The 57,017-nt window shown below is 70.7% G+C and carries 50 protein-coding genes (2 of these 50 running past the window's edge); 21 read left to right on the top strand and 29 right to left on the bottom strand.

Annotated features, from left to right (window positions below):
* Both JIG36_RS25525 and JIG36_RS25520 read right to left on the bottom strand, forming a co-directional pair.
* Positions 1-240: the beginning of an RICIN domain-containing protein gene (locus JIG36_RS25525; protein ID WP_203378927.1), read on the bottom strand. 1,311 nt of this gene lie to the left of the window's left edge; 240 of the gene's 1,551 nt are visible here — the first part of the coding sequence; the start codon lies at positions 238-240; the stop codon falls past the left edge of the window.
* Positions 237-833 carry a prepilin-type N-terminal cleavage/methylation domain-containing protein gene (locus tag JIG36_RS25520; RefSeq protein WP_236048213.1) on the bottom strand — a complete coding sequence of 199 codons (597 nt, stop codon included), beginning with the start codon at positions 831-833 and terminating at the stop codon, positions 237-239. Before JIG36_RS25520 ends, JIG36_RS25525 begins: the two co-directional genes overlap by 4 nt.
* Before the next feature lie 246 nt (positions 834-1,079).
* Between JIG36_RS25520 and JIG36_RS25515 the strand changes: the two genes are divergently transcribed.
* Positions 1,080-1,796: a hypothetical protein gene (locus JIG36_RS25515; RefSeq protein WP_203378925.1), complete on the top strand. Its 717-nt coding sequence runs from the start codon at positions 1,080-1,082 to the stop codon at positions 1,794-1,796.
* On the opposite strand, the gene JIG36_RS25510 is transcribed toward JIG36_RS25515, so the two are convergent.
* The 3 genes from JIG36_RS25510 to JIG36_RS25500 form a co-directional block, all read right to left on the bottom strand.
* Positions 1,793-3,781, bottom strand: coding sequence for a sensor histidine kinase (locus tag JIG36_RS25510; RefSeq protein ID WP_203378924.1), 1,989 nt, complete (start codon positions 3,779-3,781; stop codon positions 1,793-1,795). The genes JIG36_RS25515 and JIG36_RS25510 overlap by 4 nt on opposite strands.
* Positions 3,782-3,825: 44 nt before the next feature.
* A complete protein-coding gene (locus JIG36_RS25505; RefSeq protein ID WP_203378923.1) occupies positions 3,826-4,284 on the bottom strand; it encodes a response regulator in 459 nt (152 codons plus the stop codon).
* 148 nt (positions 4,285-4,432) lie between these two features.
* On the bottom strand, positions 4,433-4,822 hold the full coding sequence (locus JIG36_RS25500; RefSeq protein ID WP_203378922.1) for a response regulator: 390 nt from the start codon (positions 4,820-4,822) through the stop codon (positions 4,433-4,435).
* Positions 4,823-5,009: 187 nt separating this feature from the next.
* Between JIG36_RS25500 and JIG36_RS25495 the strand changes: the two genes are divergently transcribed.
* Positions 5,010-5,858 (top strand): LLM class flavin-dependent oxidoreductase, encoded by an 849-nt coding sequence (locus tag JIG36_RS25495; RefSeq protein WP_203378921.1) that lies wholly within the window; start codon positions 5,010-5,012, stop codon positions 5,856-5,858.
* Here JIG36_RS25495 and JIG36_RS25490 read toward each other — a convergent pair.
* The 10 genes from JIG36_RS25490 to JIG36_RS25445 all read right to left on the bottom strand — a co-directional run bounded on the left by JIG36_RS25490 (position 5,852) and on the right by JIG36_RS25445 (position 15,691).
* A complete protein-coding gene (locus JIG36_RS25490; RefSeq protein ID WP_203378920.1) occupies positions 5,852-6,505 on the bottom strand; it encodes a GntR family transcriptional regulator in 654 nt (217 codons plus the stop codon). The two genes, JIG36_RS25495 and JIG36_RS25490, sit on opposite strands and share 7 nt — an antisense overlap.
* A gap of 68 nt (positions 6,506-6,573) precedes the next feature.
* A complete protein-coding gene (locus tag JIG36_RS25485) occupies positions 6,574-7,200 on the bottom strand; it encodes a type 4a pilus biogenesis protein PilO (RefSeq protein ID WP_203378919.1) in 627 nt (208 codons plus the stop codon).
* Entirely contained in the window at positions 7,200-7,931 is a 732-nt protein-coding gene (locus JIG36_RS25480; RefSeq protein ID WP_203378918.1) for a hypothetical protein, read from the bottom strand. The genes JIG36_RS25485 and JIG36_RS25480 overlap by 1 nt, the downstream gene beginning before the upstream one ends.
* Entirely contained in the window at positions 7,931-8,956 is a 1,026-nt protein-coding gene (pilM, locus tag JIG36_RS25475) for a type IV pilus assembly protein PilM (protein ID WP_203378917.1), read from the bottom strand. The genes JIG36_RS25480 and pilM overlap by 1 nt, the downstream gene beginning before the upstream one ends.
* 22 nt (positions 8,957-8,978) lie before the next feature.
* Positions 8,979-9,764: a prepilin peptidase gene (locus JIG36_RS25470; RefSeq protein WP_236048212.1), complete on the bottom strand. Its 786-nt coding sequence runs from the start codon at positions 9,762-9,764 to the stop codon at positions 8,979-8,981.
* Positions 9,765-9,837: 73 nt separating this feature from the next.
* Entirely contained in the window at positions 9,838-10,353 is a 516-nt protein-coding gene (locus JIG36_RS25465; RefSeq protein ID WP_236048211.1) for a type II secretion system protein, read from the bottom strand.
* Between the two features lie 84 nt (positions 10,354-10,437).
* Entirely contained in the window at positions 10,438-11,670 is a 1,233-nt protein-coding gene (locus JIG36_RS25460; RefSeq protein WP_203378915.1) for a type II secretion system F family protein, read from the bottom strand.
* 4 nt (positions 11,671-11,674) lie between these two features.
* Positions 11,675-12,808: a type IV pilus twitching motility protein PilT gene (locus JIG36_RS25455; protein ID WP_203379007.1), complete on the bottom strand. Its 1,134-nt coding sequence runs from the start codon at positions 12,806-12,808 to the stop codon at positions 11,675-11,677.
* A gap of 149 nt (positions 12,809-12,957) precedes the next feature.
* Positions 12,958-14,625 (bottom strand): GspE/PulE family protein, encoded by a 1,668-nt coding sequence (locus JIG36_RS25450; RefSeq protein WP_203378914.1) that lies wholly within the window; start codon positions 14,623-14,625, stop codon positions 12,958-12,960.
* Positions 14,626-14,701: 76 nt separating this feature from the next.
* Positions 14,702-15,691 (bottom strand): GlxA family transcriptional regulator, encoded by a 990-nt coding sequence (locus JIG36_RS25445; protein WP_203378913.1) that lies wholly within the window; start codon positions 15,689-15,691, stop codon positions 14,702-14,704.
* A 52-nt stretch (positions 15,692-15,743) separates the two neighbouring features.
* Here JIG36_RS25445 and JIG36_RS25440 point away from each other — a divergent pair, with 52 nt between their 5' ends.
* Positions 15,744-17,033 carry an MFS transporter gene (locus tag JIG36_RS25440; RefSeq protein ID WP_203378912.1) on the top strand — a complete coding sequence of 430 codons (1,290 nt, stop codon included), beginning with the start codon at positions 15,744-15,746 and terminating at the stop codon, positions 17,031-17,033.
* On the opposite strand, the gene JIG36_RS25435 is transcribed toward JIG36_RS25440, so the two are convergent.
* Entirely contained in the window at positions 17,023-17,340 is a 318-nt protein-coding gene (locus tag JIG36_RS25435; protein WP_203378911.1) for an STAS domain-containing protein, read from the bottom strand. The genes JIG36_RS25440 and JIG36_RS25435 overlap by 11 nt on opposite strands.
* Before the next feature lie 74 nt (positions 17,341-17,414).
* Between JIG36_RS25435 and fxsT the strand changes: the two genes are divergently transcribed.
* Entirely contained in the window at positions 17,415-19,835 is a 2,421-nt protein-coding gene (fxsT, locus tag JIG36_RS25430) for an FxSxx-COOH system tetratricopeptide repeat protein (RefSeq protein ID WP_203378910.1), read from the top strand.
* Between the two features lie 16 nt (positions 19,836-19,851).
* On the opposite strand, the gene JIG36_RS25425 is transcribed toward fxsT, so the two are convergent.
* Positions 19,852-21,549, bottom strand: coding sequence for a putative bifunctional diguanylate cyclase/phosphodiesterase (locus tag JIG36_RS25425; protein WP_203378909.1), 1,698 nt, complete (start codon positions 21,547-21,549; stop codon positions 19,852-19,854).
* Positions 21,550-21,748: 199 nt separating this feature from the next.
* Between JIG36_RS25425 and JIG36_RS25420 the strand changes: the two genes are divergently transcribed.
* Both JIG36_RS25420 and JIG36_RS25415 read left to right on the top strand, forming a co-directional pair.
* Entirely contained in the window at positions 21,749-22,090 is a 342-nt protein-coding gene (locus JIG36_RS25420) for a YbaB/EbfC family nucleoid-associated protein (RefSeq protein ID WP_203378908.1), read from the top strand.
* Positions 22,080-22,469: a hypothetical protein gene (locus tag JIG36_RS25415; protein WP_307872910.1), complete on the top strand. Its 390-nt coding sequence runs from the start codon at positions 22,080-22,082 to the stop codon at positions 22,467-22,469. The genes JIG36_RS25420 and JIG36_RS25415 overlap by 11 nt, the downstream gene beginning before the upstream one ends.
* A gap of 26 nt (positions 22,470-22,495) precedes the next feature.
* Here JIG36_RS25415 and JIG36_RS25410 read toward each other — a convergent pair whose 3' ends face one another.
* The gene (locus JIG36_RS25410; protein WP_203378907.1) at positions 22,496-22,780 is read right to left on the bottom strand and encodes a DUF427 domain-containing protein; all 285 of its coding nucleotides are present in this window, start codon (positions 22,778-22,780) and stop codon (positions 22,496-22,498) included.
* A 154-nt stretch (positions 22,781-22,934) separates the two neighbouring features.
* Here JIG36_RS25410 and JIG36_RS25405 point away from each other — a divergent pair, with 154 nt between their 5' ends.
* From JIG36_RS25405 to JIG36_RS25395, 3 genes are all read left to right on the top strand, one after another.
* Entirely contained in the window at positions 22,935-23,495 is a 561-nt protein-coding gene (locus tag JIG36_RS25405) for a hypothetical protein (protein ID WP_203378906.1), read from the top strand.
* Between the two features lie 145 nt (positions 23,496-23,640).
* Positions 23,641-24,699, top strand: coding sequence for a hypothetical protein (locus JIG36_RS25400; RefSeq protein ID WP_203378905.1), 1,059 nt, complete (start codon positions 23,641-23,643; stop codon positions 24,697-24,699).
* Positions 24,696-26,135: a hypothetical protein gene (locus JIG36_RS25395; protein ID WP_203378904.1), complete on the top strand. Its 1,440-nt coding sequence runs from the start codon at positions 24,696-24,698 to the stop codon at positions 26,133-26,135. The genes JIG36_RS25400 and JIG36_RS25395 overlap by 4 nt, the downstream gene beginning before the upstream one ends.
* A gap of 155 nt (positions 26,136-26,290) precedes the next feature.
* Here JIG36_RS25395 and JIG36_RS25390 read toward each other — a convergent pair whose 3' ends face one another.
* From JIG36_RS25390 to JIG36_RS25360, 7 genes are all read right to left on the bottom strand, one after another.
* Positions 26,291-26,641, bottom strand: coding sequence for a nucleoside triphosphate pyrophosphohydrolase family protein (locus JIG36_RS25390; protein ID WP_203378903.1), 351 nt, complete (start codon positions 26,639-26,641; stop codon positions 26,291-26,293).
* Positions 26,631-27,434, bottom strand: coding sequence for a hypothetical protein (locus JIG36_RS25385; protein ID WP_203378902.1), 804 nt, complete (start codon positions 27,432-27,434; stop codon positions 26,631-26,633). The genes JIG36_RS25390 and JIG36_RS25385 overlap by 11 nt, the downstream gene beginning before the upstream one ends.
* 383 nt (positions 27,435-27,817) lie before the next feature.
* Entirely contained in the window at positions 27,818-29,590 is a 1,773-nt protein-coding gene (locus JIG36_RS25380) for a GAF domain-containing SpoIIE family protein phosphatase (RefSeq protein WP_203378901.1), read from the bottom strand.
* Positions 29,591-29,827: 237 nt separating this feature from the next.
* Entirely contained in the window at positions 29,828-30,502 is a 675-nt protein-coding gene (locus JIG36_RS25375; RefSeq protein WP_203378900.1) for an activator of HSP90 ATPase, read from the bottom strand.
* Positions 30,503-30,579: 77 nt separating this feature from the next.
* Positions 30,580-31,464 carry a bifunctional DNA primase/polymerase gene (locus JIG36_RS25370; RefSeq protein WP_203378899.1) on the bottom strand — a complete coding sequence of 295 codons (885 nt, stop codon included), beginning with the start codon at positions 31,462-31,464 and terminating at the stop codon, positions 30,580-30,582.
* Positions 31,465-31,485: 21 nt separating this feature from the next.
* The gene (locus JIG36_RS25365; protein ID WP_203378898.1) at positions 31,486-32,523 is read right to left on the bottom strand and encodes a beta family protein; all 1,038 of its coding nucleotides are present in this window, start codon (positions 32,521-32,523) and stop codon (positions 31,486-31,488) included.
* A gap of 4 nt (positions 32,524-32,527) precedes the next feature.
* Positions 32,528-33,862, bottom strand: coding sequence for an AAA family ATPase (locus JIG36_RS25360; protein WP_203378897.1), 1,335 nt, complete (start codon positions 33,860-33,862; stop codon positions 32,528-32,530).
* Between the two features lie 113 nt (positions 33,863-33,975).
* Between JIG36_RS25360 and JIG36_RS25355 the strand changes: the two genes are divergently transcribed.
* The 4 genes from JIG36_RS25355 to JIG36_RS25340 all read left to right on the top strand — a co-directional run bounded on the left by JIG36_RS25355 (position 33,976) and on the right by JIG36_RS25340 (position 37,446).
* Complete coding sequence (locus tag JIG36_RS25355; RefSeq protein ID WP_203378896.1) at positions 33,976-34,356, top strand: YbaB/EbfC family nucleoid-associated protein; 381 nt, start codon at positions 33,976-33,978, stop codon at positions 34,354-34,356.
* Between the two features lie 860 nt (positions 34,357-35,216).
* The gene (locus JIG36_RS25350; RefSeq protein ID WP_203378895.1) at positions 35,217-35,885 is read left to right on the top strand and encodes a hypothetical protein; all 669 of its coding nucleotides are present in this window, start codon (positions 35,217-35,219) and stop codon (positions 35,883-35,885) included.
* A 238-nt stretch (positions 35,886-36,123) separates the two neighbouring features.
* A complete protein-coding gene (locus tag JIG36_RS25345; RefSeq protein WP_203378894.1) occupies positions 36,124-36,477 on the top strand; it encodes a hypothetical protein in 354 nt (117 codons plus the stop codon).
* Positions 36,478-36,675: 198 nt separating this feature from the next.
* Entirely contained in the window at positions 36,676-37,446 is a 771-nt protein-coding gene (locus JIG36_RS25340) for an SDR family NAD(P)-dependent oxidoreductase (protein ID WP_307872909.1), read from the top strand.
* Positions 37,447-37,698: 252 nt separating this feature from the next.
* Here the strand turns inward: JIG36_RS25340 and JIG36_RS25335 are convergent, their stop codons facing one another.
* On the bottom strand, positions 37,699-39,066 hold the full coding sequence (locus JIG36_RS25335; RefSeq protein WP_203378892.1) for a hypothetical protein: 1,368 nt from the start codon (positions 39,064-39,066) through the stop codon (positions 37,699-37,701).
* A gap of 149 nt (positions 39,067-39,215) precedes the next feature.
* On the opposite strand from JIG36_RS25335, the gene JIG36_RS25330 reads away from it, so the two are divergent.
* Entirely contained in the window at positions 39,216-44,108 is a 4,893-nt protein-coding gene (locus tag JIG36_RS25330) for an arginase family protein (RefSeq protein ID WP_203378891.1), read from the top strand.
* Here the strand turns inward: JIG36_RS25330 and JIG36_RS25325 are convergent.
* On the bottom strand, positions 44,105-45,703 hold the full coding sequence (locus tag JIG36_RS25325; RefSeq protein WP_203378890.1) for a restriction endonuclease: 1,599 nt from the start codon (positions 45,701-45,703) through the stop codon (positions 44,105-44,107). The genes JIG36_RS25330 and JIG36_RS25325 overlap by 4 nt on opposite strands.
* Before the next feature lie 373 nt (positions 45,704-46,076).
* On the opposite strand from JIG36_RS25325, the gene JIG36_RS25320 reads away from it, so the two are divergent.
* The 4 genes from JIG36_RS25320 (at position 46,077) to JIG36_RS25305 (ending at position 49,997) form a co-directional block, all read left to right on the top strand.
* Positions 46,077-47,771, top strand: coding sequence for an EAL domain-containing protein (locus tag JIG36_RS25320; RefSeq protein WP_203378889.1), 1,695 nt, complete (start codon positions 46,077-46,079; stop codon positions 47,769-47,771).
* 19 nt (positions 47,772-47,790) lie between these two features.
* On the top strand, positions 47,791-48,177 hold the full coding sequence (locus JIG36_RS25315) for a cupin domain-containing protein (RefSeq protein WP_203378888.1): 387 nt from the start codon (positions 47,791-47,793) through the stop codon (positions 48,175-48,177).
* Between the two features lie 208 nt (positions 48,178-48,385).
* Complete coding sequence (locus JIG36_RS25310; protein ID WP_203378887.1) at positions 48,386-48,892, top strand: MarR family winged helix-turn-helix transcriptional regulator; 507 nt, start codon at positions 48,386-48,388, stop codon at positions 48,890-48,892.
* 19 nt (positions 48,893-48,911) lie between these two features.
* Positions 48,912-49,997, top strand: a complete 1,086-nt coding sequence (locus JIG36_RS25305) for an S-(hydroxymethyl)mycothiol dehydrogenase (RefSeq protein WP_203378886.1) — start codon at positions 48,912-48,914, stop codon at positions 49,995-49,997.
* 6 nt (positions 49,998-50,003) lie between these two features.
* Here JIG36_RS25305 and JIG36_RS25300 read toward each other — a convergent pair whose 3' ends face one another.
* A complete protein-coding gene (locus JIG36_RS25300; RefSeq protein WP_203378885.1) occupies positions 50,004-51,356 on the bottom strand; it encodes an MGH1-like glycoside hydrolase domain-containing protein in 1,353 nt (450 codons plus the stop codon).
* 250 nt (positions 51,357-51,606) lie between these two features.
* Here JIG36_RS25300 and JIG36_RS25295 point away from each other — a divergent pair, with 250 nt between their 5' ends.
* Together JIG36_RS25295 and JIG36_RS25290 are read left to right on the top strand one after the other, a co-directional pair.
* Positions 51,607-53,037, top strand: a complete 1,431-nt coding sequence (locus JIG36_RS25295) for a hypothetical protein (RefSeq protein ID WP_203378884.1) — start codon at positions 51,607-51,609, stop codon at positions 53,035-53,037.
* 79 nt (positions 53,038-53,116) lie between these two features.
* The gene (locus tag JIG36_RS25290) at positions 53,117-54,658 is read left to right on the top strand and encodes a hypothetical protein (RefSeq protein WP_203378883.1); all 1,542 of its coding nucleotides are present in this window, start codon (positions 53,117-53,119) and stop codon (positions 54,656-54,658) included.
* A 25-nt stretch (positions 54,659-54,683) separates the two neighbouring features.
* On the opposite strand, the gene JIG36_RS25285 is transcribed toward JIG36_RS25290, so the two are convergent.
* A complete protein-coding gene (locus JIG36_RS25285) occupies positions 54,684-55,751 on the bottom strand; it encodes a DNA polymerase ligase N-terminal domain-containing protein (protein ID WP_203378882.1) in 1,068 nt (355 codons plus the stop codon).
* Between the two features lie 189 nt (positions 55,752-55,940).
* On the opposite strand from JIG36_RS25285, the gene JIG36_RS25280 reads away from it, so the two are divergent.
* Positions 55,941-57,017: the 5' portion of an FAD-dependent monooxygenase gene (locus tag JIG36_RS25280; RefSeq protein ID WP_203378881.1), read on the top strand. The gene runs 30 nt beyond the window's last position; 1,077 of the gene's 1,107 nt are visible here — the first part of the coding sequence; the start codon lies at positions 55,941-55,943; its stop codon lies off the right edge, out of view.

Genomic DNA, 57,017 nt, shown 5'->3' with positions numbered 1-57,017 from the left:
GAGCAGGCCCGCGTTGCCGACCCCGACGGCTGCCCGCAACGAGGCGAGACCGCTGGCCAGCCCGGTGCGGGCGGACTGCAATGCGGTCGTACGGCTGACCGCCGCGCGGGTGTCGACCTCGCCGCGAGTGATGGAGAGGGCGGTCAGGATCGTCAGGGCCAGCCCGACGACCACCACGAGCATGGCCAGCGGCATCGAGCCGTCGTCGGAACGGCCGCGGTCACGAGCAAAAAGAGTCACGGCCGCCCCATATCCGAGCAGACCCCCGTGCTGACGGTCGTCAGCGTCGAGTTGAGGGCGGTGAACGAGAAGGTGGAGCGGCGCGGGGCCTGCGACGACGTGCTCGGGGCGCCGACCGTGACGTCGACGATGAGGCGCTGGTGGGGGTAGCCGCTCGTGCTGGCCGGCTGCAACGTGAACGGCTGGGTCGCGCCGAGCGAGGAGGCGACCGTCACCCAGGCGCTGAGCGACCCGCCGTCGGGCCGCCGACGCTGCTGCATCACACCCGAGGTGGTGTTCAGCCGCAACTGGTTGCAGAACTGCGTGGTGCCGGTGATCGAGGTCCACTCCACGTACCATCCGCCGCTGGTCGTGGCGGCCGTGCTGGGCTGACTGATCGCGTACGCGTACCGCACCGACCGGTCGAGCTGCTGGAACGTGGTCTGCAACTGGACCATCTCGTTCGAGAGCACCTCGTTGCGGTTGGTGAAGCGGTACATCTGCACCACGGCGGTGGTCACCATCGCCATCACGACCGAGGTGACCCCCATCGCGACCATGACCTCGACCAGCGTCACACCGGCATCGCGGGCGGGCGGATCCTTCGCCTCCAAGACTGCCTCCAGCACCTACGACGCCAACGACCCGAACGCCGGCACCGACCGCCGATATCGGGCCCTATCAGAGAAATCGACGGATCACGGCCGTTCTTTAGGTTTCGTCCCCTCCTGAACCTGAGGGGGTGGCGGTCGATGATCGGCAGTCATGAATGGACCGAACGGGCCAATGCGCGGCGTCGGTGGTTGTCGTTGGGTGTCCATGCGGCCGAATCCCGGCGGTTGACGGCGTTGGGGGCATCGATGAGTCAGGAGAGTCCGGCCAAGCGGGCACCCCGGTGGCCGTACGTCGTGCTGGTCGCGGCTCTTCTGGTGCTCGGTGGCGGGGTCTGGACGGCGTACGACCGCGGGATGATCGTCTCGGACTCCGGTGTGGAGGCCTGCGAGGCGATGCGCGGCGGATCAACGACCTTCCGCACCGATCCGGCCGAGGGTGAACCGCTGACCGAGGACCAGTACCGCCGGGCCCGGCAGGTGTTCGCCGGCTCGCGCCACGACGACATCCGCGAGCACGGCACCCGGATGATGGACATCGTCTGGCGTATGTCGCAGATGGAGGACCAGGACGCGACCGAGGCCCTGCTCTATGCGCAGCCGCTGGTCAGCCAGGTCGTCGGGCTCGAGTCGGCCTGCGCCGACCAGGGCGTTTTCCTGCCGGTCAGGAAGGCCGAGGCCGAGCAGCCCGAGCCGGTGAAGAAGGCCGAGCTGGTGGCCTGCGCCGGCGTCTTCCGGAACGGACAGCTGATCGCCAAGGGGTTCGACGGCACCTGCGCCGGCGCCGGCGGCGGGGTGCAGCTCGTGCCGGCCCTCGACTGCAAGGACGGCCGCAAGCTCTACCAGGTGGCGTCCACGACCGGCGCCCGCGGCGGCTGGGGTTATGCGGGTGCCCGCTACCGGGCGGTCGGTGACGCGACGAGTGATCCCGCGTACGCCACCGCCGTACGGAAATGTCTGAATTAGACAGACACGGGCAGCGTGAAGGTCATCTGTGAGCCTCCCGAATCACCGGACGACGCCGTGATCGTCCCGCCGTGCCGCTCGACGATCCGCTTGCAGATGGCCAGGCCCAGGCCGGTCCCGGCATAACCCTCCCGCACGTGCGCCCGGTGGAAGTTCTGGAAGATCGCCTCGTGCTGGCCCTGCGGGATGCCGATGCCGTTGTCCGACACCGAGATCCGGACGAACCCGTCCCCGGCCACCTTGGCCCGGATCACGATCTGCGGCACCACCCCCGGCGCCGTGTATTTGATCGCGTTGCCGATCAGGTTCTCCAGCAGCTGACGGGTCAGGGTCGGGTCGGCCCGTACCAGCGTCAGGTCCTCGAGGTCGAAGCGCGGCATCGGGGCGCCCGTGCTCGCCGCGTGGTCGAGCCGGCCGGTGGCGATGTCCCGCACGATCGCGTCCAGGTCGACCGGCGCCGGGTCGAGGCCGGCGTCGCGGGCGGTGGTGTACGCGAGCAGGCCGTCGATCAGGCTGCGCATGCGTTCGGCGGCACGCCGGATCCGGACCACGCTGTCGACGGCGAAGTCGTTCTCCTCGTCGACCTCGCCCGCCAGCACCTCCGACCAGCCCTCGATGGTGGCGAGCGGGTTCATCAGGTCGTGCGCCACCACCCCGGCGAACGAGGTCAGCTCGTCGCGGTGCCGGCGGTCGGCGGTCACGTCATGGAACACGAGCAGCGCCTCGTGGCTGTTCGGCAGGACGCTCCCGTTGACGTGGATGATCCGTCCGCCCGGGTTGGCCACGTTGCGCACCAGCAGGTCGGTGGGCTCGAACGACCCGGCCAGGATCCGCTGGTGCGGGCTGTCGCCGTCGGCCAGCGGCGAGCCGTCGGCGTGGGACAGGCCGTAGAAGCCGGCCTCGGCCACCTGATCGGTGCCGCGGGAGACACCGATCAGACGCCGCGCCGCCGCGTTGACCAGGCGGTGGCGGCCCTGGTCGTCGATGACGACGAGGCCCTCCTGCATCGAGTCGATGATCGTGGCCATGGTGGTGGCCTGTTCGACCGCCGCCTCCTCCGAGGCGCGCAGCCGGCTGACCAGCGCGTCGCGTTCGTCACGGCCCAGGGCGAGCACGAGCCCGACCACCGCGAGGGTGGCCACGAAGATCTGCGCCACCAGGGCGCGCAGCGGGTGCGACGCGATGGCCGCGAACGGGCCGGTGCCGTTGAGCGTGAAGAGGATGGTGACCGTGCCGAAGGCGAGCGAGTGCAGGACCACGTACGTGGTGCGCAGCCGCACGCCGGCCCAGACGGTCAGGGTGATCAGCGTGAACGCCACCGGCAGGCCGTGCGTGATCCCGAAGACCAGCAGGTAGGCCAGCGCGGAGGCGGCGGTCACCCCGATGTGCTCGATGCGCCAGCGGGCACCCAGCGCCTTCCAGTCGGCCCAGAACCGGCCAGGGTGCAGCAGCAGGCGGAGGGCCAGACCGACGACCACGACGCCGACCGTGTTGCGGGCCATCCAGACGGCCGTGGACTCGGGCGAGTGCACGCCATGGACCAGCCACAGCCCGGCCGCGCCGACCACCGCGCCGACGACGCTGCTGAGCAGCGCGGCCAGCAGGAAGCGCCAGAGCTGCGGGAGCCGGCCGATGCGCAGGCCACCCGGCTGCCAGAGCGTGGGCAGCCAGCGGTGCAGGAGCCAGACCAGCGCGTACGCCTGAGCGAGGTTCGCGGCCGAGAAGAAGCCCGCCATGGTGGCGCCGGCGCCGGTCGCCATGTTGACGGCGAAGGTGATCGCGACCAGGGCCGCCGGGTCGGCCCAGCCCCAGCCGCGGCCCCAGCCCCGCCGGGACCGGGGCCGCCCGGCGAACCAGACGGCCAGCACACCCGCGGCGGGCCAGACCAGGCTCAGGTTGGTCTGGTCGAGCACGGTCAGCCGGCCCGCGTACGTGGCGATCACGTACAGCGCGGCGAAACCGAGCGTGCGCAGCAGGGGAGACACGCAGTGACGTTCGGCAGAAGCCGCCCCTGGTTTAGGCCCCGGGGTCACCGCCCGGCGGAGAGCAGCAGCCAGCTGACCCGGCGCATCATCTCGTGCGTGCTGAACGGCTTGGGCAGGTAGTCGTCGGCGCCGGCCTCGTAGCCCAGCTCGAGGTCGTCCGGGCGGCCGTTGCCGCTGATCATGAGCACCGGGATCTCGGCCGTGGCCGGGCTCGCGTGCAGGCGGTTGCAGACGGTCAGGCCGTCGATCCGTGGCATGGTGACGTCCAGGATGATCACGCGAGGGCGGCGCTCGATGGCCAGGCTGAGCGCCGACTGACCGTTGTCCGCGGTCATCGTGCGATAGCCGGCGACCTGCAGGCGGAACTCGATGACGTCGCGCACGTCGTCATCGTCGTCGGCGATGAGGACGCTGGGCGGCACCGGCGCCGTGATCGGCCCGGAGGTGAGCGCGCGGGTGAAAGCGTCGGTGTCCATCGGCGGGGCGGCGAGAAGCGCGGTCATGTCGGTCTACCTCCTGGTTCGGAAACGGCTGAGCGGTGCTGGTGGTTCAGTGGGCGGCGATGACGCGTACGGCGAGAGGTTCAGTGGGCGGCGAGGCCGCGCACGGCGAGAGGTTCAGTGGGCGGCGGGGCCCCGTACGGCGGGTGGTTCAGTGGGCGGCCAGGCCGCGTTCGGTGATGACCTCGCGCAGTTCGCCCACCAGCCGCCGCGGTGACAGCGGTTTCGGCAGGTAGCGGTCGGCGCCCGAGTGCAGGCCGGCGTCGATGTCGAACGTGTGGGTGTGCGACGAGATCATCAGGATCGCGGTGTCCCGGATGGCCGGGTCACGGCGGGCGAGCTGGCACAGCTCCATGCCGTTGAGGGCCGGCATCCGCACGTCGGTGATCAGCCCGACCGGGCGGGCGACGGTGAGGATGCGGGCCGCGGTGTGCCCGTCCTTGGCCGCCACGGCCCGGAAGCCGGCGGACTCCAGGGTCACGGTCAGCAGGTCGCGGATGTCGGGGTCGTCCTCGGCGACGAGGACCAGATGGGGGGTCACGATCCGCCCATCGGCCCGGCCGGTGACAACGCGAGGAAGATCACGGTTGCGGAGAGGTTGCGAATGCGCCGGGCGCGAAAAAGCGGGAGGTTGGGAATGCGTCGAGCGCGAAAAGGGGAGAGGTTGCGAATTCGCCGGCCGCGAAAAGGTCTGGGCAGAACGGAAAGGCCAGGGCGAGGATCGGCGGATGGTGACCTTCGCGCTCCAGTCCAAGCCCGAGTCGGCCGCGAGCTGGCTCGACGCCGCCCGCCGGGCCGAGGAGATCGGCTTCGAGTCGCTCTACCTCGCCGACCACCCGGGATCGACCACCGCCCCGTTCGTCGCTCTGGCCGCGGCGGCCGCGGTGACCTCACGGATCCGCCTGGGCTCGTACGTCTCGAACGCCGGCGTGCGCGAGCCGATGCTGCTGGCCTCGGACGTCGCCACGCTCGACCTCGTCTCGGACGGCCGGGCCGTGCTGGGCCTGGGCGCCGGTCACACCCCGGCCGAGTGGGCGGCGGTCGGCCGGGTGCGGCCCGACGTGCGGGGCCGGATCGACCACTGCATCGCCGTCGCCGAGGCGGCCGTGCGGATGCTGGCCGGTGAGGGCATGGAGCAGCCACGCCCCGTACAGGAAAAGGTGCCTTTGCTGATCGGTGGCGGCAATTCCCGGCTGCTGAGCTGGGCGTCCCGCAACGCCGACCTGATCGGGCTGTCGGGCCTGGGCCGCACGCTGGAGGACGGGCACCAGCACGAGACCCGCTGGCGCCGCGACCAGGTCGACGCTCAGGTCGAGCTCTGCGGCGGCAAGCCGGCCGAGGCGCTGGTGCAGCGGTTCGAGGTCACCGACGATGCCGGGGCCGCCTACGCCGCGTACGCGCAAGAGGTCGGCGAGGACGAGCAGGCGGTGGCCACCTGCCCGTACGTCTTCGCCGGCACGCTGGACGAGATCCGGGCCAAGATGCGCGACGTGGAGAACCGCTGGGGGATCACCCGGTTCGCCGTGCGCCGACCGGCGATCGACGCGGTGAGCGAGATCTTAAAGACCGCTCACTGATCGACGAAGAGCTCGCGCTCGACCTGGAGGCGGTAGTCGACGTAGATCTGCCGGTAGCGGGCCAGCGCACCCTTGCGGTCGCCCTCCTCGAGCAGCCGGATGATGGCGTCGTGGCCCTCGATCCAGCTGTTCCAGAGGTCGCTCTCGGCGGTCATCGCGAGTATCCGCATGGTGCGCGCCACCACCAGGTCCACCATGGACTGCAGCTCACGGTTTCCGCTGGCCAGGATGATGATCGTGCTGAAGTCGGCACCGGCCGCACCCGCGGCGAGCACGTTGCCGGCGGCCAGCGCGTCGATGAACTCCTTCTGGCGCTGGCGCAGCAGCCCGATGTGCGTGTCGGTGAGGTTGTCGACCCCCCACTCGAACCCGGCGCAGGCCAGCACGCTCATGACGTCTATGAGTTCGAGCGCGTTCTTCTGGGTGACCTTGGTGACGTGCCGGGTGCGGTTGGGCGCGATGTCGATCAGGCCCTCGACGCTGAGCTGGGCGATCGCTTCGCGTACGGGGGTGATGCTGACACCCAGGCGCGCCGCGAGCTCGGCGTCCTTGATGAGCGTGCCCGGGGGCAGCTCGCCGGTGACGATCTCGTTGCGCAGCTGGCGGACGACCGCTGCGGTACGGGTCGGTGGGACCGCGTATGACATACGGGCAGCGTACTCAGGGTGACAATGGAGTGTCGTCCCACCCGCCGCGGTTCACCCGGGCAACTCGGTCAGCTGGCCGAACAGACGTCCGTACGGTCGGTCTTCGCGCTGTCGGCGAGGTCCGAGGTCGTGCAGAACGCCGTCAGGGTGAGGTTCGCGGTGATGGCGTCGGCGGCGGCCGTGGCGTCGGTGGAGTCGCCGGCGTCGCTGGTGATGCTGACCGTGTCGATCAGCACGGCCCGGCTCTGCGTCTGCTGGAGCCGCACCAGGAACTTGCCGATGTTCTCGATGCTGCCCGACGCGTTCAGGGACAGCGGCAGCTCGACGGCCGAGTTGACCGTGTCCGACTTCAGGGCGGTGCCGACGGACAGGTCGGTGACCTTCACGTCGACCGCCGTGCCCGAGTCCTGCAGCGAGCGCAGGAAGACCGGCATCCCGTACGTCTCGGGGACGTTGGTGACGAGCTTGTCGAGCTGGGCCTGGTAGGTGGCCTTCTTCGCGTTCTGCTCCTTGAGCGCGGACACCTCCTTCTTGAGGCGGGTCAGCTGGATGCTCGTGTCGTCGGCCTCGGCCTGCACGGAGTCGGCCTCGGCGAACTTGGGCGAGATGGCGAGCAGCCACGCGGCCGCCACGATGATGACGATCGCCACGATCCCGCCGATGAGCCAGATCCGGTCGGTACGCCGTACGTCCATCAGTTTCCTCCGGAGCCGCTGCAGGGGGTGGTGAAGCGGCCGCAGAGGGCAGCCGAGGTGATCTTCGCGGTGATGGCGTAGCTGACGTCGCCCGTCTCGTTGGTGCCGATCGACGTCACGTACGGGTCGGCGACGCCCTTGAGGTTGGCCAGCCGGTCGATGTAGGCCGCGACCTCCTTCTTGGTCGGCCCCTTGCCGGCGATCGTCAGGGTGGCGACAACCCGGGTCGACGCGGCGGCCTGGCCGGTCGCGCCGGCGGTGGTGGCCGTCGCGGCGGCGGCGCTGTCGGTCAGGACGGTCGCGCCGAGCTCGTCGACCGTGACCTCGGCCGCCTCGGCGTTGGACCGCACCGTGTCCATCATGGTCGACCACGGCAGGTCGTTGGCGAGCAGCGTCTTCATCTCGTCGGTCAGGGTGTCCCGGTCGCCGATCACGGTCACGACCTGGGTGTACGCCTTCTTGTCGTTCTGCGCCTTGATGACCTGGGCCGAAGCCGTGGACAGGTTCTCGTCCGCGGTGTTGAGCTGCTGGACGGCGTAGAAGTACCAGCCGGCCATCCCCGCCACGACCACGATCACGGCCAGGATCAGCCCGCTGCGGGTGCGCCGGGCGTTGCGGCCGGCCTTGATCTCGTCGGGCAGCAGGTTGGCCCGGATCGTCAGCACCCGCGACGCCTGGGCGGGTGAGATCGCCGGGTCGACCGGCATCAGGGCGGTTTGGGTCGTGGTCATCAGGCTGCCGCTCCCAGGGTCAGGCCGATCGACACCGCGGCCGAGGGCACGAAACTGTCGAAGCCGCGCTCGCGGCCCTTGCGGGTGTCCTTGAGACGGCTGGCGCCGTCGGCGTACATCACGGTGATCCGCAGTTCGTTCTGGAGGTGCTCGGCCAGCCCGGGCATGAGCGCGCTGCCACCGCAGAGCGCGAGCCGGGTCACCTGCTTCTGCCGCTCACCCGAGGCCAGGTAGGTGAACGAGCTGCGCAGCTCGCTGACCAGCGGGCGGACCGCCTCCTCGGCAGCCTCGGCACCCTCGTCCCGGCCGTCGCCGTGCAGGCCGTAGCGGCACTTGAGCTCCTCGGCCTCGGCCGGGGCGACGCCGAGCCGGTTCGCGATGCTGTCGGTGATCTCCTGGCCGCCGCGGGGCACGGTCCGCACGATCAGCGGCTCGCCGTCGGCGTGCACCACGACGCTGGTCACGTCGAGCCCGATGTCGACGATCGCCTCGACCTGGGCGTCCAGCCGGGAGGCGGCGCGCAGCAGGGCGAACGACGCCAGGTCGACGCCCTTGACGTGCAGGCCGGCCTTCTCGACGGCGTCGACCGCGCTCATCACCGCCTCCTTGGGCATGGCGATGAGCAGCCCGCGGACGGTCGGGTTGTCGCCCGGGTCCTCGAGCGGGTAGAAGTCCAGCAGCGAGCGCTCGACGGCCAGCGGCAGCGCGTCCTTGACCTGGAACGGCAGGGCCTGGCGCATCTCCTTGGCGGGCAGGTTCGACACCGACATCTCGCGGACCACCAGCTGGGGGTTGGTCACGCCGATGTTGACGTTCTTGGTGCCGAACTTGCAGGCCGCCCAGAGCTGCTTGAGCGCCGAGGTGACCATCACCTGGTCCTGCACGACACCGCCGTGCACGGCGCCCGGCGGCAGGGGCACCTGGCCGAAGTTGGACAACGAGTAGTCGTCCTTGCCGCGGCGGACCTCGACGGCACGGATGGAGGACGTGCCGATGTCCAGGCCGATCGGGGTGACGCCAGCCATCGGTTTCCTTCCTGGGAGAACGTCAGACGGTGGGAACGAGCAGCGACGAGTACCACTGCGCGATGGGTGCGCCGGCGAAGACCGCGAGGAACGCGCCGGCGAGCATGTAGGGACCGAAGGGGATGCGGGTCTTGCGGTTGGCCCGGCGCAGCAGCATCAGGGCCGCGCCGACGACCCCGCCGAACAGGAACGCGGCGAACGCGCCGATCGCGACCGAGCTCCAGCCGAGCCAGCCCAGATAGAAGCCGATGATCGGGGAGAGCTTGAGGTCGCCGCCGCCCATCCCGCGCGGCAGCGAAGCGAGGATGAAGTAGCCGACGTAGAGCACCACGGCCGCGAGCAGGGCCCGTCCGGCGGCCGACCAGCTGCGCTCGGCGATCACCGCGGGGGAGAGCAGGACCAGGGCTACCGCGTACGAGGGTAGGACGATCTTGTCGGGGAGCCGCATGACGTCGAGGTCGATCGCGCCCAGGGCGACCGAGATCGCCGCCAGGTAGAGATAGGCCGGCAGTTCCCACGAGAAGCCGAACTTCGCGGCCACCGCGACGAACAGGACGGCGGTGCCGGCCTCGACCAGCGGATAGCGGGCGCTGATCGGGGTCTTGCAGTCGGCGCAGCGGCCACGCAGGAGCAGCCAGCCGAACACCGGGATGTTGTGGCGGTGGCGAACGGCGTGGCCGCAGGCCGGGCAGTGCGAGCCGGGGTGGACCAGCGACTCGTCGCGCGGGATCCGGTAGATCACCACGTTGAGGAACGAGCCCACGGCCAGTCCGAGGACGGCGACCACGATCAGCAGAAAGGTCTGCATCACGGTCCTCCGTCTCCCGGGTCAATGGATCGAGACCGGGTGGCGTCCGTCGGGCGCCACCCGGTTCACAGGGTCAGGCGCAGGTGGTGATGTTGCCGTTGTTGATCGTCTTGACCGAGCCGCCGAGGGCGCTGTCGTAGACGTAGAGCTTGCCGCTGCCGTTGGCGTTGACCGCACAGACCTTGTAGGTCGAGGTGGCCAGCGAGGTGCCGCTGCCGCTCTGGGTGCCGATCAGGTAGGTCAGCTTGGACTTGTCCGACAGGGTGACCCAGCCGGCCGGGGCGGCGCTGGCGGTGCCCGCGGTGCCGTAGAGGCTGAAGCTCGCGTCCTTCTCGGTCATCGAGGTGTTCGGGTACGAGTTGCCGTTGTCGGTGTAGTACTGCTCGATCGTGCTCACCGCGCCGCGCACGTCGGACTGCGCCGACTTGTCCGCCGCTCCCTTGCGGTAGTTGAGGTAAACCGGCACGGCGATCGCGACCAGCACGCCGATGATGACCACGACCACGAGGAGCTCGATGAGCGTGAAGCCCTCGTCGTCCTTGTTGTTCCGCAGCCGGTTGATCGTTTCCTGCATTGGGGGTGCCTCCATGCATCAGGGATATGGGGACGGGCGGTTTTGTTTTCCGGGCGGGGGGCCCGTTCGGCCGGCGGGAGTCCGGCCTGCTCCAGGGCGTCAGTTGCTCTGGATGTTCTGGTAGATGGTGAACATCGGTAGGTACAGACAGATCACCATTCCGCCGACCACGGCACCCATGACGAGCACCATGATCGGTTCGATCGAGGCAGTCAGGGATTCGGCAGCGCTGTCGACTTCCCTGTCATAGAAATCGGCAACCTTGTCCAGCATCTGACTGATTTGGCCGGATTCTTCGCCGACTTCGATCATCTGCGTGACCATGGCCGGGAAGATCGGGTGGTTGCGCAGGGCCGAGGACATCGTGTTGCCGTCGCGGACGGCGGCCTGGACGTCCTTCATGGCCGCGTTGATGACCTCGTTGCCGGTGGTCTCGCCGACCACGGTCAGCGCCTGCATCACCGGCACGCCGACGTTGAGCAGCAGGCCCAGGTTGCGCGAGAAGCGGCTCATGGCCAGCTTGCGGAAGAGCGAGCCGAAGACGGGCAGCCGCACCTTGATCTTGTCGACCTTGTAGCGGAATTCCTCGCTGGCGCGTTGCTGCCGCTTGTAGGCGATCGACCCGCCGATGCCGACGATCAGCACCAGGGGTCCGATCCACCACATGTTGTGGCTGGCGTCGACCAGGAACTGGGTGATCGCCGGGAGCTCGCCCCCGAGGTTCTTGAACATGCCCTCGAAGATGGGCACGATGAAGATCAGCACCGCGGCGATGAGCACGAAGGTGAACGAGAGCACGATCGCCGGGTAGGTCATCGCGCTTTTGATCTTGCCGCGGAGCTCGGTGTCCTTCTCCAGGCTGTCCGCGATCTGCTCGAGAGCGCGGTCGATCATACCGCCGGTCTCACCGGCCCGGACCATGGCGATCATCAGGCGCGGGAAGATGCGGTCGTGCTTGGCCATCGAGCCGGACAGCGAGGCGCCGCCGGCCACCTCGGTGCGCAGCTCGCCCAGCGCCTTCTTGAGCGGGACCGAGCTGCACTGCTCCTCGAGGATCGCCAGCGACCGCAGCAGTGACATGCCGGACGCGGTCATCGTGGCGAACTGGCGGGCGAAGACGGCGAGATCCTTGAGCTTCACCCGGCCGCCGAAGCCCGGGATCTTGATCTCCATGTCGAGGCCCTTGCCGGCCTCGATGAGTTCGAGCGGTGTCTCGCCGCGCGTCTTCAGAAGATGGGTGGCCGCGGTCTCGTTCGGCGCCTCGACCGTGCCCTTGGTGCGATGACCGGCGCCGTCGATGCTGCTGTACCGATAGACCTTGGTGGCGGGCATCGGCTCACATCCGTCCCACGAGTCGCTTGAGCTCTTCCTGCGAGTGGCAGATCTCCAGGGCGGCCTGCAGCGTCACGATCTGCTCCCGCACCTTCTCGGCCAGGTGCTGGTCGAACGCGAGCATGCCGTCGCCCGCGCCGGCCTGCATGAACGAGGGGATCTGGTGCGACTTGCCCTCGCGGATCAGGCTGCGGATGGCCGGGGTGGCGGTGAGGATCTCGCAGACCACGGCCCGGCCCTTGTTGTCGGCCCGGGGCGCCAGCGCCTGCGTGATGACCCCCTGCAGCGACGCCGCCAGCTGGGCGCGGATCTGCAGCTGCTGGTGCGGCGGGAAGATGTCGATGACGCGGTCGATGGTCTGCGTGGCGCTCTGCGTGTGCAGCGTCGCCAGCACCAGGTGACCGGTCTCGGCGGCGGTCAGCGCGGTCGCCGTGGTCTCGAGGTCGCGCAGCTCGCCGACCAGGATGATGTCGGGGTCCTGCCGCAGGGCGTGCTTGAGCGCGCTGGCGAAGTCCTCGGTGTCGGTGCCGACCTCGCGCTGGTTGACCACGCTGCGCTTGTGCGGGTGCAGGAACTCGATCGGGTCCTCGATGGTGATGATGTGGTCGGCCCGGCTGCGGTTGGCCAGGTCGAGGATCGAGGCCAGGGTCGTGGTCTTGCCGGAACCGGTCGGGCCGGTCACCAGCACCAGGCCGCGGGGCAGGTGGGCGAAGCGGGCCACCGAGTCGGGCATGCCGAGCTCGTCCAGCGGCTTGATCTCGTGCGGGATGGCCCGGAAGACCGCGCCGCACGAGTTGCGCTGCACATAGAGGTTGCCGCGGAAACGGGAGACGCCGACGATGCTGTGCGCGAAGTCGAGCTCCTGCGAGTCCTGGAACGTCTGCCACTGCTCGGGCGAGACGGCGGCGCGGGCCAGCAGCGCGGTGTCGGCCGAGTTCAGGTTGCCGTAGCCGGGGATCGGGCGCAGCGAGCCGTTGACCCGGATCATCGGCGGGGTGCCGACGGTCAGGTGCAGGTCGGAGCCCTTCGCCTCGACGAGGGTGACGAGCATCTGGTTGAGCACGGCCAGGTCGCCCGGCGCGGGGGCGGGCTCGTGCGCCGCCGCCTGCTGGGGGACCATCTGGTCGGTCTGATACATCTCCACCGGCAATCTGCTCGTCCGTCAGTGACGCCTCTTAGATTCGGCACCCGGAAGGACCGCTTTAGGGGCTGTATCCGCGTTTTCGGCCGCTCCCGCGGGGTACGCGGTAGGGTTTTGCCGCCCCGAAGCGCGCAGGGCGAGCGCGCTCAGATGGCGACGCGCGAGACTTCCCGTACGGACGTGAGCCCGCCCGACGCCTTGGCCAGCCCGTCCGCCCGCAGCTCGTACATCCCCTGGTAGAGGGCCACCTCGCGGATCTCGTTGGCCGAGGCCCGGCGGATGGTCAGCGCCTCGATCTCGGGCGAGATCGGCATGACCTCGTGCAGCGCGATCCGGCCCCGGTAGCCCGTGTTGGCGCAGTTGCGGCAGCCCACCGGCCGGTAGAGCGCCTCCGGCACGGCCAGGTCCTCGAACGGCCAGCGCGCGCCGACCAGCTCCTCCTCGGTCGGCTGGTACGCCTCCTTGCACCAGTCGCAGAGGCGCCGGGAGAGCCGCTGGGCCAGCACGCAGTCGAGCGACGAGCCGACCAGGAACGGCTCGATGCCCATCTCGGTGAGACGGGTGACCGCGCCCGGGGCGTCGTTGGTGTGCAGCGTCGAGAGCACGAGGTGACCGGTGAGCGACGCCTCGACCGCGATCTGGGCGGTGTTGCCGTCGCGGATCTCACCGATCAGCACGACGTCGGGGTCGGAGCGCAGGATGGCCGGCAGCACCGCCGCGAACGTCAGGCCGGCCTTCGCGTTGACCTGCACCTGGTTGACGCCGCGGAGGCGGTATTCGACCGGGTCCTCAACGGTGATCACGTTGACCTCGGGCTTGCTGATCCGGCCCAGGGTGGCATAGAGCGTGGTCGACTTGCCGGAACCGGTCGGGCCGGTGACCAGCACCATGCCGTGCGGCTTGGTGAACGACTCGGCGAAGCGGTCGAGGTTGTGCTGGGTGAAGCCGAGCTTGTTCATGTCGAGGTCGATGCCGCCGGTGTCGAGCACGCGGAGCACCAGCTTCTCGCCCCAGACGGTGGGCAGCGTGGCGGTGCGCAGGTCGACCGTGCGGTCGCGGATGAGCGCGGTGATGCGGCCGTTCTGCGGCACCCGCTTCTCGGTGATGTCGACGCCCGACATGATCTTGATGCGGGAGGTGAGGGCGGCCATGACGCCCCGCGGCACCAGGTCGACCTCGTGCAGCACGCCGTCGATGCGGTAACGCACCCGCATGTCGTCCTCGGTCGGCTCGAGGTGCAGGTCGGAGGCGCGGTTCATGACAGCCTGCTCGATCAGGCTGTTGACGTAGCGCACGATCGGCGCGTCGTCGGCGCTGGTGGCCTGGGCGGCCATCCCGCTCTGGGACTCGGCCTCCTCGTCGACCATGTCGCCCAGGTCGCTCGACTCGCGCTGCAGCTTCTCGATGATCCGGCGGACCTCGCTGCGGGCGACCACGACCGGCCGGACGGTCATGCCGGTGGCGGCCCGCACGTCGTCGAGCGCGACCACGTCGCCGGGGTCGGTGACGCCGACGACCAGCTCGCCGTCGGCCATCGAGATTCCCAGCACGCGGTGGCGCAGCACGACCGAGAGCGGGATCTTCTTGAGCGCGGCCGGGTCGGGGGTGAAGCTGACCAGGTCGACGGTGTTGATGCCGAACGCGAGGGCGGCCGCCTGGGTCAGCTGCTCCTCGGTGACGACCTGGTCGTTGATCAGGACCGCGCGCACGGATCGGCCGCTGCGCTGCGCTTCCCCCGCGGCCGAGTCCACGGCCTGCGGATCGATCCCGATCTGCTTGAGGGCGTCGAGCAGCGGGCGGAAGGTCTGGTCCATGACGTCCTTGGTCTCGGCAAAACCGTGCTTGCCTATACCTATCGGGCGTCTGGGCGGAAAGCTGAGATTCGCGTGATTATGACGCGGATCGCACCGGCTGCCGGAACGTGCGGCGGTAGGCCGAGGGCGCCACCCCGATCGTCGCCTGCAGGTGCTGGCGCAATGCCGTCGCGCTGCCCAGACCCGAGCGCCGGGCCACCGTCTCCACACCCAGATCGGTCGACTCCAGCAGAAGCTGAGCATGCGCGATGCGCTGACGCAGGAGCCACTGCCGGGGGCTGGTGCCGGTCTCTTCGCGGAAACGCCGGGTGAACGTGCGTACGCTCATCCGGGCGTGCTCGGCCATTTCTTCCAGGCTCACCGGGTCGGCCAGCCGGTCGAGCGTCCAGGCACGGGTCGGCGCGGTGCCGGTGCCGTCGGAATGCGGGACCGGCCGCTCGATGAACTGGGCCTGACCGCCGTCGCGCCAGGGCGGCAGCACACAGCGGCGGGCGGCTCGGTTGGCGACCTCGGAACCGTGGTCGTTGCGCACGATGTGCAGGCCGAGGTCGACCCCGGCGCCCACTCCGGCCGAGGTCAGCACGTCGCCGTCGTCGACGAAGAGCACGTCGAGGTTCCAGTGCACCCGGGGATAGAGCCGGCCGATGCGGTTGCCCCACAGCCAATGGGTGGCGGCCGGGCGTCCGTCCAGCAGTCCCGCCGCGGCGAGAACCGAGGCGCCGGTGCAGATGGAGACGATCCGCGCACCCCGGGCGGAGGCATTCACGAGCGCTTCCCGTACGTCTTCCCGCAGCGTCCCATCGGTCACGGTGCTCCCGGCATCAACTCCCGGCACGACCACCGTGTCGGCCCGCTCCAGCACGCTCAGATCGTGGTCGGGGGTGACCGTGAAGCCGGCCGTGCTGCGCACCGGGCCGGTGCCGCAGACCAGCACGTCGTAGAGCATGGTGCGGTCGGCGTCGCGGGCCGCGCGGAAGACCTGGCACGCGGTGCCGAGATCGAAGGCGACGAGTCCGTCCAGGACAAGAACGGCAATCGTGTGAGGCATGGCCCGATTCTTGCGCATGATGGCCTCCCGGCCACTCGCCTGACCGGCCGATGATTCGCAGAATCTGTACGTGACCAAGTTCCGCATCCATCCCGCCTGGCTGGTGGCCGTCGTCGCGTTCGTCGCCCTGGTCGGCGCGGCCGGGTTCCGCGCCACCCCGTCCGTCATGATCCGGCCCCTGCACGACGAGTTCGGCTGGTCGCTGGGCACGATCTCGGCCGCCGTCTCGGTCAACCTGCTGCTCTACGGCCTCACCGCACCGTTCGCGGCGGCCCTGATGGAGCGGTTCGGCATCCGCCGCGTGGTGATGGTCGCCCTGCTGCTGGTCGCCACCGGCTCCGGCCTGACCGTGTTCATGCAGTCGAGCTGGCAGCTCATCCTGCTCTGGGGTGTGCTGGTCGGCCTGGGCACCGGCTCGATGGCCCTCGGCTTCGTCGCCACCATCACCGGCCGCTGGTTCGTCAAGCACCGGGGCCTGGTCACCGGCGTGCTCACGGCCGGCGGCGCGGCCGGCAACCTGGTCTTCCTGCCGGTGCTGGCCACGCTCACCGAGAACTCGGGCTGGCGGACCGCCGCGCTGACCGTCACCGGCGCCGCCCTGCTGGTCGTCCCGCTGGTCTGGTGGCGGCTGCGCGACCACCCCTCCGAGCTGGGGCTGGGAGCCTTCGGCGGCCAGTACGAGGAGCCGAAGCCGATCGCGCCCGCCGGCGCTGCCCGCACCGCCCTGACGGCCCTGCGCGACGCGGCCCGGACCCGGCCGTTCTGGCTGCTCGCGGGCGGGTTCGCGATCTGCGGGGCGACCACCAACGGCCTGGTCGGCACCCACTTCATCCCGGCCGCGCACGACCACGGGATGACCGAGACCACCGCCGCCTCACTGCTGGCGCTGGTCGGCCTGTTCGACATCGTGGGCACGATCGCGTCGGGCTGGCTGACCGACCGGGTCGACAGCCGGATCCTGCTCGGCGCCTACTACTTCCTGCGCGGGCTGTCGCTGCTGATCCTGCCGTCGCTGTTCGCCGCCACCGCGCACCCCAGCATGCTGGTGTTCATCCTGTTCTACGGGCTCGACTGGGTGGCGACGGTGCCGCCGACGGTCACGCTCTGCCGGGAGTACTTCGGCGAGCGCGGCGCGGTGGTCTTCGGCTGGGTCTTCGCCTCGCACCAGTTCGGCGCGGCCGCCGCCGCCACCGCGGCCGGGCTGGTCCGCGATCAGCTGGGGGCGTACACGTGGGCCTGGTACGGCGCCGGCGCCCTGGCGATTCTGGCCAGCGTGCTCAGCCTGATGCTGTTCGCGGGCAAGCGGCTCAAGCCGGTCGCCCCGGGGATCGGTCTGGTCGGGCAGCCCGCTAAGGCGTGAGCTCCACGACCTCGAGCAGGCCGCTCAGCATCAGGATCTGTTTCACCGGAGCGGTCGCGCCGGACAGCCGGAACCGGACTCCGGAATCGCGGGCGCGCTGAAAACCGAAGATGAGCGCGCCCAGGCCGGTGGAGTCGATGAAGACGAGGTCGCTCAGGTCGACGACGATCTCGCGCGGCCGGGTCGCGAGCGCGTCGGACAGCGCGGCGCGGACCTGGTCGACGGTGAGCACGTCGACCTCGCCCCGCAACGCCACGGTCGCGGTCTCGCCGGAGCGGTCGAGGCTCGTCACGAACTCGTCGGGCAACGTCTTCCTTCTTCCACTGTGGCGATGCTTCCACGTACGGTAATCGGCATCACCAAACACGTGAGGAGCGTGGCGTGCCGGTCCTGGGCGGTCTGCCGCCGCGCAACACCCGTTTTGTCGGGCGTGAAGATCTGCTCGTCCAGCTTCGCTCCGGGCTCGAGACGGGTCCGGTGGTGCTGCTGCCCAGCGAAGAACACCCGCTCGGCGGCACCGGACGTACCCAGCTGGCGGCCGAATACGCGTACCGCTATGCGGAAACCTACGACTTGGTCTGGTGGATCCCGGCCGAGCAGCCGGCGGGCACCCGGTCCGCGCTGATCGGACTCGCCCACCGGCTCGGCCTGCCCGAGTCGGGCGACATCAACCGCACCCTGGCCGCCGTCCGCGACGCGCTGAGCCGTGGCGAGCCCTACCGCAACTGGCTGGTCGTCTTCACCGACGCCAACCGCCCCGAAGACATCAAGCCCTATCTGCCCAGCGGCGCCGGCCACGTGCTGGTGACCAGCCGCAACCCGCGCTGGTCGTCCGAAGTGGCCCAGACGATGCCGGTCGGCGTGTTCGACCGGGCCGACAGCGTCGACCTGCTGCGCCGGCGCGCCCCGGAGCTTCCGGTGGCCGAGGCCGACCGGCTGGCCGAGCGCTTGGGCGACGTCCCGATGGCCCTCGAACTGGCCGCCGCCGTGCGCGCCGCCACCGGCCGGTCGGTCGACGACTACCTGACCCGCTACGACGCGCGCTCGGGCGAGCTGGCCTTCCCCACCCCCGTACGGGTGGCGTGGGGTCTGGCCGCCGACGAGCTGAAGACGGTTTCGCCGGCCGCGTTCGAGCTACTGGAACTCTGTGCCTTCCTGGGCAGCGCACCGGTGTCGTGGCGGCTGCTCTGGGGCGCCCGCACCCTGGCCCTGCCGCCCGAGCTCGCGCCGACCGTGCGCATCGAACGGCGGCTCAAGGCGGCGCTGCGCCTGATCGGACGCTACGGCCTGGCCGAGCTCGACCCACCCGGCGACCATCTGCTGGTGCATCCGCTGGTGCGCGGCATGCTGGGCCAGGAACTCAGCTCCGAGCGGCACGCCGCGCTGCTCGGCACGGTGCGGGCCATGCTCGCCGCCGCCGACCCCGGCGACCCGGACGACCCGGCCACCCGCGCGCGCTACGCCGAGCTGACCCCGCACCTGATCCACTCCGACGTGCTCGGCGCCGGCGCCGAAGAGATCCGCCAGCTGGTCGTCAACTGCGTGCGCTACCACTTCGCCCGCGGCGACTACGACTCCAGCCGCGACCTGGCCGGGGCGGCCGTGACCCGCTGGCGCGACTCGCTCGGCGAGACCGACACGCAGACCCTGCTCGCCTCGTTCCACCTGGCCAACGCGCTGCGGGCGGTGGGCCGCACGGCCGAGGCGCGGGAGCTGAACGCGAGCACGCTGCGGTCCCAGCGCGACGTGCTGGGCGGCGACGACGAGTCGACGCTGGCCACGGCCAACAGCGTCGGGGCCGACCTGCGCATCCGCGGCCACTTCGGCCAGGCCCGCCAGCTCGACGCGGACAACCTGGTGCGCTACCGCCGGTTGTTCGGCGAGAGCTTCCCGACCGCGCTGCGCTGCGCCAACAACCTCGCCGCCGACCTGCGGCTGCTCGGCGACTTCCGAGGCGCCCGCACCCTCGACGAGCAGACTCTGCGGCACCGGCAGGCGATCTTCGCCGAGGGGCACCCCGAGATCCTGTCGTCGCGGGCCGAGCTGGCGTTCGACCTGTTCGGGCTGGGCGACTACGCGGCCGCGGCCGAGGTGGCGGTGGTGCGGTCCGGGTCAGTGGGGGAGGACCATCCGTTCGCGCTCTGGGCCGCCCGCTTCGCCGCGATGGCGACCCGCCGCCGGGGGCAGCCCTCGGCCGTGCCGCTGGCCGAGTCGGTCGTCGAGCTCACCCGGCGCCGCTTCGGCGACCTGCACGTGGAGACGCTGGCGGCGGTTGTCTCGCTGGCCAACGCCGTACGGGAAGCGGAAGATTTTGATCGGGCCCACGAGCTGCTCGAACGTGCGGTGGGCCGCTACCACTCGGTGCTCGGTGACGATCACCCGTTCACGCTCGCGGCGTCGGCCTCGCTGGCCGGGGTGGTGCGAGCGACCGGGCGGTACGCCGAGGCCCGCCACATCGACGAGGAGGCGCTGGGCGGTCTGCGGCGCAGCGTCGGCCCCGACCACCCGTTCACGATGAGCTGCGCCAACGGATACGCGACGGACCTGTTCGGGGTGGGCGACCGGCAGGAGGGCCAGCAGATCGCGACCGACACGTGGCAGCGGTCCCGCCTGATCCGCGGCGTCGAACACCCCGACACGCTGGCCTGCGCCTGGAACGCGGTGCTCGCCGGCGGTGACGACGAGGCGCGGCATCAGGTCTCGGCCGCGCTCACCAAGGCGTACGGGGAAGGACACCCCGTGCTGGAGAGAGTGGCCCTGGGTGATCGGCTCGAGACCGATCTGGACCTACCGCCGCTGTAGCACCGCTGGTCTTGCTTTACCGCCGCTGGAGCACCTTTGTCGTCTGTCGGGTCAGCAGGCCGGTCAGCTCGGAGGCCGGCATCGGCTTGGCGAAGTGGTAACCCTGGGCCTGGGTGCAGGCCAGCTCGCGCAGCATCTCGGCCTGCACCTCGTCCTCGACGCCCTCGGCGACCGGGGAGAGGTTGAACGTCCGGGCGATGTGGAGCACCGCCTCGGCCACCGAACCGTTGGCCGTCGTCTCCTGCATGGCCTGCACGAACGACTTGTCGATCTTCACCACGTCGACCGGCAGCGCACCCAGGTGGCTCAGCGACGAGAAGCCGGTGCCGAAGTCGTCCAGCGCGATGCGGACGCCGAGACTCTTGAGCGAGTCGAGCACGCGGGCCGACTCGGTCAGGTCGGTCAGGGCGGCCGACTCGGTCAGTTCGAGCACGAGCAGGTCGGCCGGCATGCCGGTGTCGGTGAGCACGGTGCGGATCTCGTCGGTCAGCTCGGGGCTGGCCAGCTGGGTGGCCGACAGGTTGACGTTGAGCTTGAAGCCCGGGTGCTCGCGCTGCCACTGGACCGCCTGCACACAGGCCTCGCGCAGCACCCACAGGCCGAGGCGGTGCATGAGGCCGAGCGACTCGGTGAGGTCGATGAAGTCGCCCGGCGAGAGCAGGCCGCGCAACGGGTGCCGCCAGCGGACCAGGGCCTCGACGCCGACCGTGTAGTTGCCCTGCAGGTCGACGATCGGCTGGTAGTGCACCTCGAACTGGCACTCGGCGAGCGCGCGGCGCAGGTCGTTCTCGTCCTTACGGCGCTGCGCGGTCTCGGCGAAGCGGGACGGGTCGAACCGCCGGACGACGCCCTTGCCGTCGTCCTTGGCGTGGTAGAGCGCCTCGTCGGCCTCGCGCAGCAGCGAGTCCACATCGTGCTCGCCGCCGCGGGCGATCGAGATGCCGGCGCTGGCCCGCGCGGTCAGCACCAGATCGTCGACGGCGACCGGCTGCTGCAGGTCGCGCAGGATCCGGGTGGCGACCGTGTCGGCGATCTCGTCGTCGGCCAGGCGGGGGAGCAGCACCACGAACTCGTCGCCGCCGAGCCGCGAGACCGTGTCGTTGGCGCGGACGTTCGCGTTCAGCCGCTCGGCGGTGATCTTCAGCAGCTCGTCGCCGGCCGCGTGGCCGTACGTGTCGTTGATGCCCTTGAAACCGTCGAGGTCGAACAGGATCACCGCGGTGGTCGTCTCGTCGGCGTCGTCGAGGGCGTCCCGGGCGTGGTCCATGAACATCGCGCGGTTGCCGAGACCGGTCAGCGGGTCGCGGAAGGCCTGGCGGGCCAGGATCGCGCGCTGCCGGGTGAGGTCGCGCATCAGGCCCTCGTTGGTGTGCGAGCCCAGGAACTGGCGGATCAGGATGATGCCGGTGACGATCAGGATGAGCCAGATCAGCTCGCGACCGGAGTCGCCCATCATGGTCCGCACGGCTGCCGTGACGACTGCCGCCGAGACCGGGGCGTACTGAGCCAGCGGCCAGCGTTCGGCCAGCTTGGCCACGCCGGCGCCGATCAGCACGACCGCGCCGAGCGACAGTCCCCAGGTCCACATGCTGCTGCCGTTGTGGGTGAGCGGCTCGAAGAGCAGCGGCCAGGCCAGAACCATCAGCGACGCGAAGATCATGGCGATGTCCACGCCGCGTCGTACGCGGTCAAGGATCTTGCCGAAACGCACCATGAAGCACCTCCGACGCGATTGATCGGCGGTGGGTGGGGGCAGTTGAGCGTTTTCCTTGCGGCCTGTTTGTTGCGTCACGGTTACGGTGGTCGTCAGGTCGGGTGACCGGCGTGCGCGGCGACGGGGTGTGCGGCAGGCTCGGGGCGCGTCGTGATCTCATAGACCAACAGCACAAATGTCGGCAACGGAGGACGAAGTAGTGCCGAGTGGAAATCTCGAGGACCGGATCGCGACGCCGAGCGCGTCCGCGACCGGCGAGGACGGCTTGGTCACAGTGACCGTCGGTGACGGCGGAGTGGTGACCGGTTTGCGCCTCGACGACCGCGTGCAGCTCATGAGCGGAGAGGCGCTTTCGGCCGAGATACTGCGGACCATGCGGCGGGCCCAGGCCGCGCTGACCGTGACGGACGACGCCGACGAGGCTCCCGCGCCCGTCATGCCGGCCGCGCCGCCGTTCCCCACGTTCGAGAACACGCCGACGCTGCCGCAGCAGTCACCGGGGAACGGGTTCGAGAGCGGACGTGACAGCCGTGCCCGCTGACTTCCCCTCGCTCCCGCGCCGAGGTCCGGCGCCGGCGGTCGACCGGATGTCGAACGCCGAGCTGGCCCGCATGGTCGAGTCGGAACACCCGTACCGCGGGAAGGCGCTCTTCGAACTCTCCGACCGCATACCCACCGACAACGACGCCGCGACCAAGGTGGCGATGCTGAGCCGGTTGACCTCGCTGCGGCGCGCGCGCCTGTTCGACCGGGTCTCGCTGGCCTGGTCGGGGATCATCGCGCTGCTCGCGGCCGAGACCGATCACTCGCGGGCGGTCGCCTACGAGGCGTTCGGGGCGCTCGACATCGACGAGCAGCGCGACATGCTGGACTATCTCGAGGTGGCGTCGATCGAGGAGGCCCACCCGCGGATCGCCTGACGTCTCCGCCGGGCAGGCCGCACGGCTCAGTCCTCGACCTTGACGTCCTTCCAGAACGCGACACGGTCGCGCACGATCTTGGCGTCGGGCTTCGGCTCGGGATAGAACCAGACCGCGTCGGGCGTGGTGTGCCCGTTCGAGGTGAGCGTGTAATAGGAGGCTTTGCCCTTCCAGGGGCAGATGCTGTGAGTGTCGGAGGGGGCCAGCACGTCCTCGCGCAGCGACTCGCGCGGGAAGTAGATTCTTCCCTCGACAACCACGGTGTCGTCGCTCTCGGCGATCACTTCGTCGTTCCAGATGGCCTTCGGCATAGGTCGAACGTAGCGCGCATCCCGTCGGTCGTCCGATATGCGAGGGTTAATCGCTATCGGGAGTGAAAGTTGTGACTCGCCCCGACATTGCCGTCGTGATGTAAGAAGATCTAGAGTCGTCTCGCGTCCCTCCGACCCCCAGGGAGAGCGGCCGGTGAACGGTCTGAGCACGCTACCCAGCACCGCTGAGCAGGCACGTCACGCGCTGCTGCTGCTCGGCGCGCCCGCCGCGCCCCGCCTCGTGGCCGAGGTGCACGGCGCGCTGTTCGACGGTGACCTGTCGGTTCCGGCGCTGGCCGCGCTGCGGCGTGACCGGTCGAGCGGGCTCTGTGCGGCACTCGATCAAGACCTTTTCCCCGTACGCGGTCTGGTCGCCCTGAGCGACTGGGAGCTCTCCCGCCGGATCGTCACGCCGGCCGCCCGCCGGGCCGACGCGCTCGCGATGGTGATCCGGGTGAGCGGTTTTGTGGCCGTGCGGCCCGGGCGCGCGGCACATCGGCTGCTCAGGTCGCTGGCCGAGGGCGTACCGCACGGGGTCGAAGCCCTTGATCCGGCCGACGCGGCCCGGGCCGCGCTGGAGTCGGAAGAGCTCGTGGCGGCCCTGGTCGCGGAGGAGCCGGTGCGGGCGGCGGCGGTCTCGCGGGCGGCCTCGTTGCCGCGGTCGCAGCAGCTCTTCGGCCTGCCGCCGGTGCCCCACCAGCGTGGCGCCTCGTGAGAAGGGCCGTTTGCTGCCTCCTGGATCGGCGTGTTGTCTTGTGAGCCGGCGCTGCGGCTGCTGCTCTCGTCTGCGTGTTGCCTGATGTCCGGACGCGCCTCCTCCGCCCGTCCTCGTCTTGGCCTTTCTGCATGTGGGGTGTCCTATGAACCGGCTTGATCGGCTGCGCGGGACCGGGCCGGGCAAACGGCACAACGCCCGTACGGTCGCGGCCCTGACCGGCAATCCCGGCTGCAGCCGACGGGCCGTGCTCGACGCGGCCGGCGTCGACAAGGTGCGGCTGGCCGAGCACATCGGGTTCCCGGGCAGCTTCGGGCAGTCCCGGTTCGCGCTGGCCCGGGGCAACGCGTTCGAGGCGATGCTCAAGGCGGACGACTGCGCACTGCTGAGGTCGACCCTCGGGGCGTACGTGGGCGGTTATGAAGATCTTGGTGCCGACGAGGACGGGACGCTGTCGGCCCGGCACGCGCGCACCCGGGCCCTGCTGCTCGACGCTTCGGAGGGCCTGGTCGACCACCCGCTGCTGACGTTGGAGGTCGCCGGGCAGACGGTGTTCCTCGAACCCGACCTGATCGCCTACCAGACCGGCGCCCAGCTGCAGGTCGTCGAGATCAAGTCGTTCGCGATCATCGACGGGCAGGCCGACGGGACGGCCGTCTCGGCGGCGGCCGTGCAGGCCGCGGTCTATGTGCTGGCGCTGCGGCAGCTGCTCGGCGACGACCGGGTCAGCCACGAGGTGGTGCTGGTCTGCCCCGAGAACTTCTCGCTGCAGCCGGTGGCCGTGGTGCTCGACGTGCGCAAACAGCTGTCCACCCTCCGGCGCCAGCTGTCGCGGCTGGCCTCGGTCTCGGCCCTGGTGGAGTCGTTGCCGGAAGCCCTGTCGTTCGATCTCGCCCAGCCGCCCGCCGCCGTCGTGGCCGCGCTCTCGGCGGTGGACGCGCGCTACGCACCCGAATGCCTCTCGTCGTGCGAGCTCTCGGTGTACTGCCGCCACGAGGCCGCGGGATCCACCTCGGCGCTGGGCCGCCCGGTGCGGGACGCGCTCGGTGGCGTCGCGACGATCGACGAGGCCTTGGCGCTGGCCTCGGGCGCGGCGTCCCCAACCCCCGACCAGGCCGAGGCGGCCGCCTTGCTGCGGGCCGCGCAGCGCTTGCGCGACGAGGCCGTCGCGGTCGCGCCGCGTCCTCGGGGCGAGGCTCTTTGAGCACGCTCGTCGCGCTGGCCCGCGCCCAAGCTTTCGCCGAAGGCCGGGCCCAGCCCATTGCCACGGTTCGTCACCTGCACGTTCACGACCACCCGCTGGTGCTCATCCCGCTCGCCATGGCCGGCGAGGCCAACGCGCCGCTGGCGGTGCTGCTCGGCACCAGCGTGTCGGCGCCGCGCCTGCTCGCGGTGAGCCAGCCCCGCAACCGGGACGAGCGGTTCACGTTCACCGCCGACCTGGCCGACGCGGTCGTGCCCTACCTGGCGTCGTTCGGCGAGGGCGCGACCGAGGCCGTGCCCGTCGACCGGGGCCGCGACGTCCGTCATCGTTTCGTCGACGCTCCGCAGGTGTGGGTCCCGAACCCCGGCGGCGCCGACTTTCTGCGCCTCCTCGGCCGGTCCACCCGCTTCCGCCGTACGGACGGTGACCACCCCGTCCCCGCCTCGGTGCCGTTGCTCGGGCAGTGGCTGACCTGGCTGGCCGCGACGGCCGAGGTGCCCGGCTCGGCGATGCTGCCGAACACCGTGCAGGCCCTCGCGATGCACTGGACCACCGGCCAGAGCGCCGCCGAGGACGCCCACCTCGGTTCGCTGTTCGCCTGGATCACCGGGGGTGCGGCTGCCGCCCGCGAGGCCGAGGCCGGCCCGGTGGCCGGCCCCGCCACAGATCCCGAGTTCGACAACAAGATCCTGGCGCCCCTGATCAACTCGTCTGATGCCTCCTCCGGGTCTGGTCTGTCCGAGGTGTTGCTCGGGCTGCTGATGCCGACCTGGGAGCGGATGTGGCACTCCCTGGACCTGCTGCGCGCACTCCCCGAGGGTGCTCGCGTCGGTTCCCGGTGGGACAGCGACCGCGACGCGTACTCCGCGTTCGTAGCCCACCTCGAGGAGGACGGCACCCCCCAGCCCCGCCGCGACGGCGCGGTGGCCGCCGCCGCCCGCCTGCAGCGCCTGGAGAACGCCGCCGCCCGCTACGCCGTGCAGCGCGCCTTCGACGATCCCCTGGTGATGGCCGAGCACCGCCTGACCGGCGCGGCCTTCGGCGGCACGGTGACCCTGGCCAAGGCCGACCGCATCGACGACACCGGCAAACGTCCGGTCCTGCGCCCTCGCATCATGGTGGCCACGACCGAGCCCGTACGCGTCGAGCCCGGCGCCGCCCTGACCTCTCCGGCGCGCCCCTCCCAGAAGGCGAAGGTCATCTCGGTGACCCCCACCCCCACCGGCAGCGACGTGCTGCTGGAACTCTCCGGCGGCATGGGCCGCAAACTGGTCGCCGAGCCCGGAAGCGTCCCTGCCGTCGGCGAACACCTGCTGCTCACCACCCTGAGCGAGGCCTATCGCCCCGGAGCCGCCTTCCCCGACCCCGCCGACACCCCCTGGACCCACGGCGGCCCGCCGTCGGCCTACGAGGACCCGGCCGAGGCGGTGGCTTAGCCCCCGCCGTTCATGCCGGTCCGGGCTTCTCTTCGCCATGCTGCAACGCCCCGGTCTTGTCGTGCTGACCGGCCCACGTTGATCGTCACCATCCTCATCGTGCAGCCTCGGCTTCATCTTGGCCCGGCCTCGTCTGAGGCCTCCGTTGGCTGTCGCTAACCGGCCTCGCCCCCTTCCCTGGTGGCGGGCGGGTTCTCCGCCAGGTAGCGCTCGATCTCGGCCGTCATGCGGGCGAACTCGGCGGGCAGGTCGACGTCGTAGCGCTGCGCCAGCACGAGCACCGACCACAGGCAGTCGGCGAGCTCGTGCCCGAGGTGTGCACGGGCGTCCGGGATCTCGCGGCGGCCCTCGACGGCCATGACCAGCTTGGCGAGATCTCCCACGTCGCCGACGAACCCCATCATGAAGTCTTCCGGGCTCCACTCCCGCCGCCCCGCCGCCACGTTGTGCCGGTCGTAGAGGGCCGCCGTCTCCACGGCCCGTTCCCGCAACTTCTCAAACTTCATAGTGGAACCCCAGCCCCTCGTTGCTCCAGAATGTCGAGTCCACGTCGTTGCCCCACAGCACGCCCCGATCCCGCGAGGCGGCGATGGTCGCCACGGACCGGACGAACGCCAGGCTCGTCGCCGGCCAGTCACGCCTGCGGTCCTGCTCCGCCATGGCGGCGAAACTCGGCTCGAACCGGGGCAGATCAAGCTTGTCGAGCCGCTCGGCCAGTTCCCGCGTCTCGGCGACGGTCAGCCAGCCGAGCGTGCCCGAGCTGATCTCCCACTGATAGCCGACCACCGCGCCCCGCACACCGAGGGCTTTCAGCAGGCCCCGTACGGGATCAGTGCTCTCGACGCCCAGCCTCTCGAGCACCGGCAGATAGAAGTCAGGCGAGACCGTACGGCCGACAAACTGCGAGCTCCCAAGGCAGCGCGTGGTCATGAGCCCCTCGTGCAGCGAGTTGAACGCTTCGCGGTGCCCATTGTGGAGGGCGAAGAAGCACGACTCGCCGTCCACGCACCCGACGAGCCGCCGAGGCAGCAGCGGCTCCGCCTCGTCGCCGAGATACCGCAGATCGTCACCCAGCCAGCCCGCATGGGCCGCGAGATCAACCGGCCGTTGCCGAAGGCTCGCCACCATGCGCGGCCACAGAACGTCGTAGCCCCACTCCTCGAAGTGGGCCGCTCTGCGAAAGATCTCCTCGACCCACCCGGCCACCGCCCCGCCACGCAGCACCTCAACCAGCACCGGCACGACCTCGGCCCGGTAGCGCTCATGATCGAACAGATGAACCTCCGCATCCGCTCCCACGCCTGCCCCCGTTCAGAAAATCCACACAACCGCCCCAGACTCCCGCCCGGCGCCGTCGGCCGACAAACCGCTTTCCCGACCGGTCGCACCTTGCGCCCGAGTCGAGGCCACGTCGGCCGGCAACGGCTTTCCCGACGGGTCGCACCTTGCGCCCGAGTCGAGGCCACGACCGTACGCCCGCCGGCCGCCCCAAAACGGTTATCCACAATTCCGGACTGTCCACAGGGCACCCCCCAGCGACCGTCCCCATCCGGCAGAGTGGGTGCTGGGTGGAGGCCCCCTGGTAGGGCGGGTAATGCGCTTGGACAGGTGAACAGACTGGGGGTGTCCAAGAAAGCGCGACGAGCCTGTTGCCAACTGGGCGTGGTCGATGCGGCGTGGGGTCAGCGCAGGCCTACCACCAGCAGGGCTATGTCGTCGGCTCGGCGGGGGGCTGACTCGATCAGGCGGTCGCACAACTGGTCGGCCGGGAGGCCCGCGTTTCCTCGCAGGACCGCTCGGATGCGGGCTATGCCGTCGTCGATCAGGTGGGCCGGATGTTCCACCAGGCCGTCCGTGTAGAGCAGCAGGGTGCTGCCGAGGGCGGCCCGGCGGTGGTGGGTGGTGCGTTGTTCGCGGGGGAGCAGGCCCAGCAGGGGCTCGGGCGTCTCCCACCAGATCTCCACCTCACCGTCGGGGCGGAGCAGGACCGGTGGGGGATGGCCGGCGTTGGCGAACGTGAGGTCGTAACCGTCGGGATCGCGGCTCAGGCGGGCCAGCACGGCGGTGGCCGCGGCCGGGACGTGCAGGCCGTGCAGGGCGCGGTCTAGCTGGCTCAGCAGCGGGCCGGGGGCGTCGTCACGGCCGTACGCGTCGCCGCGCACCAGGTTGCGGACCTGGCCCATGGTGGCGGCGGCCTCGATGTCGTGGCCCGAGACGTCGCCGACGGCGAGCATGAGGCTGCCGTCGGGCTGGGCGAACGCGTCGTACCAGTCGCCACCGACCGCGGCGCCGTCCTGGGCGGGCAGATAGCGACCGTGCAGGTCGACACCGTCCATCTGGGGCAGTTCGGGCAGCATGCTGTGCTGCAGGACCTCGGCCACGTGGCGCTGGCGGTCGAAGGTCCGGGTGTTGTCGACGGCCATGCCGGCCCGGCGGCCCACCTCGGCCGCGGTCGTCTCCTCGGCGTCGCTGAAGTCGGGACGGCCGGGACCGTTGACCAGCAGCACCGCGCCCTGCACGCGGTACGTGACGGGGGACGTGATCGGCACGACGAGCGACGAGGAGCAGCCCAGCTGGTCGGCGACCGCGGTGGTCAGGCGCCCGCGCAGCCGTTCGATGTCGCGGCGGGCCGGGCGCCCCGTCAGCTGCACCGCCTTGAGCAGCGGCTTCGCGTCGAACTCGGCCGCGACCCGGTTCATGGCCCGCGTGTGCGCCGGATCGTGGTGGGCCGCGGAGACGTGCCGGATCGTGCCGCTCTGGTCGGCCAGGGCGATCAGGCACCAGTCGGCGAGACGGCCCGCGACCAGGTCGCCCAGCCGGTGCAGGGCGGCGTCGATGTCCATGGTCGCGGCGAGGGCGTCGGTCAGTTCGCCGAGCAGCGTGAGCTGGCCGTGCGCCGACTCGGCGGCCCGGCGGGCCTCGTCGGCGATCTCGCGGGCGATCCGCAGCCGCAGTTCGGAGCTGCACACCTCGCCCAGCTCGTTCAGCAGGACGATCTCGCTGCGGGTCCAGACGCGGGGCTCGCGGTCCATGACGGCGAGCGTGCCGAGCACCAACCCGTCGGAGTCGGTGAGCGGCACCCCGGCGAAGGCGACCGCGCCCAGGTCTCGGATCGAGCGGTTGTCCCGCATGCGGGGGTCTTCGCGCACGTCGGGTACGAAGATCGTCTCGCCGGACTCGACCACGTGCCGGCTGAGCGAATGGGTCAGCGCCATCTCGCGTTCGGTGGCGAGCGGCTCGGGCAGGCCGACCTGGCCGGGCAGGTGCTGCCGGTCGGCCGCGAGCACGGTGACCAGTGCGACCTGCACGTCGACCAGCCGTTCGACGATCGTGGCGATGCGGTCGAACGCCGGGTCGGCCCGCGAACCGAGCTTCAGCCGGGCGACGGATCGCAGGCGTGCGGCATCGGCGAGCGCGCTCTGTGGCGCCTCCGAAGCCAAGTCACCCCGCAGCAAAGTCGCTCCCCGGCAGGTCAGAGGAGCCAGGCTACCGGGCGCGGGCGGCCGTCATCGACCCCCGAGTGACCGCAGACGCACCTCCTGCCAAACCCCGGGCCGCGACGAACCCAGACTCCGGGCAGCGACAGAACCAGACCCCAGGCGGCGACGAGCCCAGACCCCGGGCAGCGACGGAACCAGGGCGGCGACGGAACCAGACTCCAAGCGGCGGCGAACGAGACCGCGGCCGCGTGGTCAGGAACCGGGCGCCGGGTCGCCGGCCGCGGTGATGTCGGCGTCGGCGGCCATCGGGGCCCAGCGCTTCGCCCACGTCTCACGGGCCGCCTCGAAAGTGGCGTCGTCGGCGCCGAACATCGACACGGTCACCTCGAAACGGGTCGCCGCGTGCTCGTCGAGAGGGATCCGTCCGGCGGCCACGATCAGGTGGCCGTCGCCGTCGACCGTCCAGGCCAGCCGCGGCCCGAACCGCTCCCACTCGCCGGTCGCGAGCGTCAGCGCCTGCCGGCCGGTCGTCTCGCCGGTCAGGTAGAGCGTGCGGCGGCGCCCCGGCGGCCGGGTGTCGAGCAGGAAGCGCAGCTGGACCAGGAAGGCCCGCCACCCCTCCTCGATCGCGTCATAGACCTCCGGGCCGCCCGGCGAATTGCCCTCGCGGCTCACGCGGACGCGTGCGGTGTCGTCGCCGCCGCTGACCTCCAGATAGGACCCGTCGGCCCAGCCCATCCGCTCCGGCGCCAACAGGGTCGCCTCGTCGACGAAGATCTGCTTGATCTCGGCGGCGAGCCCGTCGTAGTCCCAGCCGAACCACTGGTGGAGCACGGCCGTCTGCGTGACGGATTCCCAGACCTCGTCCCGCCCCGCCGCCACGGAGATCTCCACGTCGTACGGCTTCAGCTGTCGCGCCTGGGTCATGCCTGGACCCCGGCGGCGGTGAAATCACGTGTCTCGGTCCACTCGGTCATCCCCCCATCTTTGGGGCCGGATCGGATTCACGCCACGTGGCGGCCGGGCCCGGCGGTGAACGGTGCCGGCCCCGCGGTGAACGGCGCCGGATCGAACGGTGCGCGGCGGCCCGCGGTCAGGCCCGACCGGAGCGTTCCGCGGATCTCGGCCCGGCCCAGCCCGGCGAAGCTCGCCGCGTCCACGAGCTCGCGCGTCACCTCGGACAGGTCGAGCAGTCCGGCCCCGACAAAGCGGCCCAGCGCGTACGCCGCCCGGTTCAGGGTGTCGTTGCGGCTGCCGACCGGTGCGCGGGCGACCCGGTCGGCCTCGGCGGTCAGGGCTGCCCGCGCATACTTCGTGGGATGCGCGATCGGGCGCTGGTGACGCGGCGGAGGCGGGCCCTCGATCAGCGCGCGCAGGGCGGCCGGGCCGTCGGGCATCGGCCGGCCCGGGCGGTGCACCCAGCGGTAGTCGCCGCCGGAGGCGTGGCGTGAGGGCGGGGCCACCACATAACCCCCGAGGCCGCGCCAGTCGAGACCGGGCAACAGGCGGACGCGGTTGCCGTAGCCCATCGGGTTGAACCAGAAATGCCACCCGCCACCACCCGTGCGCACGCGGGGCCCCGCGGGGAACTCGCCGCCGAGCAGATGACACAGCCCGTGCCAGCCCTCGGCGGAGTCGACGTCGGCCACGTCCATCGTGATGCCGGTGCGCAGCCCCACGTTCGCCCCGGGCCAGCGGGCCCACCACAGATCGATCAGGCGCGGGTCGGTGCTCGCCTCGGTGAGGCCGTGACGCAGGTGGGGATGCTTGCCGGGACGCTCGCACGAGACTCCTTTGTCGCAGGTGCAGCCGCCACTCGGGTCAGGCGCATGCACCGGCAGGACCGGGATGCCATGCCGGGCGTAGGCCAGTGCGGCTGTCAGCGACATTAGAACAAGCGTACGACAAAATTATTCGATCTTGAGGGTTTGCAGCACGTGCGCGATGTGGTGCGACGTGCTCCACGACATCCAGCCGGAGGCGCTGCCGGCTCCGGGGGCGATCCGGGCCCGGCGGGCGATCTCGGCGTCGCCCCACGAGAAGCGGGCGCCCGCGGCCGGCCAGTGTTCCGAGGTGACCAGCGTGCGGCAGAGGTCGTGACAGCGGTCGTCGCTGCGCCCGCCCCGGCGCGACCAGCGGTAGATCCACCAGTTGTGCTCGCCGGTGTAGCGCAGGGTCGGCAACTGCCGGTGACGCTGTACGCCGCGGCGCCGCACCGGCGAGGTCACCCCGTAGTCGGCGTACCCGATGCCGGGCTCGCCGATCCGGGCCCACACCCGCGCGTCGTGGCGGTCGATCGTGACGGCGCGGTCGGTGGGCAGGTCGTCGAGGTTCGGGGGCATGGCGCCCGAGGCCACGCTGATCGAGCGCCACGCCCGGCCGCGGGCCCATCGGAGGATCCGGTACAGCTGTTCCTGGAAGCGGGCCGCGTGGGTCACGCAGGGCGTCTCGGCGAGGTCGATCATCAGGTCGACCTCCTCGGCCTCCAGCCCGGCGCCGTGCAGCATCCGGTCGACGAGCACGTCGGCCTGCCCCGGGTTGGCCGCGTCGACATGCGGCTGAAGCCGCAGAACGGCACGGCGCAGGTGCATGCGGGCGGCCAGGCCGTGGGCGGCCAGGCGACGACGGCCCTCGTACGCCCTCAGCACCGGCAACATGGCCACGCCCAGATCGGCGAGTTCCTCGGCCAGGTCGAGCGACGGCGCGACGAGTGGATCAGTGGGATCGGGGATCTCACCGAAGTCGACTGCGACGGCGCCCGTACGGGGTGGCAGCTCGCGGATCAACGGCAGCAGGCTCGTGCTCCCGTCGAGCTCGAGAATCGGCATGACCCGCACCGCCTCGTACGCCGTCAGGTGGGTGAGCGCCGCCATCTCGCCGCGCCGCGGGCGCAGGATCGGCCGGTACACGCCGTCCTGCATGGACCCCGCCGTCGTGAAGACCGCCATTAACTCAAAGTAGCGGCTCCTGTCGCATAAGTGACACTCCCTTGTGTAAATAAGCGAGGATGGCCTGATTTGCCTCCCAGCCGTCGGGGAACTTCACGGGCACGTTGAGGTGCACCGGCTCGGTCGACGGATGCGCGTCGAGCAGTTCGGCGATGCCCTCGCGGGCGACCACGACACACCCGTGGCGGTGCCGCGAGGTCAGCACGCACAGTCGGCCGGACTCCAGGTGGAAGGCGGTCGCGTCCTGCCGGCCCGAGAGGGGATGGAGCACGATCGTCAGGTCGTACTCCCGCCCCTGGAGCCGGTTGGCGGTGTCGACCGTGACGCCCTTGGCCTCGGGCGGGAGCAGGGAACGGATGACGGCGGCCTGGTCGCGGTGGGCGGCGCCGATGGCGATGCGGTCGGCGGTCAGCGGACCCCCGCCCGACTCCGACGAGGTGATGGCCTCGCGGGCCAGGGCCCTCGCGGCGAGCTCGGCGCAGGCGGTGGCGGCTTCGGCGTCCGTACGGATCGTGAAGCGCGCCGGAAGCTCGTGCAGCCCCCATCCGGTCTCGGCGGCGCTGTCGAGCACTTCGTCGAGCCGGTCGGCCGCCTCCCGGCCGAAGGACAGGGCGCGATCGCCGGGGCCCGTGCCGGAGCGGAAGCCGGTGAAGGGATAGAAGGCCTCGGCGACGACCGGGGCCGCGGTGTGGGGCAGCCGCCACGACACGGGCAGGCGGTGGACGGGCAGGTCGGGGTTGTGCCGGAGCAGGACGGCGACGGCGCTCTGCATCGGGTCCCAGGACAGGCCCGTCCAGCGTTCGACGTCGACCGTGGAGAACGGGTCGAGCTGACCCGGGTCACCCACGAACAGCGCGCGGAGGAACCGTGGCGCCACGCGGAGCAGCGCGTCGGACCGCATCTGATAGGCCTCGTCGACGATCGCCCACGGCCACGTGCCCTCGGTGACGGTCGCCCATTTCGCGGCGGTGCCGATGGTGACGGCCGGCGTGCCCAGATCGCCGACCTTGGCCCCGACGCGGCAGTTCGGGTGGTCGCGGACGCGCTCGCTGGCCTCGTAGTCGACGGCGGACAGGCGGCCCACCGCGACCTCGGGCGAGCGGGCGCCGAGCCGGGAGATGAGGTCGTCGACCTGCTCGTTGGTCTGCGCCACGATCATCAGCGGCTCGCCGGCCGCGGCCAACTCGCCGGCGGCCCGGACGACCAGCGTCGACTTGCCCGCGCCGGGTGGCGAGTCGACCACCACGCCCCGGTGATCACCCTCGCGCAGGTCGCGCAGGACGGCCTCGACGACGAGCCCCGCCTCGACGGCCGGGGGCAGCACCTGTTCCGCGTTCACCGGGGCACCGTAGCGCGCTCACCGGCGCATTCCCGGGTTATCCACAGGGCACGGCGGGCGGGGCGGACGAGGCTACGGTGAGTTCCGACTCCGACACGGGGAGGTGTTCGTCCATGTTCGACGGTCGTGATCTCGAAGATGCGGAACGCATGATCGACGACTGGCAGGCCGGCATCGGGGCCCGCGCGGCGCAGGCCCGCGAGCTGTCGGCGCGGCTGGCGGCGGTCCGCGTGACCGCGCGCAGCGAAGACGGCCTGGTCGAGGTCACGATCGGTTCCACGGGCGACATCGTGCGCCTCGAGCTGGCCGAGGGCATCCGCGGGCGGCCCGCCGCCGAGACCGCCCGGGCGATCCTGACGACCCTGCGTGTGGCTCGGCGGGCGCTCGCGGCCGAGGTGACCGAAGTGACGACCGCGACGGTGGGCGCCGAGTCGGAGGCCGGGCGGGCGGTGATCGAGTCGTACGCGCGTCGCTTGCGCGAGCCCGAGGAGTGACCCGGCCGTTGGGGGCGGCTCCCGGCGCTCTTTCCGGGGCCGGATTATCGGGTGGCGGGGTCTTGATCGCTCGGCGAACGGCGGTTCTGCAGCCGGTCGGTGGGGGTGAATGAATTTGCTCAGCGACAAGCAACACACAGTTTCTTGATTGCGACGGCAACTAGTGGCGATCGAGGGGACGGCGCCCATTGCTCAAGGTGACCGAATGACTACGTTCGGCTCTTATGGATTTCGGGTATCGGCTGGGCCGGGCCGGTTTCGCTGCGTCACCGCCAAGCCCTTGTCGCTTGTGGACGCCGGTTCGGCCGGCCGGTTGCGCGAGCCGTCGGATGGGGCGAAACGGGGTCTATGGCGCGTATCCGAGACGTCGAGACTGGCACTGACGGAAATCTGACAACGGGGTAGTCGGGCGCGTGCTGGCGGAGCCTCGCGGGTGTCGTCCGCGGTGGGGTCCGTACGGGCCGGTGGTGCGGATTTTGATCTTCCGGGTGACTGGGTTCGCGTGCGGATGAAAGGGGTTGAAAGGGAAAGCTCGCAGGTGAGGGCACTGTGGATCGTCACTGTGAGTGGATGTTTGCGTGCTGGTCACCACTCTGAAATATCCGAGTGATTTACTACTCTCACGGGGTGAATAGCGAGACCGACATGCAACTTGCACGTGCGGTTCGCCGTGCAAGTTGCATGTTTCGCAAGCTCTCGACCTGCTGCTCCATCGTCGTAGCTAGGTTTTGATCGTTTCGCTGGATTTCATTCACGGGCGTTTTTGGGATCTAGGAAAGTCGACCCTTCCAGTCGATCACTGGAAGTGGAACTCTTCTAGCCAGCAGTAACGCCAGCGACACGGACGGTGGTGGTAACGAATGCGCCCAGACGTTCTGGTCGGTCCGAGCGAGTGGGTGGTCGAGCAGTTCGGCGACAAGGTAGCCGGCGAACTGTGGACGCGGGTGCCGGAGGCGCTGAGCACCGCGATCGAGCGCGAGATCCACGCCCATCCCGCGATGACGCAGACCATGGAACGAGTGATCGCGAATCCGCGATGGGCTCTCCCCTACGAGGAGCTTGTGCTGTTTCTCGGCACTCTCCCCGGTGCCGAGATCATCAGTGTTCCCAAGTCGGTCTACCAACTGGTCGTGATCAACGGCCACGTGGTGGTGCCGTGGTGCTACGGCCAGTCGGCCCGTGACTCGATGCTCGACGCGCCCGTCGGGCGTTCGTTCGGGCGGCTCGCCCGCGAACTGTTGCGCCGGTTCGGGCCGTCGTGGCGTCGTTCGCAGGCCGAGGCGCCGCTGCCGCTCGACGCCGTCGACGAGCGTGAAGTCGCCAAGATCTGCGCCGCGATCGCCCAGATCTCACCGAAGCCCGAGGTGGTGATCGCCGGGTTCGCCGGAACGCCCAATCTGGGACTGCTCCGGGCCTGCCTCGGTGAGATCAAATCGACCGACAACGGGTCGCTGAACTGGAGTCACCTCGACGACCTGCCGCTGCCCCCGCCCGTCATCCCTCGCCCGCGCCGCATGCAGTTCCCCTGACCCGACCTGAACGCCTGGACGCGCACCTGCCGGACCTTCCCAGGTGCGCGTCATGACGTACGGGGGTATGCCGGTCCGCCGGTCTGATCGGTGAATGGCGGCAGCTGCGCTCGTGGGTGAAACGGCAGGGTGCGGTCGGTTCGCTTGCCGGCTCGGTGAACGGCGGCGGCCGGTTCTGGTGGGCGGAACAGTGGCGCGGCGCGGTTTATCCGGAAAGCGCACGGGAACTCCGCGACCCATGGACAGAGGCAGCAACAAGCACAGCGCCCGCGTCGACGACGAACTGGCCCAGGAGGTCCGGGGCATCGTCCAAGGCGTGTCGGGCGGGCGCGCCGACGAGGGGCGACTGGCCGAACCGCCGGCCGACGGCGAGCCGGATGTGAGCGCCGTGCTCGATGAAGGTGAGGTCCGCGACATCAGCCGGCTCGGGCGGTACATCGGGCGGTCCGCGCTCCCCGGCGACCGTGTGAAGCTGCGGCAGAGCGCTGAGGTTCTGCTGGCGCCCGACGACGTGCTGGCCGACATCGACAGTCTCCCGGCCGGCAAGGAGTTCCAGACGGTCGCCGAGATCTGGACGGCCCTCGGCCGCTGATCACAACCGAGGCGAGCTCATCACGACCGGCGGAAGCTGATCACCGCCCGCGGAAGCTGATCACCGCCCGCGGAAGCTGATCACGCACGGCGGAAGCCGATCACGAAGGGCGAGAGGGGAACGGCGGCGCAGCCCGCTCCGGTGCGGGCCGCCGCCGCTCTTTGTGCCTGTCCGGGGCGCCGGGGGTATGACCTGGTGGTGACTTCATCTGTGGTGGTTACCGGAGGCGGGCGCGGGGTCGGGCGCGCGATCGTGGAACGGCTCCTGGAAGAGCCCGGCCTGACCGTGGTGGTGGTCGAGTTCGAGGCGGGGACGCTCGACCGGAGTGAGAAACACGAGCGCCTGGTGCCGGTCATCGGGGACGCCTCGGACGAAGAAGTGGTCGCGCGTGCGGTGGAAGCGGCGGGGAGTGGCGGGGCGGTTCTGCGCGGGTGGGTGAACAACGCCGCGGTGTTTCCGGGTGGGTGGCTGCACGAGATGTCGGGCACGGACGCGGGCACGCTGATCAACCGGAATCTCGCGCCGGTTCTGGCCGGGTGCGGGGCGGCGGTGCGGGCGTTCCTGGCCGCCGGGGTGCCGGGGTCGATCGTGAACGTGTCGTCGCACCAGGCCCAGCGGGCGGTCCGCGGGGCCTTCGCCTATGCGACGGCCAAGGCGGCGGTCGAGGGGCTGACGCGGGCGCTTGCGGTTGATTACGGGCGTCATTCCGTACGGGTCAATGCCCTCGCTCTCGGGTCGATCGCGACGGACCGGTCGGACGCGCATCTGGACGCGCTCGGGGCCGAGGCGCGGGACGGGTTCGAACGTGAGATCCGGCTGCTCCAGCCGCTGGGACGGATGGGCCGCACCGACGAGGTGGCCGAGGCGGCGGCGTTCCTGCTGTCGGAGCGCTCGTCCTTCATCAACGGCGCGATCATCCCGGTCGACGGGGGCCGTTCCGCCGTGGGCCGCGACCCCGAAGAGATCTGATCGGCGTGGGCCGCGACCCCGAAGAGATCTGACCGCCGTGGGCCGCGACCCCGAAGAAATCGGCGCGGGCCGCGACCCCGAAGAGATCTGACCGCCGTGGGCCGCGACCCCGAAGAAATCGGCGCGGGCCGCGATCCTGAAGAGATCTGACCAGCGTGGGACGCGGCCCCGACGATGCGATCACGGAGAGACGGCGCGTGGACGAGGAACGGCCCCGGGTGTGAGCCGGGGCCGTCGTGTGTGCGGGTGGGACTACTTGCCGTACGGCTGTGGCGCCAGGTAGGCGGTGGAGAAGGGCTCGTGGCGGGCCCGCATGTCGGCGTACGCGGTCAGGATCAGCGGGCTGACGACCACGCCCGAGGCGATCGAGAACGCCGTCGAGACCAGGGCCAGGAAGAGGCTCACGCCCGTGCCGGCGGTTCCGGTGGGGTCCAGGGCGGTGCTGAAAATGCCCTCGACCACGGCGAACGCGATGTAGAGGCCGAGCACGGTGGCCACGCGACCGAGGGCCGCCCCGAAGTCGGCGTGGAACAGCTGGAAGGCCCGGCTGATGCCCTGACCACGCTCCAGCAGGATGATCGGCGGCAGGATCATGAAGACGAGTGCGGCGTAGATGCCGGGCAGGAAGCAGAAGACGAGGCCGACCAGGACCACCACCCCGGCCAGGATCTGCCAGCCGAGCAACGGGAAGAACCGGCTCAGGCCGCTGCGCAGGGCCTGGCTCACCGAGACCGGCTGACCGGTGGCCCGCTGCACGAGAATGTCCAGTGTGGCCAGCTGCGCGATCAGGCTGAGCACGAACGTGGCCAGCGCGAACGCCATGATCACCAGGAACGGGCCCAGGAAGTCTTCGAACGTGGGGGTGTCGGACTCGAGCACGACGCTCGAATCGGGGGCGACCACCGCGGCCACGATGCCGACCGCCAGCAGCGGGACCGCCCACGCCAGCTGCACCATCGTCATCGGCTGCCAGACGGCGCCCAGCAGCGTGAAGCCGCGTCGCCACCAGCCGCCGAAGTCGGCGCTGACCAGGGGGTCTTCCGGGCCGGCGTAGTAACCGGAGGGAAGGCTGTAACCGCCGTAACCGGGCGGGGGCTGGCCGGGAATGCCGTAGCCCGGATTCCCATAGCCGGGCGGCGGCGCCTGACCGGGATATCCGTAGCCGGGCGGCGTCTGGCCCGGAACCCCGTAGCCGGGCGGCGGAGGCTGACCGGGAGCGCCGTATCCGGGCGGCGGAGTCTGAGTGCCATAACCCGGCGGCGGTGGAGTCGGCGTGCCGTAGCCCGGCGGGGGCGGGGTCGGCTGGCCGAAGCCCGAGCCCGGATCCCCGGCGGCCTGGTGGGGGTCGCTGTGCTCCCGCCAGGGGTCCTGCCCCGGAGGCGGCGCATAAGGCGACGGCGGCTGCTGAGGGGAACCGCTGACCGGCGGGTGACCGTACGGATCGGAGGGCGGCTGCTGAGGAGAGCCGGAGACCGGCGGCTGGCCGTACGGGTCGGACGGCGGCTGCGCGAACGGGTCGGACGGCGGCTGATAGGGCGATGCGGTCGGATCAGAGGGTGGCGGATTGCCCGAGGAATCCGGGCGCTTCTCGTCCGGTGTGCCCGATGCGTTGTCGCTCACGATCTCCCCAGCTCCCGTCATTGATCAGCGGCAACCCTATCTGGCCAGGTCGAGCGACACGCGGACCGCGCCCCGGCGCCGGGAAGGAAGCGCGGCGCGCTGACCGCGACACCGCGAGCGACGAGACGGCGCGTCCTAGACTTCAGAGGATGGCCGAGCAACTGGAGTCGCCCACGACGATCCGTGACCGGGCCGTCGCGGTCGCCGACTACCTGCTCGCCGTACGGGCTCAGATGGAACGCCCCGCCCGCACGGTCCCCGCCGACACCCTGCGTCTCGACGCGCTGCCTGACCACCCCGGCTGCCAGGTCGGTCTGGCCGACGGCACCTCCTGGCTGCGCGTCGGCCTGCCTGACCTGCCCCCGCCGGTCGAGGTGCCCCCAGGCCTGCGGCGCGACGTGACCGCGTCGGCCACCGAGGAACCGCAGGGCGACGAGGAAGAGTTCACCACCTGGCGCGACGAGGTCTGGCGCCCCTGGGCCCACGCCACCGCCGAGGCCGAGAAGACCCGCGCCCTGCACCGCCGCCTCTTCGACCTCATGCACCAGCTCGACATGACCGCGGCCACCACCGAGCTGGTCTGGGGCCACGGCCTGCTGGAGACCGTGATCAACGGGGAGCGGGTCCTCTATCCGCTGGTGGCGACGCCGGTGCTGATCGAATACGAGCCCGACCGCTCGATGATCACCGTCTCCCCGGCCGGGCCGTCGCGGCTGCAGACCGACGCCCTCAACGGTCTCGACGACCGCTATCTGAGCCAGCTCGTCGCCCTGGCCGGTCCGGCCGGCACGCTCGAGGTCGACCTGTGGAACGACCTCGACCGGCGGGAACTGTTCGAACGCGCGCTGGGCCGGCTCGGCTACGACCGGCTGATCACCGACGAGGACACCCGGCCCCACGTCAAGGACGTCGGCGTCCTCTTCGCCCGGCCCAAGCAGCGGCTGCTGCGCGGCTTTCTGGAAAACCTGCGCGACCGCCTGCTGACCGGTGACACCGAGGCGGTCGGCGCGCTGGCCGCGATCGTCGCCCACGAGCCCAGCAAGCTGCGGATGCCCGGCGACGAGCCGGAGAGCTGGCAGCGGGTCGGCGAGCGCCTGCTCATGCCGCTGCCGACCAACGAGGCGCAGGAGTCGATCGCCCGCCGCCTGGCCCAGCACCGCAACGTCGCCGTGCAGGGCCCGCCCGGCACCGGCAAGACCCACACGATCCGCAACCTGATCTGCCACCTGATGGCGAACGGCAAGCGGGTGCTGGTCGTCGCGCAGAAGGAGGACCCGCTGCGGGTGCTCCGCGACGGACTGCCCGAAGAGATCCGTTCCCTCTGCCTGGCCGTGCTGGGCCGCACCACCGACCAGCTCGTGCAGTTGCAGCTGGCCGCCCGGGAGCTGTCCGACCGCGCCGCCACTCTCGACAAGGCCGCCGAGGCCCGCCGCGTCGAGCGCCTGACCTCGCTGTTGGAGGAGGCCGAGCGGGAACTGGCGACGGCCCTCGGCGGGTTGCGCGCGATCGCCGAGAACGAAGCGGTCACGTACGTGATCGACGGCGCCCCGCTGACCCCGGTCGAGGTCGGCGCCTGGCTGCGGGAGCGGGCCGCGACCCGCAGCGGCATCCCCGATCCCGTGTCGGGCCCGCCGCCGCTCGACGGCACCGAGTTCGGCACGCTGCTCGAGCTGAGCCACAGCATCAGCAATACCGACAAATCGGATGCACTGAAAGAGCTGCCGGGAACAGGTGATCTTCCGTCCGCCCGGGACGAGACGAACGCCCGCGAAGAGCAGAGATCGCTGGCGACAAGGGTCGAGGCGCTCGCCGCGCAGGGGCTGGACCTGCAGGCCGTCCGCGATACGAACGTCGCCGCCGTCCGTGACGACCTGCACGACGCCCTCACCTGGTTGCGCCGCCGCGAGGGCGCCTGGACCGACCGCCTCGGCCGTCTGCTCAACGACCCGCACTGGCGCACGGTCTGGGCCGACCACGTCACCGCCACCGAGGCTCTGCTGGCCGAACTGGCCACCCTCACCCGCGCGCTCGCCGGTCATCAGATCACCGTCCCCGGCCCGTACGCGTCGGAACCGAAACGCCTCCTCGCCCAGTTGGCCGAGATCCGGCAGCGGTTCGCGGGCGGCCGGGGTCTGAGCCGGCTCATGCAGGCGGCCCTCTACCGCGTGGCCGACGAGGTGCGCGTGGACGGTGAACCGCTGCGCACCGCCGAAGACGTCGACGTCGTGACCGCCTGGGTGCGGCGCGGGCAGGCGAGGCAACGGCTGGGCGGTCACTGGGCCGAGTGGCGGCAGCGTCTCGCGATCGCCGACCCGCCGGGCGGGTGGGGCGACCCCGAGATCTGGGCCGGCGCGCTGCTGGCCGAGGCGGGGCAGTCTCTCGACTGGGACGTACGCCATTGGCCCGCGCTGGCCGATCGGCTGGCTGCCCTCGTACCGCAACACGAACTTGACCTTGACCCGGCGCGGCTGGCCGATGTGGCCGCCCTGCTCGACGCGGCACCCGCGGTCTATGACCTCGACGCCGCGAACCACCAACGGCAGAACGTGACAAATCGCTTGAAAGCGTGGCCGCATCTCATGCAGGCATGGGCAACGCTCGACGGCTGGGACGAGCAGCTGGCCGAAGTAAGGCGTTTATCCGCCTTGTGCCCAGCGGCGGCCGACCTGCGCGACAAATTGGACACGCTGCGGGCCGAAGCCCCCGAGTGGGCCGCGATGATCGAGGCCGGCCGGGTGCCGCCGGTGAGCGGCCAGGCGTGTCTGGAGGCGTGGCAGTGGCGGCGCGCCCAGACCTGGTTCGACGAGGTGATCGGCAGCGTCGACCCGGCGGTGCTGGCCAAGCGCGTCGAGAGCGCCCGCGACAAGATCCGGCGCCGTACGGCCGAACTGGTGGTCGCCTCGGCCTGGCTCGAGGTGTCGCGCAGCCTGGACGACCGGCGCCGCGCCGCCCTGGCCGACTGGACCACCGCGCTCCGCAAGATCGGCAAAGGCACGGGACGTACGGCCGCCGCTTGGCAGGCGCACGCCCAGCGCGCGATGGAGTCGGCCGTCGAGGCGGTGCCGGTCTGGGTCATGTCGGTCGACCGGGCCATCGAGCAGTTCGCCGGTGGCGCCCGGTTCGACGTGGTGATCGTGGACGAGGCGTCGCAGGCCGACCTGTTCGCCCTGCCCGTGCTCTCGCTCGCCGAACGGGCCGTGGTGGTCGGCGACGACCAGCAGATCGGCCCCCAGCTGGGCTTTGTCGGCGCGGTGGCGGGCCTGATCCACAGCCACCTCGACGACGTGCCCTCGGCCGAGCACTTCGACCCCGAGTCGTCGCTCTATGACCACGCCGTCCGCCGGTCACCCGAGCGGATCCTGCTGACCGAGCACTTCCGCTGCGTGCCGCAGATCATCGAGTTCTCGTCGCGGCACTACTACGACGGCAAGATCATGCCGTTGCGCGCGGACCGGCCGGCGTTCGCCCCGATCCGTACGGTGTTCCTGCCGGCCGGGGTGCGTCAGTCGCTCAGCGGCTTCGGGGACGTCAACGTGGCCGAGGCCGAGGCGCTGGTGCAGCAGGTGGCGTCGATCGTGCGCGACCCGCAGTACGACGGCCGCACGCTGGGCGTGATCTCCATGCTGTCGACCAGCGGGCAGGCCGGTTACCTGTTGCACCAGCTGCGCGAGGAGATCGGCGAGGACGAGATCCAGGCCCGGCGGCTGCGGGTCGGCGACGCGTACACGTTCCAGGGTGACGAACGCGACATCGTGCTGGTGTCCATGGTGGTCTCGGACAACGACCCGAAGGTGGCCGCGTTCACCAAACGCGAGTACCACCGGCGGATCAACGTCGCCGCCTCCCGCGCCCGCGACCAGCTGTGGATCTTCCATTCCGTACGGCCGGGGTCACTGCTCGCCGACGACGCGCGGGGGCTTCTTCTCACGTACGCGCTCAATCTCGCCCCGGCCGAGGAGGTCGCCGACCTGGCCGTCCGCTGCGAGAGCGACTTCGAACGCGACGTCCTGCAGCGCCTGTCGGCCCGTGGGTTCCGGCCGATCCCGCAGTTCCGGATCGGCGCCTACCGCATCGACTTCGTGCTCAGCGCCCCCGACGGCCGCCGGCTCGCCATCGAGTGTGACGGCGACGCCTACCACGGCCCGGAGCAGTGGGAGAGCGACATGCGCCGCCAGGCGGTGCTGGAGCGGGTCGGCAACTGTGTCTTCGTCCGCATCCGGGGCAGCATCTACGCCCGCGAGCCCGAGGCCGCGATGGCCCCGGTCTGGCAGCGCATCGCCGAGCTCGGCATCACCCCGCCGCCACGCCGCACGGTGCTCGAAGTGGGTCAGTGGCAGGGTTCCAGTTCACCGAACGCCCGCCGTCTGGCTGAGGGCGCGGCCGCGCTGGCCTCGATGATCCCGGCCGACCGCCGTGTGCGGGTGCCGATCGGGGAGACCCTGGCCGGCAACCTGGCGGCGATCCGGTCGGCGGTGACCGACCCGCCGATGGTGACCGTGGGTGGTGACTGCGGGGTCGAGCTGGCGCCGATCGAGGCCGCGCTCGAGCGGCACGGCGACGGGCTGGTCGTGGTCTGGTTCGACGCGCACGGCGATCTCAACACGCCCGAGTCGTCGCCGTCGGGCGCGTTCCACGGCATGGTGCTGCGCACGTTGCTGGGGGAGGGCCCGCCGGAGATGGCACCCCGGCGCACCTTGCGGCCGTCACAGGTGGTGCTGGCCGGTGTGCGGGCGCTCGATCCCGCCGAGAAAGATTATGTATCGGACAAATCGATCGTCATGGTCGACGTGGACGACGTGTCTCTCATCACCCAAGAGGCGCGAGCCGTCTACATCCACATCGACCTCGACGTGCTCGACCCGGCCTGGTTCAGCTCGGTCGGCGCGCCCGAGCCCGACGGCGTACGCCCCGAGCGCCTGGCCGCCGCGGTGAAGGCGCTCACCGACCGGTTCCCGCTGGCCGGCCTAGGGATCACCGAGTACGAACCCGGCGACCCCCGTGACCGCGAGGTGCTGGCCAACCTCGTACGGGAAATGTTCTAGGCCTTGACGTGCTCGATGCGGGCCTTGACCCGGCAGTAGTTGGAGAGCAGCGTCACCAGCGCCGGGCCGTCGATCAGTTCGAGCGGGCGGCCCGCCACCGCCTCGTACGCCTCGGGTTCGATGCCGCCCAGCGAGACCAGGATGCCCTTCGTCGCGCCGGCCGCCGTCACCGCTCCGGCCAGCGCGTGCACCGCCGCCGAACCCGACGCCCCGCCCCGCACGGCGAAGATCACCACCGGTCCGCCGAAGATCGGGCGCGGGTCGGTGGCCTGCCAGCGCGTGCCCAGGCCGGTGCGCTGAGCCGCTCCCATCTGCAGACCCATGATCCCGAAGAGGTCGCCGAGCTGCTGCTCCCACTGCGCGTCGGAGAGCGCGACCAGGTTGGGGCGCTCGTCGATCTCGGCCAGCACGTTGAACTCCTCGGTGAAGTCACGGTCGGCGTCACGGTCAAAATCGATCTTTTCCCGTACGGCGGTGAGCTCGTCGGGCGCCGAGGAGAGCGCCCCTTCGAGGTGTTTGACGCAGGCCACCGGGTCGACCCGGCGCAGCTTGATGGACGCGAACGTCTCGCGCGCGGCCTGGATCGACACCAGGCAGGGCCGCACGAACCGGCCGTTGCGGCGGTCGATCGTGTCGACGATGCCGTTGAACGACACCTGGCGTACGAGACCGCCGCGGTCCGCCTCGATCACCTCGTGGATCGTGCGCAGCGTGACCCGGGCGATCACCTCGACGTAGCGCCGGCGGATCTCGGTCTCGTCGCGCGGCACGGCGTTGAGGTCGTCGCGGAACCGGTCGTAGCGGTACTCCTTGACGTGCGGCACCACCTCGATCGGCGGCAGGTGGTACTCGATCAGCAGATGGCGCTGCTTGGGCAGGTAGGCCAGCCGGAAGTGCTGCGGGAAGTCGTCGGGATAGACGGAGTTGCCGAGCACCATCGCGAAATATTCCACGACCGACGCCGGGTCGGCCTCGGCCACGGCACGGGCGAAACGGTCGACCTCGGCGTTGTACGCGGTGATCTTCGCCTCGTGCTTGCGCAGGCTGTCGTCGTACGCCCGTTGCCGCACCACCAACTGGCGTTTGCGCCGCTCCTCGGCCTCGGCCCACCGGGACCGGGCGTCGTCGAAGGCGCGCTGGGCGCTGGCGTTCTGCTGCTGGCGCAACCGGTCGCCGCCGAGGATCTTGCCGACGCCGCGCGGTTGCGGCGGCACGTAACTGTCCCATCGCGGCTCGGGCAGCGGGCGGGCCAGCGGGCCCGGGTCGAACGGGGGTGCGACGACCGGTTTCTTGAACACCTGGAGGTCGATGTGGTCGTCGACGTCCAGCGTGGAGAGCAGCAACGCGTCGAGGTCGCTGAGCCGGGCCCGGATCTCCGCGTTCGCGGCGGCGGCGTCGGCCGACTTCGCCTCCAGATAGAGCCGCTGGTGCTCACGCTTGCGGTCGGCGTCAACCGCGGCCTGCTGCGCTGCGGCGATGGCCAGGTCCGCGTTCCGGCGGATCAGGTCGCGCTGCTGCGCGGCCGCGGTGTTCGCCCGATGGTCGGCGGCCGCCTGGGTGGCGTGCACGCGCTGCATGTCCCGAATGATCCCCATGCTTGTCCTCCGCGTCGGTCCAGAAACCACCATATCCAGGCCGAAACGGATCTCGTGACGCGGCGCGTCCTGAGTGTGACGTGGCGTGCATGACGAGGGCCTTCGGCGGGTAGCAGTCGCTCAAGGTTCCACAATCGGCACTAGCAGTAACTGTCTGTCATGGAAAGCATGCTATTTCCCGGCCCGAACTACGCAGCGCAGTGGTCAACCGATCAGGTATTTCCCTACTCTGATCGGGCGAGAAGCTGCTGCTGGACGCTTTCCGCGAGCGAGCGCCGAAACATTGGAGCAGCTGTCCACTGTTATCTCGGCCGTGTGACGGGTCGTAATAGTGCCGGGGCTTGGGGACATTCTGGGGGGAGGTGGCGGGCGCATGGCCGCACCCGATGAGCATCAGCATGCGCGGACGCCGCGTCTGCCCGAACAACGCACCCCCGCCGAGGACCGGCCGGCCTGGTTCTCCTACACCGCGACCGGCGACCGCATCGTGTGGTCGGCCGCGCTGCGCGCCATGCTCGGCGACCCGCCCGGCCAGGACGAGGTGAGCCGCAAGGTCCTCGCCCGCTACGTGCACCGCGACGACCACGCCGAGGCGCTCTCGGCCATCACCCGGGCCTGGACCACCCGCACCCAGATGCGGACGACGATCCGGCTCATGCGGGCCGACGGCGGGTGGTTCGACGTGGACTGCCGGCTCGACCCGGTGAAGAGCCCGGACGGCACGGTCCGCGGCATCCGCGGCACGGTGACCGACGTCTCGGTCCGCGAACGTGCCCGCCGCGAGATGGACCGGCTGGCCCGCCGCGGCGAGACCGTGCAGTCCTCGCTGGTCGAGCCCGACCCGGCGACCGGCCTGCTGACCCGGGCCCGGTTCGCCGACGAGATCGACCGCGCGCTGCGGCGGGGCGGCGGCGCGGTGCTGGTCGTCCGCGTCCAGCCGGCCGGCCACGGCGACGACGTGCGGCCCGAACGCAACGCCGACCTGCTGCACCGGGCGGTCCGGGTGCTCGAGGGCGTGATGCAGCAGGGTGCGATGCTGGGCCGGGTCGGTCCCAACGAGATTGCCGTGCTGCTGCCCGGAACCTCCTGGCCGATGGCCCGGCGCGAGGCCGACCTGCTGGTCGAGGCGCTGCGGTCGCAGACCTTCGTGCTGCCCGACACCTGGCTGCGGGCCGACGCGTGGGGCGGCCTGGTCCGGTTCACCCCCGACGGCGACGCCGGCAGCCACGAGCTGCTGATCGACGCCGAGCACGCGTGGCGGCAGTCGCGGGAATCGGCCGTGCCGCTGACCCTGATCGCGCACCCGGTGCCGGCGCGCGACCGGCAGGGCTCCTATCGCAGCCGGGTGGCCGACGCGCTCGACACCGACCGCTTCACCCTCTATGCCCAGCCCATCCTCGAGCTGCAGACCAACGAGGTCACCCGCCACGAGCTGCTGCTGCGGGTGCTCGACGAGGCGGACGGGCCGCAGTCGCCGATCCAGGTGCTCGACATCGCCGAGCGTCTCGACGCGGTCTTCGACATCGACCTGTGGGTGGTCGAGCGGGCCATGCAGCTCGCCGCCGACCAGCCCGGCACCTGCCTGCAGATCAACCTCTCCGGCCGCTCGGTGGGCGACCCGCGGCTCACCGACGAGGTCGAGCGGCTGATCGAGCAGTACCGGGTCAAGCCCGAGCAGCTGACCTTCGAGATCACCGAGACGGCGCTGATCGGCAACCTGAGCGAGGCCCGGCGGTTCGCCGACCGCATCCGCGATCTGGGCTGCGAGCTCGCGCTGGACGACTTCGGCTCCGGATACGCGTCGTTCCGCTACCTGCGGATCTTCCCGATCGACCTCGTCAAGATCGACGGGGAGTACGTGGTCGACCTCGTCAACAGCCCCCAGGACCAGGTTCTCGTGCGGGCGCTGGTGCAGGTCTGCCAGGCGTACGGGATCCACACTGTGGCCGAGTTCGTGCAGGACGAACCCACCCTGCGGTTGCTGCGTGAGCTCGGCGTCGACTACGTGCAGGGCTATCTGATCGGCCGTCCCGCTCCCGTTGTCGAAGGCCGGTTGCAGACGTCCTGAGCTGGGTACAACACCCGGCATGGAGCACTTCACCATCGCCACCGTCGCCGAGAAGAGCCCGGACTTCCGCCGCGTGCTCTGGACCGGCAAGCACACCCAGCTGGTCATCATGACGATCCCGCCGGACGGCGAGATCGGCGAGGAGGTCCACGAGGTGGACCAGATCCTCACCTTCGTCAGCGGCACCGGCAAGGCCATCGTCTCGGGTCAGACCCGCAACATCGCGCAGGGTGACCTGGTCGTGGTGCCGGCCGGCCACAAGCACAACTTCCTCAACACCGGCGCCAACCCGCTGGTGCTCTACACGGTCTATGGCCCCCCGGAGCACGCCGACGGCGCGGTGCACAAGACGAAGGAACAGGCCGACGCGGCCGAGGAGGCGGGCAAGGACGAGCCGCCCGCGTAAAGCTCACCTTTGATAGCACGACGCCGGCATCGGCCGTGGCCCCCCAGCCGAACCGGTGCCGGCGTCGTGCCGTACATGAGAGCCCCCGGTTCAAGTCCCAGCGCAGCGTACTAGGGACAACGCGAACCGTCGATCAATCTGGCACACGTCCGGGGCAACCTGGACCCGGATCGTGACCAAAGCGCGGTCCGCTACTAACCTTCGGCGCATGACAGAGCCTTCTGGGACGGCCCCTCCCCGGTGGTTGACCGACGAGCAGCAGCAGACCTGGCGCCGCTTCGTCGAAGTGCTGATCAAGGTGCCGGCCGCGCTCGAGGCCCAACTCCAGCGCGACGCCGGTCTGACCCACATGGGCTACATCGTGCTCGTGCGTCTCAGCGAACAACCCGACCGGCGGCTCTCCATGAGCAAGCTGGCCAAGAACGTGAGCGCGTCGCTGTCCCGGCTCTCCCACGTCATCGCCCGGCTCGAGGGTCAGGGCTGGGTGCGCCGCGAGCGCGACGCCGCCGACGGCCGCGTACAGATCGCCGTGCTGACCGAATCCGGCTTCGAGAAGATCAGGGAGTCGGCGCCCGGGCACGTCGAGGCGGTGCAGCAGCTCATCTTCGACCGGCTCTCCCCGTCCCAGGTGCGCCAGCTGGCCAAACTGGCCGACCAACTGCTCGACCAACCGCTCGACCTCCGCATCCCGGCGACCCCTGACCCATGCGACTGATCGCATCTACGCTGGGCGCATGAGTCAGCGAGTGCAGGGCGTCATCGCCCGCAGCAAGGGTGCCCCCGTCGAGCTCACCACGATCGTGGTGCCCGATCCGGGGCCGGGTGAGGCCGTGGTCGCGATCCAGGCGTGCGGGGTGTGCCACACCGACCTGCACTATCGCGAGGGCGGCATCAACGACGACTTCCCGTTCCTGCTCGGCCACGAGGCGGCCGGCGTGGTCGAGTCGGTCGGCGCCGGGGTCACCGACGTCGCGCCGGGCGACTTCGTGGTGCTGAACTGGCGGGCCGTCTGTGGCAACTGCCGGGCCTGCAACAAGGGCAAGCCGTGGTACTGCTTCGCCACCCACAACGCCACCCAGAAGATGACCCTGGAGGACGGCACCGAGCTCTCGCCCGCCTTGGGCATCGGCGCCTTCGTCGAGAAGACGCTGGTGCACGCCGGACAGTGCACAAAGGTCGACCCGCGGGCCCGGGCGGCCGCGGTCGGGCTGCTCGGCTGTGGCGTGATGGCCGGCATCGGGGCGGCGATCAACACCGGCGGCGTGACCCGCGGCGACTCGATCGCGGTCATCGGCTGCGGCGGGGTCGGCGACGGCGCGGTGGCCGGGGCGGCGCTGGCCGGGGCCACCACGATCATCGCGATCGACACCGACGACCAGAAGCTCGAGTGGGCCAAGGGCTTCGGCGCGACCCACACGATCAACGCCCGCGGCGTCGACGTGGTCGAGAAGGTCAAGGAGCTCACCGGCGGCTTCGGCGCGGATGTCGTGGTCGAGGCGGTGGGCCGCCCCGAAACGTACGAGCAGGCCTTCTACATGCGCGATCTGGCCGGCACGGTCGTGCTGGTCGGCGTGCCCACCCCCGACATGAAGATCGAGCTGCCGCTGCTCGAGATCTTCGGCCGGGGCGGCGCGCTCAAGTCGAGCTGGTACGGCGACTGCCTGCCCACCCGCGACTTCCCGATGCTCACCGACCTCTACCTGCAGGGCCGCCTCGACCTCGACGCGTTCGTGACCGAGGAGATCCCGCTCGGCGGGGTCGAGGAGGCCTTCAAGAAGATGCACACGGGCGGCGTGCTGCGCTCGGTCGTCGTCTTCTAAAAAGATCTAACCCGCTTTTGCGTACGCCGGCACCGACCGGTCGGCGAGCAGGTCGAGGGCCAGGGCAGCGGTCCAGCTGAACGTGGGCGCGCCCAGGCCCTCGCCGTTCTTCGGGTGGAAGTATTCGAAGTGGCCGTTGCGGTGCACCAGCCGCACCATGGCCGCGCGCAGGTCCTCGGCCTCGTCGCGCCGGCCGTGGATCAGCAGGCCGCGGCGCAGCAGCCAGTTCACGTTGATCCAGACCGGGCCCCGCCAGTAGCGCTGGGTGTCGAAGTCGGGCGCCGTACGGTCGTAGCTCGGCACCGGCAGCCCGGTCTCGTCGGGCAGGCCGAACCGCTCCGAGCGCGCCTCGGCCAGGATGCCCTCGACCTGCTCGGCCGGCAGATCGGGCAGCATCAGCGGCATCAGGCCACTCACGCAGTGGGCCGGGCTGAGCGTTCCCGTACGCACATCGCGCGCGTGGAACGTGCGGGTCTCCGGGTTCCACAGGTGCTTGACGATCGCCCCCGTGATCCGCTGGGCGCGGTCGCGGTGCTTGTCGGATTCCGCGGCGAGCCCGAGCACGGCGGCGATCTGGGCCAGGGCCAGCTCGGCCGCGCCCAGGATCGAGTTGAACGACGGGCACTCGACGGCGAACATGTGGCGGCTCAGCAGATCGGTGTCCGAATACTCCTCGGCGCGGTAGCTGAGAACCAGGCCCACATAGCGGGCGTAGTCGCGGTCGGTCGGGCGGTGGGACGCGTCGGCCACGTCGAGGTCACGCCGGCGGAACGTGCTGAGCAGCGTCATGTCGGCCGGCACATTGGCCATGGCCGCGTCCCAGGACGGGCTGTTGTCCAGCCCCGACTCCCACGGGTGCACGATGCCGGCCAGGCCGGCGCCGCCGAGGTCGCGGCGCGTGGTCAGGTATTCCTGCTGGGCGACCAGGCGGGGATAGAGCCATTCCAGTTCCCCGTACGCCTGTTGGACGCACGCCGCTCCGTGAGCCGAGGCGCGGCGGTAGACCTCCCAGGCCGCGACCGCGTGCAGCGGAGGCTGGACGATCCCGGTGCTTCCGTTCGGCGGGCGGTTGGCGTACGCGGGAACGCCCCAGAAGGACGGACCCGGGAAGTAGTCGGCCTCGGCGGTCGCCGGATCGAAGACGATGTGCGGCACGCGCCCGTCGGGCCACTGGGCCTCGAACAGGCTGCGCAGGTCACGCCAGGCGCGGGTGGGATTGACGTAGGCGAGCCCGACCGCGATGAACGCGGCGTCCCAGCTCCACTGATGGGGGTAGAGGCGGCGGGACGGGACCATGTGGTCGTCCTGCCAGTTGATCTCGAGGACGCGGGCGGCGGAGTTCCAGAGTTCAGCAGACATCTCGGTCACGGGTGCGCAGGGCTGGGGGGTTACGGGGTGCATCTAAACAGAAGACCTTTCCGCTGCGGTCGCCGGATAACCCCTCATCGGGAGCCGGGGGCTGAGCTGAAGGGAACCCGGTGGTCGCGCTCGAGGCACGGACTGCCGGTGCGCCGGGCGGGTGGATTCAACCGGATTTCACGTTAACGCGAGATTACAATTCTGTTAAGGGGCCACACGGCCGATGGCCGATCCCTATGCTGCGGGCCTTATGGGGACCTTTACTTCCCGCCGCTTCTTCGCCGGCTTGGCCGCGTTGACGCTTTTCCTCGTCTGGGCGGTGCCCTCTCCCGCCTCCGCCGCGCCTTCGGCTTCCGCTGCCGGGCCTGCGGCTTCGGCCGCGGCCAAGGTCGACTTCTTCGTGAAGAGCTACACGCTGGCGCCGGGGGCCAGCGAGCTCATCTATACGCTGCTGTTCGCCGACCGGGTCCTGCCGGTGGCGTCCGGCGCGGTCTCCATCCAGTACCGGCTCGTCAACCAGAACCCGGCCTTCACGCTGCAGGAGGCGGGTCACCCGAACAACTGCAGCGTCGACATCCAGACGCTGCTCACGCTGGACTGCGGGCCCTATGTCACCGCGCTGACCCCGGCCGGCGTCGACTCCGCCGTGGTCGGCTACGTGCAGGTCGGCAGCACGGCCAAGCCCGGCGACCAGGCCACGCTCACCGCGACGATGACCGTGAAGGGCTACGCCCCGGTCACCCGCACCGCGAAGATCGTGGCCGGTGAGGGCGTGGCACTGACCGCCGCCGACCCCGAGAAGGAGCGCTCGGCCGCGCCCGGCGCCACCATCGACACCCCGCTGACCATCACCAACTCGTCGACGGGGCCGGCGTACGGGACGGCGATCGTCGCCTCCGCCCAGTACGCCTTCGAGTCCCGTACGCAATACAGCAACTGCGCCTACCTCGACGGCGTGCTGACCGCCTGCGTCTTCCCGCAGACGCTCGCGCCCGGGGCCAGCTATCGCGTCACCATGCCGCTGCGGGTCCGCAAGAACACCGCGGCCCCGGGCGTGCAGTACGCCGCGTGGCAGTGGATGACCGACGAGGAGTTCGCCGACTTCCGGCAATACGTGATCAAGGGTGGGTTCGGCCGGCTCGGTCCGGCCGGGACGGGCGGGGTGCTGACGCTGACCCCGGTCACCACCGCGAAGGCTGGTCCGCCCCAGGCCACCACGCAATACACGTCGCACGGCCTGAAGCTCACCGTCACCGGCAAGAAGTCGACCGACCTGGCCGCGCTCGGCGCCAAGGCCAAGGGCAAGAAGGGCGCGGTCGTGACGGCCTCGGTCGGCCTGGTCAACAAGGGGCCGGTCGCCATCGACCGCAGCCGGGTCCGGGGCTGGCCGACCGTGCGCTTCTACACGCCCAAGGGCACGACCGCGGTGCGTGTGCCCGGCCGCTGCTTCCCCATGACCAGCGGCGGCAAGATCGATGAGAACCGGCCCGGCGCGCCCGGCGAACTGCGCTACAGCTGCGATTTCTTCTCGCTGCTCAAGGTCGGCGGCTCGCTGAAGTTCGCCTTCGGGCTGCGGATCGACAAGGTGACCAGGGGTGCTCGGGGCTCGGTCGCGGTCGGCGCGCCGGCCGAGGAGCTGAAGAAGACCAACAACTCGGCCGCGATCGTGATCAACCCCTGATCCGCACGGGGTCACGGGCTCCCGTGATGATCCGTACACTGCGGACGTTTTGATGTTCGGGTCATGCGGAGGAGCCCCGATGCGTCCACTTGTCCTGCGTCGCTTGCTGGCCGCTCTGGCCGCGCTGGCGCTCGTCCTGGCCTGGGCGGTGCCGGCTCAGGCCGCCGCGCCGGCCGAGGTCGACTTCTACGTCCGGAACCACACAATCGTGCCCGGATCCAGTGCGTACGTCCAGACGATGCTGTTCGCCGACCGGCCCCTGCCCGTGGCCAAGGGTGCGGTCAGCCTCCGCTACCGGTTCATCGACCAGGACCCGGCCTTCACGCTCGCGCAGGAGAGTTCCCGTGACAACTGTCGCGTGGCTCCCGGCGACGTCGAGCTGATCTGTACTTCGCCGGTGACCGCGCTGATCCCGGCCGGTGTCGACGCGGTGCTGGTCGGCTATGTCAAGATCGCCGACGACGGCGTGATCGGGCGGCAGGCCACGCTCACCGCGACGATGACCGTCGAGGGACACGCCCCGATCACCCGCACGGCTCGCATCACGATCGGCGAGGGGGTCACCCTGACCGCCCCGGGAGGCGACCGCATGGTGTCGGCCGAACCGGGCGACCCGATCGACGCTCCGCTCACGGTCACGAACTCGGGCACCTTGGCGGCGCAGGGTGTCGGATTCATCAGCGGCAACAGCTACTTCCTCGAGAGCCGGACGCAGTACAGCAACTGCGAGTACACCGACGGCGCGTTGAACGGGTGCACGTTCGACCAGACGCTCGAGCCCGGGACCACGTACCGGCTGAATCTGCCGTTCCGGGTGCGGGCCGACACTCTCGCCCCGGACGTGCAGGCCGGCGGCTGGTTGTGGATGACCGACGCGGAGCTGGCCGACCAGCGGCAGTGGATCCGGAACGGTGGCTACGGGCAGATCGGCACGCCCGGCCGTGGCGGTGTGCTGCGGCTGGTCCCGGTGGCCACGGCCAAGGCGGGTCCTCCGCAGGCTCAGCGCGGGCATGCCGAGGAAAGCCTGAAAGTCCAGCTCACGGGTCGGAACTCGGCCGACGTGGCCGCGGTCGGCGCCACGGCCTCGGGCCGCAAGGGCGCCGTGGTCACCGTTCCGGTCAGCCTGGTCAATCACGGGCCGGCCGCGTTCGACCACACCAGGGGCGCAGGCTGGCCCGATGCCCGTTTCTACGTGCCCAAGGGCGCCACAGCGGTGCGGGTGCCGGACAGCTGCTTCCCGATGACGGCCGGCGGCACGATCGACGGGCTCCGGCCCGGCGCGCCGGGTTCGTCGCGTTACAGCTGTGACTTCTCCACGGTGCTGAAGGTCGGCGGCACCGTGAAGTGGGAGTTCGGGCTGCGCATCGACGAGGTGATCGCGGGGGCCCGAGGTGCGGTGGCGGTGGGCGCGCCGACCTGGACAGGCGAGCTGAACCCGGCCAACAACACGGCGGCGGTCGTTCTGAACCCGGCTGCGGCGCCGCCACCGTCCGGTGGTTCCGGCGGGGGCGGTGGGCTGCCGATCACCGGGCCGCAGGGCGCTCTGTTCGCCGGGATCGGTCTGCTGCTGGTGCTGGGCGGGGCCGGGGCACTGTTCCTCACGCGGCGCCGGGCTGCTTGAACTTTTCCGGGCGCCTTGATCTTTTCTAGGCGCCGCCGGGCCGCTTGATCTCCAGCCACAGGCGGCTGCGGCGTCCGGGCAGGTAGGGGGAGTCGAGGCGTTTGGCCACGATTCCCCCGAGGCCCTGAGCCGCGGCCGCCTCGAGGGCGAACTCGCCGCCGCCGGGGAAGTAGGGCGGGGTCTGCCAGTGGTCGCCGTTGATCGCCAGGCCCTCCAGCAGTTCGCGGCGCTCGGCGTAGCGCACCGCCTCGACCGTGCTGTGCCCCTCCAGCCACAACAGGTCGTACGCCAGGAAATGCACCGGGGTGCGCTCGGCGGCCCGCTTGGCGGCTCCGGCGTCCTTCGGCTCCTTACGCCGTTCCAGCTGGGTGATGTCGGGGAGCGTGACGATCTCGCCGTCCAGCACCGCCTCGACCGGCGCCAGCTGCGGCCCGAGCGGACGGATCTCCGGATACCACGAGGTCACGTCCTTGCCGTCGGCGTCGAGAAGGCGGACCCGGCCACCATCTATGTAGGCCGTGGTGCGACGGCCGTTCCAGGCCATCTCGAAGCCCCACTCGTCGTCCGGGGCCGGCAGCTTGGCCGCCCTCGTGGTCAGCATCGGCTCCACGGCCTCGGGCATCGACTCCCAGCCGGGCTCGGGCGGGTCCATCCGGCGGACCATCCAGTCGTTGCCGCCGGTCTGGAAGAAGACGTAGCGCCCGGACGTGCGATCGCCGTGGAACGTGACGCCGATCTCGTCGTCGCGCCACTTGCCGGTCTCGTACGTGCCGTGGTCGAAGATCGTCATCCGGCCGCCGCCGTACTCGCCGGCCGGGATCTCGCCGCTGAACTTCAGATATTCCAGCGGGTGGTCCTCGGTGTGCTTGGCCAGGTTGTTGCGGCCCTGATCGCGGGGCAGGCCGCGCGGCACGGCGAACGACACCAGCACGCCGTCGCGTTCGAGGCGGACGTCCCAGTGCAGGCTGCGCGCGTGGTGCTGCTGGATGACGAAGCGCTGCCGATCCGTCTCTCCGGGATGGGACTTCGGAACCGGCTCCGGCGTGCGTGAAGCGTCCCGTTTGCGCCGATAGTCCGCGAGACGGTCGGTCATGCCCTCAATGTTCTCCCGCCGGGTGCGAAATTACACCGGCGTGATTTGTCATACGCCTGTGCGAGGGTGAAGACATGGACCGCATCGGAACAATTCGGACTCCTCGATGATCGCGGGTTTCTCCCGACGGTGGCTCGGGGTAGTGTCTTGGCTCCGACGCGTGTCCGACGGGTGGGAGGCAAGGCTGCGATGACGTTGCGGATCCTGGTGGTTGGTGCGGGAATCGCCGGGCTTGCCGTCGCGCGAGCCCTGCGGCTTGCCGGGTTCCGGCCGGACGTGGTGGAGGAGCTACCGGCCTCCATGCTTCCCGGCGCGGGCATCTACCTCCCCGGCAACGCCTCGCGGGCCCTGCGCCAGCTCGGGCTCGACGCCCCGCTGCGCCCGCTCGGCGACCTGATCTTCCGGCAGGTCTTCCTCGACGCCCGGGGCCGCGAGCTCTTCGAGATGGACGTAGCCGGCCTCTGGGCCGGTGTCGGCGAGTCGCGCGCGCTCTCCCGGGCCGACCTCCAGCAGGTGCTGCTGACCGGGGTCGGCGGCGAGGTGCGCTACGACACCGCCGTCCGTGACCTCGAGATCTTCGACGCCACCGCCAAGGTCGAGTTCGCCGACGGCGCGGTCGCCGAATACGACCTGGTCGTCGGCGCCGACGGGCGCCGCTCCACGATCCGCAACAAGGCCGGGCTGGGCGGGGCCGCGGCGCCCACCGGCCAGATCGTCTACCGCTCGGTCGTCACCGGCGGCCCGCCGCTCAGCGACTGGACGGCCCTGCTCGGGCGCCGGTCCTCGTTCGTGGCGATGCCGATGGGCAGCCGCAAGCTCTACTTCCACGCCGACGAGACCGCGCCCGACTCGCCGAACCCGGAAGATCCGGTGGCCCGCGTCCGCGAGCTGTTCGGCGCGTTCGGCGGCCCGGCCCCGGCGATCCTCAAGGCCATCGAGAAGGTACAGGTCGCGCGCACCGACGAGGTCGTTCTCGACGCATGGTCGCGCGGTCCGGTGGTACTCGTCGGTGATGCTGCCCACGCCACCGCCCCGACCCTGGCCCAGGGTGCGGCCATGTCCTTCGAAGACGCCGTCGTCCTCGGCGAAGAGCTGCGGAAGGCCTCCGGCGACGTGCCGGCGGCCCTGGCGGCGTACGAGGAACGCCGTCGTCCCCGCTGCTCGGACATGCGTGACCGCACCCGCGAACGCGACCGCACCCGCGACGTCCCGCCCGCCCTGCGCGACCCCATGCTGCGCAGGCGTGGCCTGCGAATCTTCACCGAT

Source organism: Paractinoplanes ovalisporus (assembly GCF_016834655.1).
GTDB lineage: Bacteria > Actinomycetota > Actinomycetes > Mycobacteriales > Micromonosporaceae > Actinoplanes > Actinoplanes ovalisporus.
The sequence above is the reverse complement of the archived record's forward strand: the minus strand, read 5'-3'. Positions and strand labels throughout refer to the sequence as shown.

What these genes read in the sequence shown, in the direction of transcription:
- JIG36_RS25460 (WP_203378915.1), bottom strand. Translation starts at nt 11,670, where the DNA reads ATGCCCGCCACCAAGGTCTATCGGTACAGCAGCATCGACGGCGCCGGT.
- JIG36_RS25505 (WP_203378923.1), bottom strand. Translation starts at nt 4,284, where the DNA reads ATGACCGCGCTTCTCGCCGCCCCGCCGATGGACACCGACGCTTTCACC.
- JIG36_RS25465 (WP_236048211.1), bottom strand. Translation starts at nt 10,353, where the DNA reads ATGGAGGCACCCCCAATGCAGGAAACGATCAACCGGCTGCGGAACAAC.
- JIG36_RS25315 (WP_203378888.1), top strand. Translation starts at nt 47,791, where the DNA reads ATGGAGCACTTCACCATCGCCACCGTCGCCGAGAAGAGCCCGGACTTC.
- JIG36_RS25370 (WP_203378899.1), bottom strand. Translation starts at nt 31,464, where the DNA reads ATGTCGCTGACAGCCGCACTGGCCTACGCCCGGCATGGCATCCCGGTC.
- JIG36_RS25350 (WP_203378895.1), top strand. Translation starts at nt 35,217, where the DNA reads ATGCGCCCAGACGTTCTGGTCGGTCCGAGCGAGTGGGTGGTCGAGCAG.
- JIG36_RS25330 (WP_203378891.1), top strand. Translation starts at nt 39,216, where the DNA reads ATGGCCGAGCAACTGGAGTCGCCCACGACGATCCGTGACCGGGCCGTC.
- JIG36_RS25300 (WP_203378885.1), bottom strand. Translation starts at nt 51,356, where the DNA reads ATGTCTGCTGAACTCTGGAACTCCGCCGCCCGCGTCCTCGAGATCAAC.
- JIG36_RS25390 (WP_203378903.1), bottom strand. Translation starts at nt 26,641, where the DNA reads ATGAAGTTTGAGAAGTTGCGGGAACGGGCCGTGGAGACGGCGGCCCTC.
- JIG36_RS25495 (WP_203378921.1), top strand. Translation starts at nt 5,010, where the DNA reads ATGGTGACCTTCGCGCTCCAGTCCAAGCCCGAGTCGGCCGCGAGCTGG.
- JIG36_RS25400 (WP_203378905.1), top strand. Translation starts at nt 23,641, where the DNA reads ATGAACCGGCTTGATCGGCTGCGCGGGACCGGGCCGGGCAAACGGCAC.
- JIG36_RS25365 (WP_203378898.1), bottom strand. Translation starts at nt 32,523, where the DNA reads ATGGCGGTCTTCACGACGGCGGGGTCCATGCAGGACGGCGTGTACCGG.
- JIG36_RS25410 (WP_203378907.1), bottom strand. Translation starts at nt 22,780, where the DNA reads ATGCCGAAGGCCATCTGGAACGACGAAGTGATCGCCGAGAGCGACGAC.
- JIG36_RS25325 (WP_203378890.1), bottom strand. Translation starts at nt 45,703, where the DNA reads ATGGGGATCATTCGGGACATGCAGCGCGTGCACGCCACCCAGGCGGCC.
- JIG36_RS25295 (WP_203378884.1), top strand. Translation starts at nt 51,607, where the DNA reads ATGGGGACCTTTACTTCCCGCCGCTTCTTCGCCGGCTTGGCCGCGTTG.
- JIG36_RS25355 (WP_203378896.1), top strand. Translation starts at nt 33,976, where the DNA reads ATGTTCGACGGTCGTGATCTCGAAGATGCGGAACGCATGATCGACGAC.
- pilM (WP_203378917.1), bottom strand. Translation starts at nt 8,956, where the DNA reads ATGGCTGGCGTCACCCCGATCGGCCTGGACATCGGCACGTCCTCCATC.
- JIG36_RS25375 (WP_203378900.1), bottom strand. Translation starts at nt 30,502, where the DNA reads ATGACCCAGGCGCGACAGCTGAAGCCGTACGACGTGGAGATCTCCGTG.
- JIG36_RS25450 (WP_203378914.1), bottom strand. Translation starts at nt 14,625, where the DNA reads ATGGACCAGACCTTCCGCCCGCTGCTCGACGCCCTCAAGCAGATCGGG.
- JIG36_RS25470 (WP_236048212.1), bottom strand. Translation starts at nt 9,764, where the DNA reads ATGCAGACCTTTCTGCTGATCGTGGTCGCCGTCCTCGGACTGGCCGTG.
- JIG36_RS25425 (WP_203378909.1), bottom strand. Translation starts at nt 21,549, where the DNA reads ATGGTGCGTTTCGGCAAGATCCTTGACCGCGTACGACGCGGCGTGGAC.
- JIG36_RS25455 (WP_203379007.1), bottom strand. Translation starts at nt 12,808, where the DNA reads ATGTATCAGACCGACCAGATGGTCCCCCAGCAGGCGGCGGCGCACGAG.
- JIG36_RS25345 (WP_203378894.1), top strand. Translation starts at nt 36,124, where the DNA reads ATGGACAGAGGCAGCAACAAGCACAGCGCCCGCGTCGACGACGAACTG.
- JIG36_RS25515 (WP_203378925.1), top strand. Translation starts at nt 1,080, where the DNA reads ATGAGTCAGGAGAGTCCGGCCAAGCGGGCACCCCGGTGGCCGTACGTC.
- JIG36_RS25445 (WP_203378913.1), bottom strand. Translation starts at nt 15,691, where the DNA reads ATGCGCAAGAATCGGGCCATGCCTCACACGATTGCCGTTCTTGTCCTG.
- JIG36_RS25285 (WP_203378882.1), bottom strand. Translation starts at nt 55,751, where the DNA reads ATGACCGACCGTCTCGCGGACTATCGGCGCAAACGGGACGCTTCACGC.
- JIG36_RS25320 (WP_203378889.1), top strand. Translation starts at nt 46,077, where the DNA reads ATGGCCGCACCCGATGAGCATCAGCATGCGCGGACGCCGCGTCTGCCC.
- JIG36_RS25290 (WP_203378883.1), top strand. Translation starts at nt 53,117, where the DNA reads ATGCGTCCACTTGTCCTGCGTCGCTTGCTGGCCGCTCTGGCCGCGCTG.
- JIG36_RS25485 (WP_203378919.1), bottom strand. Translation starts at nt 7,200, where the DNA reads ATGGACGTACGGCGTACCGACCGGATCTGGCTCATCGGCGGGATCGTG.
- JIG36_RS25305 (WP_203378886.1), top strand. Translation starts at nt 48,912, where the DNA reads ATGAGTCAGCGAGTGCAGGGCGTCATCGCCCGCAGCAAGGGTGCCCCC.
- JIG36_RS25480 (WP_203378918.1), bottom strand. Translation starts at nt 7,931, where the DNA reads ATGACCACGACCCAAACCGCCCTGATGCCGGTCGACCCGGCGATCTCA.
- JIG36_RS25310 (WP_203378887.1), top strand. Translation starts at nt 48,386, where the DNA reads ATGACAGAGCCTTCTGGGACGGCCCCTCCCCGGTGGTTGACCGACGAG.
- JIG36_RS25490 (WP_203378920.1), bottom strand. Translation starts at nt 6,505, where the DNA reads ATGTCATACGCGGTCCCACCGACCCGTACCGCAGCGGTCGTCCGCCAG.